Source organism: Fibrobacter sp. UBA3629 (assembly GCF_002374005.1).
GTDB lineage: Bacteria > Fibrobacterota > Fibrobacteria > Fibrobacterales > Fibrobacteraceae > Fibrobacter.
The window spans coordinates 1-57419 of sequence record NZ_DFLC01000036.1 but is presented as its reverse complement, the minus strand read 5'-3'; the positions used below and the strand labels follow the sequence as shown (position 1 = coordinate 57419).

The following is a 57419-nucleotide window of genomic DNA, read 5'->3' as shown; positions in this document are numbered from 1 at the left end:
TGCCGCCGCTCAAGATGGGCGACTAACGCTAGAAGTCAAACGAGACCAGCGCCTGCGCGCCACCGGTAAGGTTCGGCAACAGCGCAAAGTGCATCGGGTTGTCGAAGTCGCTCAGCAAAGCATCGACAACCGCATCGCCGAGGGAATACAGGTAGATAAGCGCCAATCCCCAGATATACTGGTTCCTGTTCTTGCGGTAATACGTGACGCGCTCGGTCACGCGGTCAAGTTCCTCAGACGAGGAATTCTCTTTCTCCAGAAAGTGCTTGCGGTCGAGGTAGTATTCCACCATGTTCTGCGAGGTGCGGATACTCGCCGCCGCCCCGATGAGCCCCATATAAAGTAAGCCCGCCTTGCCAAACTCGCCATTGTACATTTGTCCGAGTCCCGGAATAAGCCCAAGCAACAGCGCCGTCGTCATGCTGCGGAGTTCCACGCTCCTGTAGTTGTTATTGTACCAGATGCCGAAAGCGTCCATCATCCCATACAAGTGAAGACCGAACAGCCAGGCATTCTCGGCGTAGCGCAGGTCCTCCTGTTCCATCTTCTTGTCGCTCTTCTCGCGCACGCGGTTTGCATACTCGTTCCGCTTGTTCTGGTAATAGGCCAGGCTGTCGCGGTTGTCCATTTCGCGTATAATCTTCGTGTACATCGATACGGAATCGCGGAAGGGTCGCGCCTGTTCGAGCACGCGGTCCTTCTGCCAAGCCTTGTTGATATACACTTCGTAAAAGAGCAGCGCCTCGATACCCGTGATAAACCCGCCCCGAACGTAATGTTCCGTATAGTAATGCCCTCCGCCCGGCAAAATACTCAGGAGCATGGTAAGTCCAAGCGAATTGCGCTTCGTGGGAATATCCCACTCGTTCACGGGAAGCGTATCTATGGATTCAATACCCGTCTTGCCCTTCACCAGCGGGTCACCCACAAAAGAGGACGAATCTGGCTGTACGGAATCCGCCGGAACCGTCTGCGCAGCCGATACGCCAGCAAAAAAGAGGCTCACAAGCAGGATTATGGCAGACAGGTATTTAAACATCGTAAAGAAATATAGTTAAATGCGAGAAACCGGGTGCGCAGGGCGACTCCGAAAAATATATTTTTCAAGAAAATTTCAGGTTTTATCCACAATGTCATTTTATGACACACAATTATTCTAAATTACGGAGTATGGAAATGAAGAACGAACAAGCCGTCACGGACGCAAACATCGAAGGCATGGAAATCGAGGCCAGCGCACTCGAAGCAAAAATTGCCGAACTGGTCCGCGCCATCAAGGCGACCCTCATCGAACGCGGCGAGATGATGGCAACAGCGGAATCGTGCACGGGCGGGCTTGTAGCGTCGAGCATCGTGAACGAGCCCGGTTCTTCAGAAGTCCTTGCAGGCGGAATCGTCGCCTACCAGAACGAGATCAAGGAAAAGCTCCTCGGAGTCCGCCACGAGACCCTCGAACAGTTCGGTGCCGTAAGCGAACAGACCGTCCAGGAAATGTCCAAAGGCGCACTCGAAAGGTTCGGCTGCCAGTGGGCTGTATCCACCTCGGGCATCGCGGGGCCGGGCGGGGCCGTCCCGGGCAAGCCCGTGGGCACCGTCTGGATGTCGATTTCCTGGAAAACAGGCAACAATTGTTTGCAAAATGAGGCTTTTTGTAAAATTTTCGACGGTGACAGGCACAAAGTGAGGCTCAAAACCGTTTTTATAGTGCTGGGCAAGCTACTTTTTTTGTTAAATAACCAAAAAAGCACTTGCACAAGTGAACACTAAATAGTATATTTAGACAAGAAAAACAAAAAATGGAGTCCAATATGGCAAAGAAAAACACGACACCCACAAGCAACCTTTCCGCCGACAAGGCAAAGGCGGTCGAAGCCGCCATTGCGCAGATCGAAAAGAACTATGGTAAAGGTTCCATCATGGCTCTCGGACAGCAGCCCGTCGAAGAGATCCCCGTCATCCCGACCGGGTGCATCCAGCTCGACATGGCTCTCGGCGTGGGAGGCTTCCCCCGCGGCCGCATCATCGAAATCTACGGTCCCGAATCTTCCGGCAAGACGACGCTTACCCTGCACGCCATCGCCGAAGCCCAGAAACTCGGCGGAGTCGCAGCCTTCATCGATGCGGAACATGCCTTCGACGCGGTCTACGCCCGCAAGCTCGGTGTCGACATCGAATCCCTCCTCGTTTCCCAGCCAGACACTGGCGAACAGGCCCTTGACATCGCCGAAACGCTCGTCCGCTCCGGCGCCATCGACATCATCGTAATCGACTCCGTGGCCGCCCTCGTGCCACAGGCCGAAATCAACGGAGAAATGGGCGACAACCACGTGGGTCTGCAGGCTCGCCTCATGAGCCAGGCGCTCCGCAAGCTCACCGGCATCCTTTCGAAGTCCAACACCTGCATGCTCTTCATCAACCAGCTGCGCATGAAGATCGGCGTGATGTTCGGGAACCCCGAGACCACCACCGGCGGCAACGCCCTCAAGTTCTACGCCACCCAGCGTATCGACATCCGCCGTATCGCAGCCATCAAGGACGGCGAAGAGGTCATCGGCAACCGCACTCGCGTGAAGGTCGTCAAGAACAAGGTCGCGGCCCCGTTTACCCAGTGCGAATTCGACATCCTCTACGGTTGCGGAATCTCCCGCGAAGCCTCCATCCTTGACCTTGCATGCGAGCTCGACATCATCCAGAAGAGCGGAGCCTGGTTCAGCTACAACAACGAACGCATCGGCCAGGGCCGCGAGAACGCCCGCCTGTTCCTCAAGGACAATCCGGAACTCTGCTCCGAAATCGAGCAGAAGATCCGCGAGAGCATGAAGGACGTGGAACTCTTCAAGCTCGGCGAAAACGACGCGCTCGAAGCCGACGACGACGCCGAAATCAGCGCAGTCGAAGAAGGCTAGTCGATAGCCCCGAATTCTTCCTAAACCAAAAAACTCCGTTCCCTCCTTTAGCCATTGGGAGGGCCCGGAGTTTTCGTTTTTTTAAAGTTTTAATTTGGCAGCAAGCAAAAGCCGTCGCTTTTTTATATCTTTAGAATCATGAGATTCCTTATCGCGTTCGCACTGGCATTCGCCCTACTTCCGGCATCCTACGGCCAGGACCTTTGCGTCCACAAGCTTTTCGAACGCTCAATGATAGCCAATCTCGAAGGATGGTTCATCAACGTGCAGCACTCGCGCGCCCGTATCGACATCGAATGGAGACACCACGAGCAAGAGCAGGTCGACACGTTCTTCATCCACCTGCCCGACCGTCCCTCCTTCAAGTACATCACGACAAATGACCTACGCTATATCGAACAGGATTTTCCGAAACTGAAGCGCCAAATGGCGATGCACCACCTCCGCGACGAAATCGCAAACACGCCCATCAAATACGACGACCTGGAACTCCTTGCCCACGGGAACTTCCTGTGCAAGGATACAAGCGAACAGAAACCGAACATTCTCTCGACCGCATTCTCGAACATGTGGTGGAGCATCGCCCTCGACACGCTGCCGCAACCGAACTCGGTCACCATGCGCGGCGCCCGCAAAGAAAAGAGGGTCATCCAGATCAATTCATGGAAAAAATTTTCCGGGCTTGATCTTCCTGCACTTGCAACCGTGGAACACCCGAACTACAGGGGCAACATCTGGATCCGTTCCATCTACCCCATCGAAGACCTGGCAAAGGATCCCCTGCGCGAAAGCATATTGAATACGGACCGCGCCTACCGCACGTTCTTGTGGATCGGGAACGAGAAGTAACCCTGGTACTGCAGCTGTACGATAAACTGCTGGCTCAGGTCGCCATCGTAGAACGAGTCCTTCAGCCTTTTCCAGAAACCCAGTTCAAGGGTGGCGCTATGCAATCCGTCTTTCCAGGAAAGGTGCGGGCCAAGTTTCACCATCATGTAGCGAAGGGATTCCTTCTCCACCACATCGCCATTGCGCAACAGACCTGTACTAAACACGGACGTTTCGACAAGGGCAGCCACGTGTTCGCTTACCGGGATGCGGCCGAAGAATTCGAAATCCAGAACGAAGTCTCGGCTGAACACCGGCATGTTGAGCCTATAGTCATAGCTTTTTCCCTTGAAATCCGTGCTGATATCCGACAGGATATAGTGCATGTTCAAGCCTATGAGCGCCGATTTCGGGAAAAAATACTCGATTTTGACAGCGATGTCGAAAAGCTGGGCGTAGTTAAAGCCGTCGTCTTCCCCGCTCCAGACGTTATCGACGATGTAGTCCGCATTCCACGTTTCGGCGATGCGACCTTCACCGATGACATCGGAGGTCACCATTTCAAGATTGCTTCTCAGGTAGAAAAAACTCAAGTAGGTGGCCATGACCTCGACCTGCGGATTGGTCTTGAACGGCCGGAGCCCCAGCCCTGCCTGGTATCCCGCATAGAAAGGCGAAATTTCCAGGGCGCCTTCCATCTTCAGGAACGTGGGCGTCTTTCCCATTTTGTCGCCATAATTGAGTTCACCGACCGGTTCCAGCCATGTGTAATGGACATCCGCAAGCAGCTGCGGCAACCACTGTCCCCATACAAAAGGGGTATTCCCCATGATACTCCAGGAGAGGTTCGGCCCATAGCGAAAGCCATACTGGGCACTCTGGTCAAAACCGTCGCCCATGGACAGGACGAACGCGAAGACCACCGTAAGCAGCGAAATACGTATTTGACGACCAAAAAGTCCCATTTCATTGTAAAATCTAAAAAATATTCGTCCATTTGCGCAAGAAATTCTTATTTTGTAGGCACAAAACATATAGGAGACCCTATGAAAATTTCTCATCTGTGCGTGCTTGCCCTGAGCGGACTGCTCTTTTGGGGTTGCGCAAACAAAGCTTCCTCCCCTATTCTTATCGAACGTGGTGTAGGCCAAAACGAATACGAACGCGAGTACTTCGTCACGAAGGAAAGCATGGGCATCGACAAGCGCCTCAAGGACGTGTTCAAGCAGGGTTACATCGAAGAAGGCATGACCAACGACATGGTGAACCTGCTCTGGGGCCCTCCCGACCACGAAATGGAAACGGACACCAGCAGCGTGTGGGAATACTACACACCTGAAGGCAAGCTCATCACGCGCCTCATCTGGAAGCACCCCGACCAGGCACGTTTGAAGGGCTACGAGAACGAATGGATCTTGGAAAAGATCGAAGGCGACCGCTATGGCGGCTCCCCGGCCCCGACTTCCAGCCGTTCCAGCAACTACAACTAGCCCATTTTACGGCCAAAGTTTTAAAAGTCGCCTTTCAAAGGGCGGCTTTTTTTACTAAATTTAGGCGCGTTAAATTTTAAACCTCTCAAGGAGTTAATTATGCGTCAGTATATCATTGCTGGTAACTGGAAGATGAACAAGACCGTTAGCGAATCCGTTCAGCTCGCTAAGGATATCGTGGAAGCCGTCAAGGACGTGAAGAAGACCGAAGTGGTCATCGCCCCGACTTACCTCGCTGCCGCCAAGGTCGCCGACGTCATCAAGGGTACCAACGTGAAGCTCGCCATCCAGGACATCCATTGGAAGGACCAGGGCGCATTCACCGGTAAGGTCTCCGTTGACATGGTCAAGGAAATCGGCGCCGAATACATCATCATCGGCCACTCCGAACAGCGCCAGTACTTCCACGAAACGGAAGAAACCGTGAACCTCAAGGTCAAGAAGACCCTCGAAGCCGGCCTGAAGCCGATCATTTGCATTGGCGAAACCCTCGACCAGCGCAACGGCGGCATCCTCAAGGAAGTCCTCGGTCTCCAGATTAAGGGCGCCTTCAAGGACGTTTCTGCCGAAGACGCCGCCAAGTGCGTTCTCGCTTACGAACCGGTTTGGGCAATCGGTACTGGCGTTACCGCTACCGACGAACAGGCTCAGGACACTCAGGCCTACGCCCGCTCCGTTGTTAAGGAAATCTACGGCGAAGCCGTTGCCGAAGGCATGCGCATCCAGTACGGTGGCTCCATGAAGGGTGCCAACGCTGCCGGCCTCCTCGCCCAGAAGGACATCGACGGCGGTCTTATCGGTGGTGCAGGCCTCAAGGCTAACACCTTCAAGGAAATCATCGACGCTGCCGAAGCTCGCTAATTAAAACTTTAAATTCAAGGTAAAACGACTATGACAACACTCTTTTGGATTGGTATCGTCCTGCACGTGTTCCTGTGCCTCTTCCTCATGTTGCTCGTTCTGGTTCAGAACGACAAGATGGGCGGTCTCGCAGGCCTCGGCGGCATGACTTCCCAGTCTGCATTCTCTACCGCAGGTGCCGCGACCTTCATCCAGAAGTTGACCCGCGTCGTGGCCGTGATCTTCTTTATCGTCGTCTTCCTCCTCGGCCTCATCACGGCCAAGCAGGACCAGACGGTGGAAGAATCTGCCATGCAGAAGGCGACTCGTGAAAACGCCGCCCAGCAGCAGGCTCCGGCTCCGGCCCTCCCGGGAGACTTCGCCGCTCCGGCAGCACCGGCAGCTGAAGTTGCTCCTGCAGCTGAAGCCCCCGCTGCTCCGGCTACCGAAGCTCCTGCTGCGCAATAAGGATTTTGTTGACGCAGGCGGTTTTGGTCGCCGCGTCGGCTATCCTGCGGTCGTGGTGGAATTGGTAGACACGCTAGCTTGAGGTGCTAGTGGGAGCGATCCCATGACAGTTCAAGTCTGTCCGACCGCATTACGAAGTCCGCTCTCGCGAAAAGCGAGGGCATTTTTTTTAGGAAGAGGAAAATTGTAGTTTTGTTCACAATGATTCGTTCCATCGTAACATTCATTCTGCTCATTATCTGCATTTCTATCGCGGCCCCGAAAAACCGCGACATCGAAGGCATGCTCGACCGTATCGGAAGGCAGCCACAAATGCTGGATGCACGCTACAACCTGATGTTAGCTTTGGAACAGAAAAACATCCCGGCAGTAGATTCCCTAATAGAGGTTTTGTCCAAAGAAGCATTAGAGTCTTACGCCCTAGACCGTTACGAACTCCTGCAAATCAACTTGCTATTGGAGCGCTACGACAAGGCAATTGATATTTGGATTGATGAATACGCCAATGCGGGGAACACCGAACGCTTTTCCTTTGCAAGAGTAGACACATTACAGAAATACCTCGATTCCCTCATGGACTTGACCGACAACAACACCATCAAGATTGAATCGGAAAAAATCAGAACACGGACAGAATCTCAAGAAAAGAAAGACCTGATCTCCTTACTGGAGGTATTATCAGGGGCTCTCCGTTTTTACAAGAAAAAACACATTGATGAACAAATATGCGACGATTCTTTGTTTTACCTTCGAGTAAGTGCAAAATTTTATGTAGATGTAGGCGAGTACAATCACAAAATTAATTTGGATTGGGATGCAGCCATGGAGAACGCCCAAAAAGCCCTATCGGATTACAGCACAAAATATCCAAGCCCCCGAATAGTCCAGTTTTCCGATTATTTAATAAAATATTTTAAAGAATCCGCAGTTGCTTTTCAAGAAGAAAAGGACCCTGTACTAAGCAGGCGTTACACAGGATGCTTCGGTATAGAAGCGTTCTTAAACATTTCAAATAGGCCGGAAATAATATTTGGCCTTCCACTTCAAATATGGCGAATCATCTTCATCCCCGCTTTTCAATTCTCTGAAGATTACTCCGGACCAAGCGCGACTGCCGGATTTGTCGTTTTTGATTCTCGCCACGTAAAAGTTTTTCCCCTCGTAAACATGAGCGTAGGACTTGGTTTCGGTGGAGAAATCGACTATAGATTTTACATCAGTAACGAGTCTTATGGGTTATTCGGTGTATGGTCATTTAACTTCAGATATATCGGAGGATGGTACGAGACCGAGACTAAAAACTCCATAGAAAGTCAATTCCAAAACAGATTTATGTTGGGGGTCAGTGGCTACTTGTGGTAACAGGTTGCTAAATTTTCCGCATCGATAAGGCGGACCAATCTGCACGTCGCAGAATGGTACCACGCAAAAAGGTTTGATATGAGCAGCAATCTTGTAGCGCCGGTTGGCGTTCTCGGTTTTGGCGTCGAAGGCCAGAGCACGTTTAATTACCTTGTACGTAATGGTGTCAAGGAAATCGTAGTGATGGACAAGAACCCGGTGAAGTTGCCGGAAACGCCCGCAGGCGTAAACGTGAAGGTTTTCAGTGGCGAAGGCTACCTGGACGGTCTCAAGGACTGCGTAACCGTCGTACGCTCGGCAGGCGTGTACCCGATGAGTCAGGACCTGTTCAAGTTCCAGATGAACGGCGGAATCATGACGAGCCAGATTCAGCTGTTTTTAGAACAAACTAAATCCAAGAAGGTCGTAGGCGTCACGGGAACCTTGGGCAAGGGCTCGACCGTGAGCATGATTAGCCACATCTTAACCAAGTGCGGCGTAGAGAACGAAATTGGCGGGAACTTCGGCGTGCCCGCGCTCGACCTGCTCGAGACAGAGACGCCCGACCGCATCAGCATTCTAGAACTTTCCAGTTTCCAGCTGATGACGCTTTCGCTCTCGCCCGACGTGGGCGTGGTACTGCGTGTTTCGACCGAACACCTGGACTGGCACAAGAGCGTCGAGGAATACCGGGACGCGAAGGCCAACCTCGTCCGCTGGCAGAAGCGCTCCGGTACCTGCGTGTACCTGAAGGATGCAGAGCCCTCGGCAAAGATTGCAGGGGAAAGCCCTGCCGGAACGAAGTATGCCGTATGCCACGCTAACGAAGACGGTTTCGGCGACGGAGACGCCGTCATCGACGGCGCCACCCTCGCCATCGACGGCGAGAAACTTTACCTTTCGGACTGCAAGGTCCGCGGCATTTACCAGCTCGAAAACATGGCGGCGGCGACCCTCGCTTGCAAGGCATTGGGAATCAAGGTGGCCGACGCGTTCGAAGCCCTCAAGAGCTACGAAACACTCCCCTTCCGCATGGAATTCAAGGGCGAAAAACGCGGAATCGAATTCTACAACGACAGCTATGCCACCCGCCCCGACGCGACGATCGCCGCAACCGCCAGCATGAACCGCCCCTTCGCGCTCATCCTCGGCGGCTCCGAGAAGAACGCGGACTTCACCGAACTCTCGAACATCCTCGTGAAGGAGCGCCCGAACCTCAAGCGCATCGCCCTCATCGGCGCGACGGCAGAGCGCATGCTCGATTCCCTGAAGCAGGCCGGGCTCGATTCCGCGGGCATCGCGGCAAAGATCTTCCCCACCCTCGAGGAAGCCTTCGCCGACAGCCTAGCCATCGGCAAGGGCGGGACGGTCATCATGAGCCCCGCCTGCGCAAGCTTTGGCCTGTTCAAGAACTACAAGGTGCGCGGGCAAGTGTTCGACAAACTGGTCGCGGGCGTTTAATTTTTAATTTTTTCAAAAATTTTCACCCCTACCCCTTTACAAACGGCGCAAATCAATCTAAATTTGTTGCCGTTCCGCTAAGGACCACGCGGTCGTGGTGGAATTGGTAGACACGCTAGCTTGAGGTGCTAGTGGGAGCGATCCCATGACAGTTCAAGTCTGTCCGACCGCAGAAGAAACCCGGCTGAAAAGCCGGGTTTTCTTTTTGCTTTTAATTTCTATCTTTAGCACCAAGATAAACAACTTATATTTATTTCATGAACCGTTTCGAGCTCCTAAAGACCTCCAAGAAGTCAAAAGCCCGCCTCGGCGTGGTCCACACCGACCACGGCGACGTGACGACCCCCATCTTTATGCCCGTGGGCACCGAGGCGACCGTCAAGGCGGTCACGCCCGCCCAGCTCAAGGACATCAAGGCGGAAATCATCCTCGCGAACACCTACCACCTTTACCTGCGCCCCACCACGCCCCGCATCGCGAAGGCGGGCGGCATCCACAAATTCATGGCGTGGGACGGCCCGGTCTTGACGGACAGCGGCGGATTCCAGGTATGGAGCCTGAAGGATTTGCGCAAGATTACACCGGAGGGTGTCGAGTTCAGGAGCATACTTGACGGTTCAAAACACTTCTTTAGCCCCGCAAGCGTCATGAACGCCCAGCGCGAAATCGGCGCAGACATCATCATGGCGCTCGACGAATGCACGCCTTACCCGAGCACCGCGAAGGAAGCAGAACACAGCCTCAAGTTCACCCTCAAGTGGACCGCAGAAGCGATGCAATGGCTCAAGGAACACCCGCCTATCCACGGTTACGACCAGCAGTTCTTCGGGATTATCCAAGGAGGCATGCACAAGAACTTGCGCAAGCAGGCGATTGAACGCATTGCGGAACTCGGGCCCGACGGATTTGCGATGGGCGGCCTCTCCGTAGGCGAGCCCACCGAGACGATGTACGAGATTGCGGACTTCTGCACCGATATTCTACCGCAGGACCACGCCCGCTACGTGATGGGCGTAGGAACCCCCTGGAACCTGTTGGAGCTCATCGAGCGCGGCGTGGACATGTGCGACTGCGTGATGCCCACGCGCAACGCCCGCAACGGAATGCTGTTTACAAGCGAAGGCGTACTGCGCTACAAGGCGGCGCGCCATGCCGAGGAATTCGACAAGCCGGTCGACCCGAACTGCGACTGCTACTGCTGCAGGAACTTCAGCCGCGCCTACCTGCGCCACCTGCACCACGCCGGAGAATCCCTCGGGTTCACGCTGGCGAGCATCCACAACCTGCACTTCTACCTGCACCTGATGCGCGAAGCCAAGCAGCACATCGCCGACGATGATTTCGAAACTTGGAAAAAAGCCAAGTGTGAAATACTCCAAAGAGACCTACAGTAGTCTTTAGCTTTAGGGAAAGGAGGGTGTTAGGGAGGGGCTCGTATGACGACCCCTCACGGCGCAACAAACAAAAACACCCGGCTTTTTCGAACCGAGTGCTTTTTGTTAGGAGGAGAATCTTTATCGGCGCTTCGACAAGCTCAGCGACCTTTATTACATCATGCCGCCCATGCCACCCATGCCCGGGTCCATGGCCGGAGCAGCCGGCTTGGGTTCCTTCTTCTCGGTAATCACGCAGTCTGTGGTGAGGATCATCGAGGCAATGGAGGAGGCATTCTTGAGGGCCGTGCGGGTCACCTTGGCCGGGTCGATGACGCCAGCCTTGATGAGGTCTTCGTAGGTGTCGGTCTTCGCGTTGTAACCGAAGGCGTCCTTGCCTTCCTTGACCTTGTTCACCACCACAGAGCCTTCGAGGCCAGCGTTCTGCACAATCTGGCGGAGCGGTTCTTCGATGGCGCGGCGGATGATGGCAGCACCGGTCTTCTGGTCGTCGTTATCGAACTTGAGGGAGTCGATGGCCTTCTCGGCACGGATGAGGGCAACGCCACCACCCGGAACGATACCTTCTTCGACGGCAGCGCGGGTTGCGTGCATGGCGTCGTCGACGCGGTCCTTCTTTTCCTTCATTTCAACTTCGGTAGCGGCACCGACCTTGATCACGGCAACGCCGCCGGCAAGCTTGGCCAGGCGTTCCTGGAGCTTTTCGCGGTCGTAGTCGCTGGTGGTGGTTTCAATCTGCTTCTTGATCTGACCGATACGGCCCTTGATGGAGGCAGCATCACCGGCACCTTCCACGATCGTGGTGTTGTCCTTCGTGATGGTGATGGACTTGGCCTGGCCAAGAACGGTGACCGGAGCATCTTCGAGCTTCGCGCCCGTGTCTTCGGAAACCAGCATACCGCCAGTGAGGATAGCGATGTCTTCGAGCATGGCCTTGCGACGGTCACCGAAGCCCGGGGCCTTGACGGCGGCGACCTTCAAGGTGCCACGCATCTTGTTCACGACGAGCGTTGCGAGAGCTTCGCCATCCACGTCTTCGGCGATGATGAGGAGAGACTTGCCCTGCTTTGCCACATGTTCGAGCATCGGGAGCAAATCCTTCATGGTAGAAATCTTCTTGTCGTACAACAGGATGTACGGGTTCTCGAGGGAGACTTCCATGCTGTCAGTGTTGGTGACAAAGTAAGGGGACAGGTAGCCGCGGTCGAACTGCATACCTTCCACCACGTCGAGCACCGTGTCGGCGGTCTTGGATTCTTCGATGGTGATGACACCGTCGTTGCCGACCTTTTCCATGGCGTTGGCCAGGAGGTCACCGATTTCCGGGTCGTTGTTCGCGGAGATGGTAGCGACCTGGGCAATGTGTTCCTTGCCGTTGATCTTCACGGCCATCTTGCCGATTTCCTTGATAACGGCGTCAACCGCAGCATCCATACCGCGCTTGATGTCCATCGGGTTTGCACCGGCGGCCACGTTCTTGAGGCCTTCGCGGGTGATAGCCTGGGCCAGCACCGTAGCGGTAGTGGTACCGTCACCGGCGGCATCAGAAGTCTTGTTCGCGACTTCCTTGGCCATCTGGGCGCCGAGATTTTCGTAGGCGTCTTCGAGTTCCACTTCCTTAGCGACAGTCACGCCGTCCTTCGTCACGTTCGGGGCACCGAAGGAGCGGGCGATCATCACGTTACGGCCCTTGGGGCCGAGAGTTACCTTGACTGCGTTGGCGAGCTTGTCCACGCCCTTCATGAGGGATTCGCGAGCCGCCACATCAAACTTGAGTTGCTTTGCCATTTTGTTTTTCCTTTTTTATAAACCTTTTTGATTAGAGCGTCGCGATGACGTCCGGTTCCTTCACGATGAGGTAGTTTTCACCATCGACAGTGACTTCAGTGCCGCTGTACTTGCCGTAGAGCACCACGTCGCCCACCTTGACTTCCATCGGGACGATTTCGCCCTTGTCGTTCTTGCGGCCCGGGCCCACGGCCACGACCTTGCCCTGCATGGGCTTTTCCTTGGCGTTATCCGGAATGAAGAGACCCGAGGAGGTCTTCTGCTCGGCTTCTGCCGGCTTGACAACGATTCGATCTGCTAAAGGCTTGATCATTTTACTTTTCCTTTTTTGCGGGCAGTCGCTTTCGCGACACCCTTTTGTTTAAATCTTGGTCCAAGTTGGACTATTTTGTTCGCTTGAACAAAAGCAAAATCTGTGCCAAACAGATTTTTTCCAAAAAAGACCTTTTTGGCAAGATTTTTGCGTCAAACAGGTGGAAAAGTCAAATATCAGCCAATTTTTTCGCACGCTCGCGTGTTTTATTTTGAGACATTCTTGCAAGAGTGTTTTAAAATGAAACATTCCGCGGCTGTCAGCTACGATTCCAACAGATTTCGCCCCGATGTATTCCTGATATATTCGGCAACCTTGCTCCGCTCCCGAAGCCGACGATTCTTCGCCATGTATTCCGCCTCATAGATGGCCGAAAACCTTTCCAGCAGTTCGACCGGTGTCATATCCAGTCCCATCGCCAGCGCACAAAAAGTCTCAAAAGAGGGAATCCTCTTTCCGCACTCCAACATTGATATAAATTGCCGAGTAAGCCCCGAAATCTTCGACAGCTGACGCTGCGTGACCAACGAATCCCTCCTTATGCCGATCACAAGTTTTCGGAACGCACTACAAAACACCTCATGGTCATCTAATTTCATACAATAAAGATATAAAAAACTTGCAAATACAAAAGTATACATATGTTCCCAAATGTAAAAATTCCCATGACCTTTTGTTAAAGAAATATATTTTAGACTCCCCTTTTATTTTTAAAAATCATTACTATATAGGGGCCGCTTTGCAGGACCTGCTTTACGCAAGTCGTTTTTTCTGCGGGGAAGGGCTATCGGGAGGCATTTTCGCGGGGATTTCGCCTCGAAAGAACAAAAAAAACGACCTGCTTTACGCAAGTCGTTTTTTCTGCGGGTGCCAGGACTCGAACCTGGAGCCTTTTGGTTCGTAGCCAAACGCTCTATCCAGTTGGGCTACATCCGCGTGACGTGCCCAAATATAGAATTATCGGTTGAATTGTCAAGGGATTTTTCTAAATTTGTTGAATAATTTTTTTATATCCAAGAATTAACGATGAAAAAAGTCAAGTCCATCCTAGCCTATTGCCTGACCATCGCAAAGAAGCTTTTCTCCGACAAAAAGTTCGACATTTGCCTCGCCATCCTCTGCTTTCCCATAATTCTCGGATTTGTCGCAGTCGTCATCGTCTATAACCATTACCTGCCGGAGCTCCCCTCCCTCGCCCAGCTAGAGCAAATAAACCCGAAGCTCGTCACCAACATTTACGACATGAACGGGAAAATTGTGCACAAGTACTTCGTGGAACGCCGCGAATGGACCTCGTTCGATTCCATCCCCGAAGACGCAATCCACGCCGTCATGGCGACCGAAGACCGCGCCTTCTACAACCACTGGGGCATGAACGTCTGGGCCATCCCGTCGGCAATCGTCGAGAGCGCCCTCAGCGGCAAGCAGCTCCGCGGCGCCTCCACCCTCACCCAGCAATTGACCAAGCTCCTGTTCCTCACGCCGGAACGTTCCATCGCCCGTAAAATCAAAGAGGCGATGACCGCCATCCGCATCGAGCAGACCTATACCAAGCAGGAAATTCTCGAGTTCTACATGAACGAGGTGTACCTGGGAGGCGGCAACTACGGGTTCCAGGCCGCAGGCAAATACTACTTCGGCCGACCGCTCGACAGCCTCACCATTCCGGAATACGCCGTGCTAGCGGGCATGCTCAAGGCGCCCGAATCCTACCGCCCTGACAAGCACCCCAAGGCATCGCTCGAACGTCGCAACACGGTCCTTTTCGCCATGTACGACGCAGGCTACATCAGCAAGGAAGACTACCACAAATACATAGCGACCCCCATCGCGCTCGCCGAAAAGGAACCTGAAACGGGCTCCGGCCTCTACTACTACGAAGAAATCCGCAAGTACATGGAAAAGAAGTACGGGCAGAACTCGCTCTACGCTGACGGAGTTTCCATCTACAGCACCATTGACCCCGACATCCAAGAACTCGCAGACAGCGTCATCCAGTCGACAGTCAAGAAATACCGCAAGGATTTCCAGAAGAAGGCGGCCAAGAACCTAAAGCTCGCCGACAAGTACAACATGGAACTTGACAGCGTTCTCGTCCACTTCGACAGCGTCTACACCCTGTTCAAGAAGGACTACCTGAGCAAGGACACTTCCGCAAATATCAAGAAATGGCGCTACCCGCCCGAAATCCGCTACCATGACGTAGAAATGGCGGCAGTCGTTATCGAGAACGAGACGGGCGCAATTCGCGCAATGGTCGGCGGCAGCGACTTTAACACATCGCGATTCAACCGCGCCGTCCAGTCCCTGCGTCAACCTGGGTCGTCCTTCAAGCCGATCGTCTACTCCGTCGCCATGGACAACGGCGCTTCCCCCTGCGACTCGGTGAACGACGCTCCCATCACCATGACCGACGAGACTGCGGCAACCGGCATGTGGCGACCGCACAACTCCGAAAAGAACTTCGAAGGCATGATGTCGCTTCGCAGGGCGCTTTACCGTTCGAAAAACATCCCCGCCATCCTCACCGCCTCGAAATACGGTTTGAGCAACGTGGTGAACTACGCCCGCGCCTTCGGCATCCGCAAGGCTCCGCTCGTAGCGGTTCCGAGCCTCGCCCTCGGGTCTGTCGGAGCGACGCTCCTCGAAATGACCTCGGCCTACACAGTATTCCCGAACGGAGGAACCCGAATCGAGCCCTACATGATCGAATCCATCGAAGACAAGAACGGCGAAGTAATCGAAAAGAATTCCAAGGTCGAAAGTGTCGTGATGAAGCCCTCCGCAGCCTACCTAATGGTCGACATCCTGAAAGACGTAAACGTCCGCGGAACCGGATTCAAGGTCGCACAGAGCGGATTCAACCACCCGAGCGGCGGCAAGACCGGAACAACGAACGACTACACCGACGCCTGGTACATCGGCTTTACGAAGCATTACACCATGGGCGTCTGGGTCGGTTTCGACCAGGCCGTCTCCATGGGCGTCGGCCATACGGGCGGCAACTACGCGCTTCCCGCATGGATTGCCGTCATGACAAAGATTCACAAGGGTCTTCCGCAGAAATCGTTCCCCGTTCCGAGCGGAGTCATCAGCCGCGGCGTTTGCAACGTCACGGGTAAACTCGCGGGTGAATTCTGCACCGAAAAGACATACTGCCTCTACACCACCAACAACTATCCCGACGAAGTCTGCGATGGCGACCACTACAAGGTGAAAACCAAGTCCGCCGACGACGCAACGCTCTTCAGCAACAAGGGTGCCGCAGAAAACACGCAAGGGCCGAAAAAGCCCCGCAAAATGTTCTAGCGCATGACCGGCAAGATAGCCTCAATCCCTTATTTTTAAAGGGATTGAAAAGCTTTTTTACCCTTAACAAAAAACTGTTTTTTTTCTATCTTTACGGCCACCATGGAATGGCCGCGCGACATAAAATCTCTCACGACTGACGAGCTCAAGGCTTGGCTTCGCGATGTAAACGAGAAGCAATACCGCGCCGATCAAATCCAGAAATGGCTTTTCTGCCAACAGGTAAAATCCTACGACGAAATGGCGAACGTGCCGCCCTCGCTCCGCGAAAAACTGGCCGAACAGTTTTCCATCCGATCCCTCATCGAGGAACAGCGCATGGAATCGGTCGACGGCACTGTCAAGTGGCTCTTCCGGACGCGCGACGACCACCACATCGAAACCGTGATGATTCCAGCCAACGGACGCTTCTCCGTATGCGTGTCGACCCAGGTGGGCTGCGCCATGAACTGCGCTTTCTGCCGCACCGCAAAGATGGGCTTCACCCGGAACCTCGAAGCGGGCGAAATCCTCGAAGAAATCCTCAATGTGAACTGGTACCTGAAAGAGGCCGGTCTCTTGAACGATGAAGGCAACGTTGCCCAGGTCACGAACATCATCTTCATGGGCATGGGCGAACCGCTCAACAACCTGGAAAACGTGCACAGAGTCTGTTGCACCCTGCACAACCAGAGTCTCTTCAACATGGGCGCAAAGCGCATGACCGTGAGTACAAGCGGCGTTGTCCCGAAAATCAAGGAACTTGTCGACCGCAATACGCCCTGCTGCCTCGCCGTAAGTCTCAACAGCACGAACAACGAATACCGTTCGTCCGTGATGCCGGTGAACAAGACCTGGCCCATCGAGAAACTCCTCGAAGCGGTTGACGAATACATCCGCCGCACCGATAATTATGTGACGTTCGAGTTCGTGCTCATCAAGGACATCACCTGCACCCCTAAGGCCGCAAAGGAATTGATCCGCATCTGCGCCCCCCGCCGAGTGAAGGTGAACGCAATCGTGCTTAATGACGGTGATGACCCGAGCTTGCACGCCCCCACGCCCGAAGAGGTCGAGGATTTCCTCGCCGCCGTGCGTGCCGCCGAAATTCAAATAACGATCCGCAACCCGCGCGGCCGCGACATCCTCGCCGCCTGCGGGCAACTCGCGTACAAAAAGGAAGGTAAAGAATGTTAACGCAGAACCTCCCGGAATTCTGGGACAACCTCTATGCCGATGGCAAGGACTACTGGAATTTCAAGAAGGCGACCCCTGCCCTGCTCGAATTTTTCAAGCACCCCTCTTGCCCGGCTACCGGCTCCGTGCTGATTCCCGGAGCAGGTTTCGGCTACGATGCAGAAGCTTGGGCCGAACGCGGCCACGAAGTGCTCGCCGTAGACTTTGCGCCCACGGCCGTTGACGAACTCGACCACCTGAGCCGCAAGCACAAGAACTTGCGTTCGCTCGACCTTGACCTCTTCACGCTCACCCCCAAGGACCCCAAGCGCGGTGGCCAGCAGTTCGACATCGTGTACGATTACTGCACTTTCTCCGCCATCCATCCGGGGCGGCGCGACGAGTTCTTCGAAGTCTGCTACAAGATGCTCAAGGACGACGGCGTCCTGATCCTTTTCCTCTACCCGCTCATGAACGGCAAGACGCTGCAGGGCCCTCCCCATGCAACGAGCGAAGGCGAACTCATGGCGCGCCTCGGCGGCGTTTTCGATGTGGTGGAACGCATCAAGCCCGTAAATAGCATCCCCGGCCGCGAAGGTAAGGAAGAAATCTGGCTTTTGAAGAAATGCCTGTAATCTAGAACGGCTCAACGAGCCTATAGACAAAAAGCTTGCGACAAAAGACGAGAGACTGGAAAAGCTCTCGTCTTTTTTTGTGCGTCCAATTTCTCCATTCCTATTTTTTTCTAATTTTTCCTCAAAATTTTTAATGCGGCATGGCCGCCAAACAAAAACACAAGGATTAAACTATGGCTCAAGATTTATGCCCCTGCGGATCTGGAAAAGAATACTGCGAATGCTGTGAACCCATCATCAAGGGAACTGCCCTCGCCCAGAGTCCCGAAGCGCTGATGCGCTCACGCTATACAGCCTACGCCAAGCACGAAATCGCCTGGCTCAAGGACTCCCTCGAAGCTAGCCAGCGCAGTGACTTCGACGAACCGAGCGTAGAAGCCTGGAGCCGCGACTCCGAATGGCTCGGCATCGAGATCAAGCAGACCAAGACCGAAGAAGAGAAGAACATCGGCTGGGTCGAATTCGTCGCACGCTTCAAGCAGGGAAACATCACCCGCAACCACCACGAACTCGGCGAATTCCACAAGGTGGGCGGCGCATGGTTCTTCTACGACGGCCGTGCAGTGAAGCAGGAAACCGTCCGTCACGAAGGTCCGGTTGTCGGCCGCAACGACCCGTGCCCGTGCGGTTCCGGCAAGAAGTACAAGAAGTGCTGCGGCGCAGGCAAGTAATCAACCTTCAACCTCAATCCGATAGAAAGATGTTCAAAGTTTTCGTAGATGGTGAAGCAGGGACCACTGGCCTGCAGATTTATGAGAGACTCGCAAAGCGCACCGACATCGAAGTGTTGCGCATTTCTCCTGAACTCCGCAAAGACATTAACGAACGCAAGAGGCTCATCAACGAGTCCGACGTGACGTTCCTGTGCCTGCCCGACGCGGCCGCTGTCGAAAGTGCAGCCCTCTGCGAAAATCCGAACACCCGCGTGATTGACGCTTCTACCGCGCACCGCGTGAATCCGGACTGGACCTACGGGATGCCGGAACTGAGCCCCGCCCAGCGCGAAGCGATTGCAAAAGCCAAGCGCATCGCGAACCCCGGCTGCCACGCCTCGGGCTTTATCCTCGGCGTGCACCCGCTGGTTGCCGCAGGAATCCTCCCGAAGAGCGCAAACCTCGCCGCCTACAGCATTACCGGTTATTCCGGCGGCGGCAAGAAGCTCATCGCCGAATATGAGGAAGCAGCAGCCCTTTCGCATGCTGCCGGCGAATCGAAGGCCATCATGGCGCCCGCCCCGTACGCGCTCGCGCTCGCTCACAAGCACCTTCCCGAAATGAAGAAGTACTGCGAACTCGAAAACACGCCGTTCTTCAACCCGGTACTCGGCCCCTATTACAAGGGCATGGCGGTGACGGTCGCCATCTTCGCGAATGAACTCACCAAGAAGGTCGGCCCCGAAGGCCTCACCGAAATCTTGGCGAAGCATTACGAAGGTTCCCGTTTTGTGAAGGTCATGCCGTATGAAGCAGCCCCCGTGCTGTTCAACGGCCGCCTTGACGCCACCGTTTGTAACGACACGAACAACGCCCGCATCCAGGTGTTCGGCAACGAGAACGTGATGCAGGTGACGACGATTATCGACAACCTGGGCAAGGGCGCCAGCGGCGCCGCCATCCAGAACATGAATATCGCGCTCGGCCTCGACGAAAGCATCAGCCTGGTCTAGGCAACAACCGGCAACGATTATACAAAAGCCAGCCCGATTGCGGCTGGCTTAAATGTTTAAATGCAAACAGCGACTTAATCTTCACTGAAGGTGAACGGAATCGTCACAGTCGTGTTACCAGACTTGACCTTGCTGAAAGTCCAGCGACTCACGGCGTTCTTAATTTCGCCGTCAAATTCGCCATACCCGGTCGTAGAGGACGCAATGGAAATACTGATAATTTCACCACCCGGAGCAATCGTGAACTTCAGGGTAACCTTACCCTGGAATCCCGGTTTTATCTTCAGGAACTTGTTATAGATGTGGCGCAGGCCCGGAGTACGCTGACGTACGACCTTCATGATGTCAGCAGCGGAACGAGATCCACCACCGGCACCCATCTTGACATCATCTCCAGACGGAGTCTTGATATTTCCCTTGGCCTTGGTTGCACTACCGCCACCGAAGAGACCTGCTAGGCCGTCACCAATACCACCAGCCCCACCTTCTGCATAGCCCTCATTGAAGCCGTCACCCGTCTTGTTGTGACCTGACAAGGAAGAATTAAACAATCCCTTTTCATTAATTACATCCGAATAGTCAGAACACAAAGTCCAAAACCATTCCAACGTCTTGTTCAGGAAGACGGGATTCACTCCGCCATCATAGATAAATTGGTATGTCAACCGCATGACGCCATCCCCATTGTCACGTCTGAGAAATGAGGCCTGCGTCAAAATTTTATCAATATTGAACTGGTTTGCCGTCTCGATAGCCAAGGATTCATCCACATCCTGGGTTCCACCCCACGTTGCAGAAAGCTTTACAAGTTTCTGGTTGGGATATACAAAGATATAGCCCTTGTAGGTTCCATTTGTAATAAAGAGGTCACCATCCTCATCAATCCGGCCCTGAGTTTCACCTTCCAGGAGTTTCAACAGGTTTTCTGTATTGACGTCGCTTTCCTGCAATCTTTTGCCAGGTCCAAAAGATGCCGGAGCGTAGCTTGTTTCGTAATGACCATAGGCAAGGACCTGCTGCGCACAGAATGCGACAAATATACCGAACAATATCTTTTTTAGATTTTTCATGAACAACCGAACCTTTTCCTATATGCAGCTATTCCACAGCGCCTCGAACCAGTGCCCAAAATAGCTAGCATCGCACAGTTGGTGGAGTACTCCCGAAACACAAGCAAATTTCTTCGGGTTATAAGGGAAACCATTGCAAGACACGCCATTTAAGCAGCTAGAGCATTGACTTTCATCTGCAGACCAGCAACTTGTATTGCAAAACGTATCTACGACATTGTCGTTGCAGAATTCTTTCTTGGGATTATAAGTATTGCTGCCACATACCGCAACGCTAGCCACAGAACTGCTCGATTTGGGTTTGGTATAGTTTGTCACGGAACTGCTTGATGTGGGAGTATAGTACGTCGTAGAACTGCTTGATAAATAAACAGGATTACTTTGTTCCGAGCAACTCGACACCTGGGCATCCACCATCTCCCCGTATTCATCCTCAAGCTGGGCGGCATAGTCCGTACAGCCGGGCAGGCAAAGAGCAAGCAAAAGTAAAGCGAGAAGCCGTTTCATAGTCTTACAAACCTTTATTATTGACAAGATGGAACACTATTCAAATCAATCGCTATTCTATCATCTTTCAAATCAATGCCACCGCTCCATCGCCCTTCTTTATCAGGGCTCACAGCAAATTTACAGAAACCATCTTCAGGAACATTTACCAATGCGCTTCCGTGAATTATAAATGTCTGGGTAACGGTATTGCCAGACTTGCTAAACAACTTGTTTTTCGCAAACATATTATCCGAGTCAAAATACCACTTCAAGTAATTGATGGTTGTCCCTGCCCGGGTAGTATAATTACAGCGGTAGCGGACCTCTTCAATTTTGTGGGTTCCCGGAATCAGGTAAGAGGCGAACAGCCTGTTCGACACAAAGTCAATCTGTTCCTTTTTTCCGTCAGGTCCATAAAGGATGATTTCTCCCGTTTCCGAGTCACAGGCACCAGAGAGCGAGGCATGAACAACACCGATTACCCCCGATTCGCCTTCGAAAGCGGCTTCGTTTCTCAAATCCCATTTGTCGAAGGTCTGATTTATTGCGCAGCTGCTTAAAGCAACCAACGTTAACGCAAAAATAAATCCTTGAATTATTCTTTTAGCCATTTCAAGTTCCTTTTTGCAAAACAACCCGCACCTATTCGCAACGGACGTTCTTTATCTCCAAATAGTTGCCCACAGAGGAATAACCTTCGATTCTCCAAGTAAGTCCTATAAGCGATTTCCTGAATTCTTCCATCGAAACTTCTCCGGCAACATTCGGATTATTCCAGGGAAGCGTAACCTGACGCCAATCTTCCGAATCCTTTATCAGGACCGGCACCGTAACGAACGAGCCTCCCAAAAGGGACGTCGTCGCAAAAAACACATGTCCCGAGCCCCGGTAACTGTAAGACAAGACCGAGCATGTCGAAAGGTCCTTCTTCTGTTTCATTTCCGCCACGACATTTGGCTTCGAGGCAACAACATCGTCCGAATACGAAACCGATACCTTCCCCGCTTTTTCCGTATTCAGTTTTGCCGTACCACCGATATTTTTCCAGACAAAGTCATCGCTATTCAGACAAGAGCTCTGGCCCGATACGACAAGTTTCTCCTTGTACAGGACATCATCCGAATATATCAGGCAATCGGGAAGCTTTTCCAGATTCACGGCAAGACTGCCGTAAGGCCTCTTCGCTTCAATTTCCTGCTTTCCGGGAACAAGCGAAAGCTCGGATGCGGCCAGGATGTCCATCTTGCAGAAGCCTACATGCGGTATCTTCAAATAAAGCCTTTTGTCGGGCATGCCGTCAAAGCCCCACGAGAATTTCGAGTGGGCATCGCTCCCTTCGCAGAAATACGCAATGGAATCAACCTCATAATAGCCCGGCGGGAGCGGGGCCGCAAAGACCTGGTTGGGGTGAAAAGGAACAGCGGCCTTCAGGCTGTCGCCCGACAAAATCAAGGTTCCGTTCTTCTTTTGGCAAACTTCCTTTGCGTCGCACGCAGACTCGGCCGAGACCACGGACAAGAATCCCGTTTTCGCCTCGAACGACTTTTTGTCCGAAAGAGCGTCTCCTTCGATAACCAATTTAGACTGCGTACATCCAGCCAGAACCAAGAACAACAAGAACAGCAACACCTTCATACGCAATCCCCTCAAAAAGCCAGTGTCAGGACAACACCAAGGGCTCCGATTCCAGCCACACAATATCCGATAGCTCTTATAATCTGCCAGTTCTTTGCTGCATCAATGCGATCATTCAACTCAACTCTAGATGCCGGGACCCCCGCATCACGTTCCTGCTTGGCCCTGAGGTCACCGTAGTACGCGGCAGCGCCCCCTGCAACCAGCACAGCCGATGAAATCATGAAGTTGCCCCAGTTTACCCGGAACTTCCTCTTCTTTTTGGCCGGTTTCGGAGATGTCTTCGGTGCGGCAGCGACCTGTTCCGACGAACCTCCCTGAGGCGTGAGAAAGTCCATTTCATCCTCGACATCCAGGTCAAATTCGGCATGCAACAGACTCCCGTTAAACTGGTCAAACGGATCGTTCAGATTCAACGGGGTGTTTAACGTTCCCGCCAACTGTTCATCGAACGGTTCGTCGGCGAAGTCTTCCTCATAGGATTCCTCTTGCGCATGAGCACAAACCGTCATGGCAATAGCAAGAAGAATGTAAACAAGGAAGCGCATACTACATCTCGACTTAATTTTCACTGAAAGTAAATGGAATCTTCACCGTCGTACTGCCAAAGTCAACCTTATTGAACATCCAGTTGGAGACCGCGTTCTTGATACTAGCATCAAATTCGCCATATCCGGTCGTAGAGGAAACAATCGAGATAAAAGTAACCTCACCACCCGGAGCAATCCTTAACTTCAAGACGATGCGGCCAGCAAAACCTTCCCTCTTCTTCAGGAACTTGTTATAAAGATGGCGCAGGCCCGGAGTACGCTGGCGCACGACCTTCATGATGTCCGATTCGGAGCGGAAACCGTCATCACTTATGTCGATATCACGGGCAGTCGGAGTTTTTACGTTTCCCTTGGCCTTGGTTGCGATACCGCCTTTATTGCTACAACTGTCGCCACAGAAAAGCCCCGCAAGTCCGTCGCCAATACCTCCGTTCCCTTCGTTGGAGCCGCCGTCAGTTTTTCCCGACGTCTGGAGGCCAGCAACATCTTTCAGAACGCGGTCAATATCCTTAGAGAACTTCTGGTTTTTCATTAGGTCATAAGCCGCAGCACTAGCGGTCTTGCTTTTAGCTGTGAGAAGCATTATGGGGGCACACTTGTTCGAAGGCTTAAGACCGAGCGGAGAAAAGAGTTCGTCGTAAGCCATCTTTTTTACCGATTCATCCACTTTATCCAAAAAAAACAGGCAAATATTCCGGAACCCCGCATTCTTCAACGCGCTCATCAAGGGACGCAATTCACGGAGCCTATTATCGTCAAAAAAAGTGCTACTTATAATCAAGCCCGCACAATTAACATCCTCCATATCACTGAACTGCGTATGTATAGCGACTAGATCCTTTGCAATCACGTCAAACACAGACAAAGGAGCAACGACAGCCCTTTGAGCCTCCCATTGGCTAAGCACACGGGCTGAATTGGGCGAAATCGTTGCAAGAACAGTCCCGGCGCGGGGCTTAGTCAGATATTCCGGCGGTTGCATACCCGAAGGACCCTCACCGGGAAGAGCGAGAAAATTATTGTTTTCATCTACATAGGCACTGTCCGGTTCTCCATTTCTTGAAGAATAGACCGTCCAAATAACACGGCCGGGATCTTCCTCAGATTCCTTCTGTATTGCTACATAACGATCCGGATAGCGCCCCCCCAGGACTTCATAATACACGTTCGGCTGAAAACCACCTCGCGCCCCGATAACAATGTAATTGTCTGTCACAGCAACATGAAGGGCCAAGCCATTTTGATTCTGATTCGACGAGGCTTTCTGAAAACCCCCTCCAGCTTCGTCCCCTACAGAAATTTCATCATCATAATCCGAGCTCGTATCGTAATGACCATAGGCAAGGACCTGCTGCGCACAGAATGCGACAAATATACCGAACAATATCTTTTTTAGATTTTTCATGAACAAACAAACCTTTTCCTATATGCAGCTATTCCACAGAGCCTCGAACCAGTGCCCAAAATCGGAGTAGCCAGCACCAAAACAAAGAGCCGTCAACACAAATGCAATCCAGAGAAGGCGTACCATAAAAATACCCGTTACTCAAACAAATTTTTTTCGTTTATCATTGACGAAAAACCGGAACACAAAGCCCAAAACCAGTTGAGGGTTTCATTAAGGAAAACAGCGCTGACTCCATCATCATAAACAAAGTCATAAACCAGGCGCATCCGACCTTCCCCATCTTCCGCCTGATAATAGTAAGCTTTCCCCAAGACTTTACCCGCATTGAATTCGTTGGCGACAACAATCGCAACTGATTCGTCAACCTTCAGGTTGCCACCCCACAAGGCTGAAATTTTCACCATTTTCTTGTCTGGGTAAACATATACGTATCCCTTATAATTTCCATCCGTGACAAACAGATCACCATCCTCATCTATCCGTCCAAGATTTTTACCCGACAACAATTTCAAGATATTTTGAACCGTGACTTCGCTTCCCTTCAATCTCTTGTTTGAGTCAAACGCGACAGCACGATTCCCCGGCTCAACAATAGCAGGCTGACCTCCGCCATATGATGTCGTAGAATGTCCCGATGCGGCAAATACCAATGCAGCAGATATCAACAAAAATATGGCAAACTTTTTCATAGCCTTTCTCCTACTCTGTCAAGAATCCATTTTTAAGAGTGGCATTTAGCATTGGCAGGCACTGTTTCAAATCTTTGAACGAATCTAGCTGGCAAGACGAGCATTTACTGCCGGACTTACCGCAAAATTTCGGGATTCCGCCGCCATATGTCACATACGATTCGAAGTCGTCATCCTGCTGGCAATCACATTTAAGCATAAAACCCTTCTTGAAAACTATCAGGAACTCTTCTGACGCTCCACGAGAGCACATTCCATGTTGAATATTCTGCCATACTGAGAAATCTTTCCGCTCAACAACCGATTCGTAGTAGCCTTGGCCTTCACCGCCAAAGTCTTCGCACTCATCTGCTGCAGAGCCACCTTCGACACAGCGGACGGACATGGCTCCCTTCTTGCTGTAATTGTTCTTGTCGCTCTTTTGCGCCTTGAAGCTAAAGTAGGCATAGTTTCCCTTGTCCTTGCTCGCCGAGCCATCCGTCCAGAAATCGGCGCGGAGGCCTTCGAGTTCGTATTTTCCCTTACTGTTACGGAATCCGGCCGGCTGCACCTGAAGCGTCTTCTGGTAGTCCGCATCGCTCAGGGAATTCCAGTCGCTTTCCGAGGCTATCCTCCATCCGTCCGGGCAGGCGTTCTGAGCCGCATCGAACGTGTAGAGGCGACCGTACAGTTTGCAATTGGACTCGTCGTCATCGTAGCAGAAGCTGTTCTTCGTCTTGAAGTTCAGGTTTTCGGCCAACCACTTCGTGCCCCCTATCTCGACGACCTTGTACATTTGGCCGTCACGGGAATCGGTTAGCGACTCAGCAATTCCGCTCAAAGCCGCCACAAGAACAATCACCGTAACCAAGGGAATTCTTTTCATACCGATTTACTTTTTTAACGTTTTTTCTTTTTAGCCTTGGTCAAGATATCGATAACCTGGTTACGGTACTTCTGCTGTTCCTTAGTTTCCATCGGGAGATCCCTTGCCTTTCTCATCGCCGAATCATCGACAATGGCACCGCCGCTAATTAGCACCTTGATGATATCGATGGGCTTTGCGAATTCCAAGGCGACATTTAAGGGCTTCTCCCACCAAGAATTCGTCGGTTCAGCGTGGAATCCGTTCTTGAGCAACGTAATCAGCACACGGTGATTGTCGTTGTTCCTGACCGCAATCCTGACGAGAAGATTCTTTTCCGCTTCATTGTAGCCCTGCGCCATCCCTGCGCCCAGCAACAGCGAGACAACTTCGGGGCCATTGTTCGCCACGGCGTCCTGCAAGGCATCCCAACCGTTATTTTCGGAGTCGCGGGCATCGATATCGGCCCCTGCTGCCATGAGCATTTTAGCGAAGGCCGGATTTGAATTAAACTTGGCGGCCATCAGGAAGGGAGTCATTCCGCTCTTGGTTTGCGCATTCACAAAAGCGCCCTTCTTGATGAGCACCTGCATGGCCTTGAGGTCCCTACCAAACAACGCCACCGCATGAAGCGGGGTCCAACCGTCGTCACCCTTGACCTCGTTCACATCAGCACCGTCCCTGATAGCATCGAGAACCATCTTTTCGGTCAGATTCGAGTCTGCACAGAAGCCAACAAAATCCCCACGGAAGGGAGCACGTGCACCGGCCTTCTTCAACATATTGATGATATTCGAGTTTTCCTTGTATTGAGCAAACTCAAGAAGCGTAAACCCACCCTCACGAACAACATTCACGTTTGCTTTCGCATTAACAAGGACACGAACCATATCTTCGTCGGAATTGTCCACAGCAGCGGTCAACGGGGTTGAGTCATCACTGCCGCAATTCTGGTTGACGTTCGCCTTTGCCGCTATAAGGGACTTCACGACAGCGGCGTTTCCTTCCTGATATGCCGCAAGGCAAAGCGGATTTGTAATCGTGCCATCGTCACGACGGATTTTTCTGTTCACGTCCGGCTTTTTCTTGAGAAGCAAATCAACTATTTCCTTGTTTTTATAAACAATAGCGAATTCAAGAGCATTGATTTTCCCGCCATTCTTAAGCGTTGCCACATTAGTCTTGGGATCATACCCCGCTTGCAAAAGGGCCTGGACAATGCCCACGTTCCCTTTTTCAATAGCAACCCGCATCGGGTCAAAATGTTCGCCGTTCCAAATTAAGTTGTTCAAATCCACCTTGGCCTTGAGGAATGCCTGTATCACAAAAATCGGAGATTCTGCCCTAATGACGTCCGCAAACACGGACTGAGTCTTATCCATATTAATGTACCCGTTCGGATCCAAGCCTGCCTGCAAAAGCATTACGGCCATCGTATCACCAACCGGGATCTCTTTATTGGACCACACCAAGCCCCAGAGGGGGACTGCCGCATAGGCCACATCATTAGGATTGACCCCCGTCTCAAGGATGTCCTTCAGTTTGTCCGTGGATCCTTGAGAGATAATGACATCCGACAATACAGATATCTGAGACTTGCCTCGTGGCTTAAAAAAGGCAAGCGCAGGCTTGGCTCCCGCCGCAAGCAAGGTTTTCACGACATTCTGCCTATTCGTAACTCCAAATGCATATCCAAGAGGCATGGCACCGTCCAACGCAATATCATTGACCAAAGCACCCTTCTCGATTAGCTGCCGGATGATTTCATCCTGATTTTGAGCAAGGTCGGAGTTCAGTTCCGCCTCGTCGCTGCCTTCTTCAGCATCCAAATACTCATGTTGCAAAGCATAGTGCATAATGCCGCGTCCGCGATGATCCCACCTCTTGACGTCGGCACCTTGCGAGAGCAAATAGTTAAATGCCTTGAGGTCACATTCCTTCGCGGCCATCATCAGGAGTGTCGCTCCTTCGGCATTCCTGATGTTGTCGATTTTTTTGTCTTTCAACATTTCGCCGCACTTGTCCATGTTAGAACGATTGAAGCAGGCCTTCGTAAACTCCTCGAAGTTCTTCTCGAGCTTCGCGGGCACAAAGTCCTTGCATTCACCGTCCTTTGCAATGAACTGAGGAAAGCGATTCTTTTCCTCATCGAAACAGCTGATGAAGGCGTCCAGCTGGGGTTCAAACAAGCCACTCTTGGGCTGCTTGTCTTCCGCAACCGCCTCCTTAAACAATTTCAAGCACTTATGGTGCTGCTTGAGCCATTCACCGCGTTGAGCCGCACAATCTTGAGCAAAAGCGTGCGAGGCGAAGGCCGCGACAAGCACAACGGCAAAATGTCGAAAGCGCATTTTTATTCCCCTTGCTTTTCGTTGTCCTGAGAATCCTTAACAAGCGCCTTTTCCAAACGCTTCAACGAACGCTGGAGCGAGAAGAGGGCCAGGGCGATGATAATGATGAGAATCGCGAGGAATCCATCTTTGACATATTCCTTGCCCTTCGGGACAAGTTCTTTCTGCGATTCGGCACGTTCGTTGGCTTCACGCAGAGCCTCTTCCCTCTCCGCATTGTAGTCGCGGAGAAGCCTGTAGTTTTCGGCCACACGCTCGTTCGTTTCTGCAAGGAACGCTTCGTAGAAACAAGTCATGTTGTAGTAGAAGTCCGAACCTACATGCAGCTGAGTCATGGAAAGGAACTTATCCGTAGCCTTGTGCCATTCGTCCCTTGCATAGCCATTGACCTTGTAGGCAGGATTGGCCTTGAATTCCTTCTTGAATTCCTTGTATTCAGGCATGCCGACCTTGAAGATCATGGCAAACTGTTCATAGCCAGCATCACCCGCGATCAGTTCTGCGCCAAACTTTGCATAGGTTTCGTCGCTCACATAGTAGAGGTTCAAGAAATCCTTGTATGCAGAGCGGGCCGTCCTGAACGTCTTGAGACGGTCCTGCCCCGGAGCAAGTTTCACGAGCCTGAGCAACTTGTCAAATATCGGGCGACCCGTTTCGGCATTCTTGAGCATGAAATCGGCGAACTGGTCGAAGAGCTTATCCACATCCATGGTAATGGATGCATCCGCAGCGTTTCCAATAATACCATCGATAGTTTCCCAAAGGGTCCAGAGTTCCTCGACTTCAGCCACGCCTTCGAGCCAATTCAAGGAGGTTTTCAAGATAGCGGGGCGGACCGCGACCTGGTAGCGCATCAGGCGGTCTGCCAAATTGTCCGCAGTCACCTGCTGGCTCACACTGTCAAACGGATAAATTCTCTGCAGCTTGGCATGAATCTCGGCACCAGCCTTGGTGTCGATCTGGCCACTGACATAGCAGCGGGAAGGATAAATCCAATCACCGAAATCACCGTATTCGTAGTGACCTTCGCTATGTTCGCATATCAGCTTCTTGCCGGGACGGGTGAGCTTCACGGAAGGCATGGCCTCCTGGAGCTTTGCAAGAGAGACATCCGGCGGCAGGGCCTCGGACTCTTCATCGCCTTCGCGAGAAACAACACGGCGAGCAGCCGGCTTTCTGGCACCCGAGGTCCTTGCAGGTTTCATATTCTGAGCACATTCCTGAACCTGCTGTGCTGTCACTTCCTGCTGTTCAACCATCTTGGGCGCAGACACGCTACGCTTGATAACCGGAGTCAGGCCCCAAATAACCATAATTACGCCCACAATGCAGACGATTATGGCAACCGCCGTGCCGACATGCCCCACAATATGGGTTGCCGGGAAATCGTACTTTTCCTCGATCTGGGTCAGGCGGTCCGTGCTCTTGGGCTTCAGGTTCAACCATTTTTGGTTAATCTTGCCAAAGAAACGGCAGATAGCTGCAACGAATTTATTGTTTTTCATAGGTCATCCTTTATTAACATATCTTTTCAAAAAATATAAAAAGAAATTTACAAAAACGCGTCAACGAAAAAAAAAGGCAACATTTCGTTGTTATTCTCTCATTTTTACGAACAACCAGCCCGTCAAAATCCATCAAAACGTCATTTTTTGCACCTTATCAGCAGATTTTGACCTTCATGGACTACGACATCCTCCTTTTATATATATTGCGGACGAGGAGAATTATGTTTAGAGCCTTATTTATTTTATTGGCCACGGCAGCATTTTGCTACGCCCAAGCAGGCGCAAGCGTCGAAGTTCCACCATCCATTTTCACATCCGATTCCCTGGAAGCGGAAAGATTGGCCCTAGAAACCCGAACAGATTTCAACGAGCACTACCGTAACCTGATCGAGCAAGAGAAGAAGGATATCAGCCACAAGACAAATCTCGCCATTCTTGGCGGAATGCTAATTGGCGGCGGCGGGGTCCTTACCGCCATGTACGCCAAAGACGGATTCGATTCCGATGGCCAGGAATCGCTCAAAGAGGCGCTAAGAACGGAACTTTTCATCGTTTCTATAGGTTTAACAGCCGTCGGAGTTGTGGGCCTCAGTTACAACCTATACGCGCTTTTCAACAAGGACGGACTCTACAATCAGTTGGAATCATACAAAAAAGCGCACGAAATCTACAAACGCAGGCGCGACGAACAACATAACGGCACAAAGCTCACCCTCGCACCAACGTTCAACATAGCCAACTCCGCGGCGGGGATGAACATGCTAATCCTTTTTTAAAAAAGATTTCATTTATCTCCATGCTTTGCGACTTTATTATTTTTAGGCAAAAGGTCGCATTATGAAAAAAACATTCGCATTTTTGTTTGTTGTCGCAATCGTCTGCTTTGCCCAGGACCGTCACCAGATGGGTAGCAATTACTACGCCTACCCCACTCCGACTGCTAAATACACCAAGGCACCCGCAGGCTACAAGCCATTTTACCTGAGCCACTACGGCAGGCACGGCAGCCGATTCCACCAGCCGGCCGACCACTATCATGCGCTGTACAATACGCTCGCCAAGGCGGATTCCTTAGGCAAGCTCACGGACCTCGGCAAGAGCCTGCTTGAACGCGCCAAGTTCCTGGACGAATACGCCGCCCCGCGTGCAGGCGACTTGACCCAGCTCGGCGTGGCCCAGCATCAGGGAATCGCAAAGCGCATGGTCAAGAACTTCCCTGAAGTTTTCAAGAATAACGCCTATGTAGAAGCCTACGCCAGCACCAGCGTACGCTGCGTCGTGAGCATGGCAGCATTCCTCGAAGAACTGCATGCGCTAAAGCCCAAGGTCGAAATTCACCAGGAATCGGGCAAGTACCTGATGAGTTTCATCAGCCCGCTCGACTTCGGGAAAATCATCGGTGAATCGAACACCCCCACCTGGCAAAAAGAAAACGAAAAACTCTACAGCCACGTGAATCCGACTCGCATGATGCGAACGATTTTCAATGATTCCAACTACATCCAGAAGAATGTAGACGCAGGCGACCTTTTCAGCAAGATTTATGAAATCGGCAACAGCCTGCAAGGTAGCCCCGAAATCGAATTCAACTTTGACGACCTGTGGACCGAAGAAGACCTTGCCGCTCGCTGGCATGCACAGAACGCCTGGTGGTACAGCGTTCTCGGCAACAATCCATTCGCCCAAAAACAGGGGCTCGACAACGCCCGCCCGCTCTTGAAAAACGTTCTGGATGAAGCCGACAAGGTGATTGCTGCCGACACAGCCAAAACAGACAAAACCGCAGGTAAGAAGCCCGCGAAAAAGACCACAGCGACGCTCCGCTTCGGCCACGATACGGTGATTTTCCCGTTTGCAGTGCTTTTACAGCTAGAAAACGGCACGCAGAACACCGGCATCGAAACCGCAGACATGGAAAACCTGCACAAGGTCTGGCGCGACTATGAAATCAGCCCGATGGCCGCCAACATACAGCTCGTATTCTACAAGTCCAGCAAGAAGGGCGCCCCGATTTTAGTGAAAGTGATGCTCAACGAAATCGAGCAGAAACTGCCCGTGACATGCGATACAGCAACAGTAAAGAACTGCCCCGCCACCCCGTATTACCGCTGGGATGACGTCAAGGAATCTTACGGCAAGATTGCAACGGGCAAATAACCTGCGACTGCCTGTATAAAGGAAAATCCCTCGCATCGGCGAGGGACTTTTTATGTTTAATGTTTCTGTTGTACTTGGTCTTGTCGCGGACGATTCTTGTCCGTAACGTGGCTCCGTTCTGGGAGCCGTCTATGCGTAGCGTTCGCATTCTTGCGCTTTCCGTTGCGGCATCAGCAACCTTGCCCGCTGCTTTCGCTCTGTTTTTAGCCATAGGGGCCTCCTTGAGGGGGAAATATAAATTATTTTTTAGGACATGCAAAGGATTGATATGAAAAAAGCATATTGCGTTCTGTTTTCCGCCCTACTGATGGTCGCCTGCGGCGACGACAATTCATCGTCTGCAGATGACCAAGAACTTTCGTCTTCTTCAGAAGAAGTTGCTATCGAATCATCTTCGGACGAAAAAATCGTTAGTTCGTCTTCTGAAAAAAAGGAAGAACAGAATTCTTCTTCAAGCGTTCAAGAAGCAAATTCTTCTAGCGACAAGGGGGAATCTTTGCCTTCGGATGACGGCTGGATTACCACAATAAGCATCGACCATTTTTCTTTCTTTGATGAAGAACATCTCAGGTACTATTTCCTCGAAGAGGAATGCGATTACGATTCCGCCACAAATTCTTTCAAATGGATAGCGGAAGACTACACGGGCGTTTTTGACAGGTACGACGTGTCGCCAACTATGTTCCAATCCGAATATGGCGGAGACTCGCTTAGATATATGATAGACCATTCCTTCGGATTCAAGATGTCTAATGACACTCTATACGAATGCGATTACATCGGAGACTCCTGCGAAACCATAGAAACCGCAACCGTATACGTCGGTACTTCCAAATCCATTTTTTCAACATGGGAATGTGTCGGCAGAATCTATCATGGAATATATGCTGAGATTCCTTCCAACTATAAAATCACCCTTACACTGACTCCTAAGCAGAGAAGCATAACAACCCGCAGCAAAATCACAGGATCAAGCTACACACCCGAACCACGACAATATTGCGGCGTCATCTATGATTTATTTAATGACGAACAAAAAGAGGAATCCTGCAATAATCAACTTCAAAAAGTCCAGGAACTTCCTACCGACACAGTCTTTATAAGCAAAGACTTGTGGATTGTCGCCAAGGATTTAAATAAGGCCGACATTTCCGTAAACAACCAAATCTTCGAGGTTTCATTCAACCACACATTAGAGATGGCCCCCACGCAAATTTCAACATTCACTAATCAAATAACCTTTCAAGGAATCACCTGCGCCTGGTGGCAAAGAAATGTCGAAATAACGCAAGAGTACTGCGAAAACGGCGACCACAGCCAAGATTTCGTCGAAAGCGAATACAGCAACATCCATCGAACATTCATCAAACAACTTCAAGGATCCAGCGACAACGAGAAAGAATTCGATGAATGCATCAAGCAATTTAATTTGAAATAAAAATTGAGTCTTGATTTAACGCAAAATATCCGCCGTCATGGTTTCAAACGCCTGCTGCTTGCAGTTTCGGGCGGGTTGGATTCCATTTGCCTGGCGCATTATTTCATTGTTAACCGCGAAGTACTCGGCATTGAATGGCTCGGAATTGCACATGTGCATCACGGGCTGCGCGAAGGAACAGCTGACCGCGACGCCGCTTTTGTCGAGACGTTCGCGCGCAAGTATAACGTTCCGTTTTTCTTGAAAAAGTTGGATGGCGAAGCGTTAAAAAGTGCCGAAAGTTCGCTCGAAGAAAACGCACGGGACGCAAGGTATAAGGCGCTGGTCGAGATTGTAAATGAAATTGGAGATTCCCGCCTGCGCGGAAATGACAATAAAGGCATCATCGTCACGGCGCACCATGCGGGCGACCAGGCGGAAACGATGTACATGCGCCTCCGCCGCGGCACGACACTCGCCGGATTGCGGGGAATCCAATCGCTGCGGGCGTTAGACTCTATTGGACACGGCACATTTCACACTACACACCTCATCTACCGTCCTTTCCTTAACGTCACCCGCGAGGAACTGCTCGCCTACGCCCGCGAAAACAACCTCACCTGGTGCGAAGACGAAAGCAATGCCGACGTGAAATTTGCCCGCAACAAGGTACGGCACGAACTGTTGCCCCTGCTGGAACGGGAGTCCCCCGGCGCGACAGCACAACTCTGCCGGATTGCGGAAATTGCCGACAGGGCTTATGCGAAGGTGATGGAAAAATGCGATACTCTTTTCTCCGGCGCGCTTTGCAAGGAGCCCCTTGTAAAGGAGATTCCCACCTTGGTGGCCATGCGCACTAAACAACAAGTTGTTAAGTGCTGTCCGCCCGCCTACGCGGGGATGACAAGTAAGGAGGCCAGGATTGTTCAAAGCATTACCCTGAACAAGAAGACGCTCCACAATGTGCTCCAGGCACACGCAAACGCCGACCTTTCCGAGATGTTCCGCCTGTGGCTCGCCGAGCAGGGTTTCCGCTTCCCCATCGGCTTCTTCTACAGCCCGAAAGAGCCTGCCCATGTCAAAATACCGCACCGGGCGGCCTACCGCAGGCGTTCTATCGTTAAAATCGGCCATACCATCAAGATTTGCGAATTTCGCACCCCCGAGGAAGCCCAGAAATTTGTATCTTGCGAGATGAAAGAAAAAGGATTATAATGAGCCAAACCAAGAAGCCCGCCTCCCCGTTCAAGAATCGGAACTTTATCATTGTTCTTATTATACTTGTCATGCTGTTCGTGATGTTCCCGCTTACCGGGCAGGACAAGGAACAAAACCTGACACGCACTGAATTCTTGGCCATGATGGGAGATTCCACCAAGGTCATTACCGAACTTTCGCTGCAGAAGACTCCCGACGGCATCATCATCGAGGGTGCCTACAAGCTCACTCCCGAAGAGATTGCCGAAGCGAACAAGAACAGGAGTCCCATCGCACGCTTCACGCGTTCCGACAATGCGGGTGACACCAAGCACTTCACGAGCCACATGCTCGAAATTTCCAACGATCAGATTACCGCCTGGGAAATGTTCAAGGGCGTGAAGGTGAAGGTCATCCACGAATCGACCACGTGGCTCGACACCATCATGGCGTTCCTCCCGGTCATTATCCTCATCGCGTTCTTCTGGATAATGACGAGCCGCCAGATGGGCGGTGGCGGCAAGAATCCGTTCAGCTTTGGCAAGAGCCAGGCAAAGATTATCGGCAATGACCCGAAGAAGAAGACCACGTTCAACGACGTGGCGGGTTGCGACGAGGCCAAGCAGGACTTGCAGGAACTCGTGGAATTCTTGAAGGACCCGAAAAAATACGATGAGCTCGGTGGACGAATCCCGAAGGGTGCTTTGCTCGTCGGGCCTCCGGGTACCGGCAAGACTCTCCTCGCACGCGCAGTCGCTGGCGAAGCGGGAGTGCCGTTCTTCAGCATGTCGGGTTCGGACTTCGTGGAAATGTTCGTGGGCGTGGGCGCAAGCCGCGTGCGCGACCTGTTCGAGACCGGCAAGAAGAACGCTCCGTGTATATTGTTTATCGACGAAATCGATGCCGTAGGTCGCCAGCGTGGCGCAGGCCTCGGCGGCGGGCACGACGAACGCGAACAGACATTGAACCAGTTGCTCGTGGAAATGGACGGCTTCGCTGCAAACGAAGGCGTCATCCTGATTGCAGCCACCAACCGCCCCGACGTGCTCGACAAGGCGCTGCTCCGTCCGGGACGCTTTGACCGCCAGATCGTGGTGGGACTGCCCGACCTCAAGGGCCGCGAAGAAATCCTGAAGGTGCACCTGAAGAAGCGCAAGGTACCTCTCGACAAGGACGTGGATGTATCGGCCATCGCGAAGGGAACGCCGGGACTTGCCGGTGCAGACCTCGAGAACCTCGTGAACGAGGCCGCCCTGCTCGCCGCGCGGTTCAACAACAAGAAGGTGACGATGCTCGACTTCGAGGAAGCCCGCGACAAACTCAGCATGGGTGCCGAGCGCCGCACGCTCCTGATGACCGACGAAGAGAAGCGCCACACCGCCTACCACGAAGCGGGCCACGCCCTCATGACGCTCCTGTGCAAGCACAGCGACCCGCTCCACAAGATTACGATTATCCCGCGCGGCCGCGCTCTCGGCGTCACGATGAGCCTCCCGGAACGCGACCAGGTGAGTTACAGCCGCGAGTACGCCGAAGAACGCATCATGATTATGATGTCGGGCCGCCTTGCAGAACTCATATTCTTCAACCACCAGAGCACGGGTGCAAGCAACGACATCCAGCGCGCCACCGAACTTGCACGCAAGATGGTCACGGAATGGGGCTTCGACGACGAAATCGGGCCGGTATGCTACAGCCGCACCGACGGCGAAGTGTTCCTGGGCCGCGAAATAAGCAAACCGAAGGAAATGTCCGAGATGATGGCCGAGAAGATCGACAACGCGGTCAACAGCCTCATCAAGCGTCTGGATGCAGCTGCACGCAAGCTCATCGAAGAGCACAAGGACAAGCTTATCGACCTCGCCGAAGCACTGTTCGAGTTTGAAGTGCTCGACCGCGAAGAAATCGACAAGGTCATGGCGGGCGAAAAGCTCACCGGCACCAAGAAGAGCCGCCAGTACCAGGCTCTCGAAGAGATGGCCGAAAAGAAGAAGCGCGAAGAGACGCCCCCGCCCGACCCGGGAAAGCAGCCGCCGGTAGCCCCGGTCGCCGATGCACCCGTTGCAGAAATCAAGCCCGCCCCCGCTGGCGGTACGACTCCGGCAAGCGACGGCGAAGCTCATTCAACTACAGTCGAACCGCACGAACAGGAAAACTCGTAGATGCTGAAGCCTGTCCTGGAACAAAGTCGCGCCCTCCCCTGGAAAGTCGGGAACAAGGTCATCCCCTGTTCTACACCTCTCGTGATGGGAATCGTGAACGTGACTCCGGACAGTTTCTTTGACGGCGGCAAGCACAACTCGCCCGAGGCAGCCTACGAGCATGCGGTATCGCTCCTGCAGCAGGGCGCAGACATTCTCGATATCGGTGGCGAAAGCAGCAGGCCCGGAAGCGCACCCGTAAGCGAGCAGGAAGAAATGGACCGCGTGTGCCCCGTCGTGGAAGCGCTCGCACAGCTTGCAAACATTTCGGGAGACCTCGACAATCCGGGTTCCCGCGAATTCTACATCTCGGTCGATACCGTAAAGTCGCGTGTCGCGCGCGAATGCATGAAACTCGGAGCGCACATCATAAACGACATCAGCGCCTGCGCGATGGACCCCGAAATGGCGGGCGTCGCCGCAAGCACCGGCGCAAGCGTGGTCCTCAACCACATGCGCGGAAACTTCGGCACCATGCAGCAGGATTTCAAGCCCTATGCGAACGTGGTCGCAGAGGTGCGCGAGGAGCTCTTGTCTCGCGCGGAAGCCCTCATCAAGGCAGGCGTCGAGAAGTCCAAAATTTGCATCGACCCCGGCATCGGATTCGGGAAGACCGCTCAGGACAATATCGACCTGATGAAATCCACCGAAGAATTCCTTGCGGAAGGCTACCCCATCCTCGTGGGAACTTCCCGAAAGTCCTATATCGGGAAGATTGCGGGCCTCGAAAAGAGCGACAGGCTCATCCCCACCATCACTGCAGGCATTATCGCAGTCCTCGGGGGTGCATCCGTACTCCGCGTTCACGACGTGCGGGAGACAAAAGAATCTATACTTTACCTGGAGGCGCTGAAGACCCATGGTACTGTTTAAACTTTTTGATGTCATAGACGTGAGAATGGCCGACATCCTGGACATTCTGCTCGTTTCCATCATCCTTTACTACGTGTTCCTGCTGTTCCGCGGCACTCGTGCCGTACAGATGATTGTAGGCGGCCTCCTGCTCATTGGCGCATGGCTCATCGCCCAGTGGTGGGAACTGCGAAGCATCTCCTGGATGCTCAGCAACCTCACGAGCATCGGCATTATCGCCCTCGTCATCCTCTTCCAGCCGGAAATTCGAAGTGCCCTTACGCGAATCGGCCAGACCATCAGCCGAGCCGACTTACGCCAGCTTTTCTTCCATTCCAGCGGCCTCGACGACGTAACGGAATCCATCACCAACGCCGTGCAGGACCTCGCGAAGAACCATGTGGGCGCGCTCATCGTGCTCGAAAAGCGCGTTGGCCTTCGCAACTACGAGGAGACCGGAGAAATTTTGAACGCACGAATCAGTTCGCGACTGCTTCGAGCACTGTTCTTTCCGAATTCGGCCCTCCATGACGGTGCTGTGCTCCTGAACAGCCATAGCATCGTCGCGGCAGGATGCATTTTGCCGATGCCAACCGGAAACGTAGAAGGCGATGCGGGCTACGGCATGCGCCACCGTGCAGCCAAGGCGCTCGCCGCAGAATGCGACGCCATGGTGATTGTCGTTTCCGAAGAGACCGGCGGCATTTCTATCGCCTACCGCAACAGCCTGCGCCGCAAGCTTTCCATCAAGGAACTTGAAGCCGAAATCAAGCGCCACTGGGCCGAACTCTTCCACGAAGAAATTGCCGTGCCCGAAAAAGTGGAAATCGAAGAATAGCCACCTCAAACAAGTTTAAGAACCGCCATGACAGAGAATACGCCGAACGAACAGCAAGATCTAGAAAAAGACGAAACCCTCGACGCCAAGGCCAAGAAGCGCAAGAAGAAGAACATTGTCGTTCTTGTCATCATGTTCCTTTTGCTGCTTTGCCTCTTTATTGTGCAGTGTCAGCTCGACAGGATCAAGCAGGAAGCCCTGCAGAAGCAACAGCAAACCGAGCTCGAAGCCAGACAGAACTACATTCTCGACAGTCTGCGTCGCATGGAAAAGGCCAAGATGGACAGCCTAGCCAGCGCAGAAGAAGCTCGCATTGCCGACAGCCTCCGAGCAGCAGATAGCGCACGCGTAGCAGATTCCATCCGCGTTGCCGATTCGCTCGCGAACCTGAAACCGGAAATCAACAAGGATAGCCTTCGCCATGTGCGCGACAGCGTGAAGCACGTGCGCGACAGCATCCGCGCCGTGAACGATTCGCTTCAGAAAGTGGAACAGGCGCGCAACGACAGCATAGCCAAGGCCGAAAAGGCCCGGCTCGACTCACTTGAAAAGAAGCGCGTGCAGGACAGCATCCGTTCCTCGGACAAGACACCCCCGTCCGCCGAAATCACGCCGCCTGCCGGCCGCTACTACGACCCCATCAAGCTGAAGGTAAAATGCGACGAAATCAAGTGCAAGACATTCCTTTCGATTGGCGACACTATGAATCCGGTCGAGGCAGGCAAGGCCGTTGAATACAACAAGACCGGAAGCGTTTTCTACCTCGCCGAGGATTCCGTCGGCAACCGCAGCAAGTGGGAAGAGGCCAAATACGACATGGCATCGGACAACGTGTGCGGCAAGAACGCCTACCCCGTCCCCGTCGGCGGGAAGACAGTCTGCGTGGACGCCTACGAATACCCGAACGAACCTGATGCCGTCCCGCGTGACATGGTGAACCAGGAACAGGCGGTAGAGCTCTGCAAGCAAGCCGGCAAGCACCTCTGCAGCATCGACGAATGGCAGGCGGCGTGCCGCGGCAAGGACAAGGGACGCTACTCCTATGGCGACAGCTACCGTCAGAACAAGTGCAATACAAACACCAAGGCCGTGAAGCGCAGCGGACGCAAGGAACAGTGCCGCAGCTGGTACGGCATGTACGATATGAACGGAAACCTCTGGGAATGGACTTCCACCGCAAGCAAGGATCATCCGAACATGTTCCTCGTGGCGGGCGGCGCATGGAACACGAACAACGAAAGCAAGTGCACCGACAGCAAGTTCAGCTTCTACCCGCAGAACCAATACCCGAGCGTCGGCTTTAGGTGCTGCCGATAAACAAGAAGCGTTGTATAATGGATAATTGATAATGGATGATGGATAATGTGAAATCATTAATCATCAATTATCAATCAAGTAACTCCACGTGCAGGTGTTCGGCTTCGCCTTTTTCCCAGAGAACGCGGGCTCGACCGGCAAGGCGCTTCTGCGCTATTTCGATAACGGACTTACGTTCTTCGAGAAGCAGTCCCTTCAGGCGAAAGTCGAGAGCCTTGTTCTCATAATGTTTGGAATTGCGGACGTGGTAAGGATAATCGTTTCCGCTTGTTATGACGGGCACATATTCGAAACCCATCACCTCATGAAATGCGTTCACGATTTCAAGGCCCACGGAATCCATCGCAGGCTCCAGGCTTTCGAGGTACACCCCCTGTTTTTGTCGAGTCCGCTTGAGCAAAAGTCTATGGACCCCTCCCTGCGAAAAGGGCTTATGCGACATTTTCAACTGCCGTAGATACTCTTCCGCATCAAAAACAACCTCCGTTTCCGGTTTGGGCTCGAACTTCTGAACAGGGCAATCATTTGTCCTAATAAGCAGATAGACTCCCAAAAGTAGGAGTATTGCCAAAAAAGGAGCTGCGAAGGTCACATATTTCATCGTTCTCTTTAAAAATAACTATTTTGAGAGACATGAAAAAGATTATTTCCATCGCACTTTTCTCCCTCCTCGCCCTCTCCTTTAGCGGATGCCAAAAGGATGAAGGTCAGTTCGTCGGATGCTGGCTTGGCGAAGCCAACATGATTTTCGAAGTCATCCCGAACGAAGGCAACAACTACATCATCCGCAACATCAACGGCGACCTCGACGCCTCCTATAAGGACGGAGCCATTCGCGGCAAGAATTCCTACGACATGGAATACCTGATGAGGGTCAAGGGCGATTCTGCCTTCTACGAATTCGGTGGTGTCACAACCGGATACAAGAGGATTTCCAAGGACGAATACAACAGGATTTTCGAATCCCTGAAGAAGTAGTCCTATTTTCCTTCCATTGTTTCGCGGACAACCTGTTCGAGCGCCTTCGCGTTCGGCACTCCGCTCCAGACACCCTTGATGTAGCCTTCGCCGTCGAGCAGCATGAGCGTCGGTACGGCGCGGATTCCGTAGCGGCGCCAAAAGTCCTTGGTCGCATCGCGATATAGCGGATAAGGAGAACGATGCTGACGTTCATAGAACGCGTTGAGCGTCGAAAGGGGTTCGTCGGCAATTCCAATGACCTCAAGCCCCTGGTTGCCGAGCTTGTTGTAAAGATTTTCGAGAATCGGGAGGGTCTGGCGGCATGGTCCGCACCAGGTCGCCCAAAAATCGAGAAGCGTCGCCTTGGGTTTTACCTTGCGCTTTTCGCCGTTCTGGTAGAAGTTCTTGCCGAATTCCGCCATCTTGCTCCCGATGGCAGAACCCGTGAGGCTGCTGATGTCATCGGGACGGTCGGTGAGCTTCACCTTGAGATTTTTCTTCTTGCCATCGCGAAGTATTTCGACAGCGACAACTGCTCCCGCCTTCGAAGACGAAATGACGGAGGTTATCTGCGACATGTCGGTAAGCGGCTTGCCCGCAAAACCGATGACCTTGTCGCCTGCGACAATGCCTGCGGCCACGCAGCCAGAACCAGGATGTACGCCTTTCACATCGAGCGCGAGGTGGTTTTCAAATTCGACCTTCTTGAAGATGAGGCCGAGCCACGGTCCCGCAAACGAAGGCGCAACAGCAAACAGTAGTGAAAACAACAACGTGCGCTTCAAATTATTCATCATTTCATTTCCTTAAAAAAACAGCAGCGAAAAGCGGATGTTCACTATAAGGCGACCGCTCTCGTCCACGAGGAGTCGATCGTTCATCTTGGTGACTGGTTCGCCCAGAAGGTAGCTTGCCTGGACCTCGATTCTTCCTAGCAATTCGGTCTTCTTGAAAAACAGGATGTCGCGTCCGTAACCGAATTCAACCGCTGGCGAAAAGAACCACTCATCAAAATGTTCCATGCAGAATACCGACGCAGAAAAATGCAAAAAATCGTCATGTCCCGTTTGAATCAGCGCTCCCTTGAAATACCATCGCCAGTCAAGTCCGGTCTCAACGAATTCTCCCGCAATGGAAATTCCGCCATGGAGGCCAAGCGAATGAAGGCGATGGATCCGGTATTCGGCATCGACATCGACAGTTCCGTCGAACCCGCGAAGGTAATACGCCAGCGAGAGGCCCCCGCCAACAACAAAGCCCGGCATGGACATGTCGCTGTCAGAAACCTCGTCCTCGACCGGGAGGCCCATAAAATCACGGCTCCACCCAAACGCTACGGCCAAAAGCAGGATCAGAAAAGACTTGAAGACAACGTTCATTGTCAAAAACACAAATAAACTTATTTCTTCGGATTTCGGTCGTCATATTCGCCGAGCGACTTATAGCCGTCGTTCAGCATCGCATCCATGAGTTCGTTTCGCATGGCGTGGGCAGCCATCCAGCGGAAAGCCACCACGGAATAGCACTGCACCGCATCGACACCGAGCTTGATGAGGTCGTAAATCTTGTACCCGTGGTCAATGCCGCCGCACGCAATAACGCTCATCTGCGGATAATGTTCGCGAATATACTTCACGTTCCACACCATGTTGTCGAACAGCGGACGACCAGACATGCCACCGCAGTCGCCATCGGCACGGAGAGGCTTGAGATCCTCAAGTTTTACGTTCACGGGCAGTTCGCTCAGTTTCGCGGTCGGGTACGTATTCCCGATGACAACCCCATTCACGCCCGTACGTACAAGCATTTCCATAATGGAAATCAGGTGCCGTTCCGAAAGGTCGGGGCTGAGTTTCGCATACACCGCCTTGCGCAGTCCGAGACCGTTCCTGAAATTCATTATTTCGGTAAAGATACGTTCCGAAAAACTCATGTCGAGGTCCACGCGTGACTCGCCTGTATTGGGGCAGCTCACGTTGATTTCGATATAGTCACCTGCACGGTAGGCAATCGAGAAACTTTCGAGGATATCCTTCAGCTTTTCTTCGGGGTCCGTAAGTCCCGGAGTCTCCGCGACCGAGATACCCACACAGAGGCCCGCCTTGTGCGCCTTCACGAGTTGCGCATCCACACGCTTCGCAATGACCTCCACACCTTCGTTATTGAGGCCCATACTATTGTGGATGGCACGGTCCTCTTCCAAGAAACCGATGCGCGGACGATGCGTATTCCCTTCGCGGAAATGGCGCGTCGCCGTTCCCACGGTAATGCCACCAAAGCCGACATTTGCGTAATCCTTGATACGGAGAGCCGTCTTGTTCGCGCCGGCCGCCAAAATGATGGGGCAACCGAGATAGAGCGAATTGCTGTGGTCCGAAAAAGTGATGACACGCTTAAGAGGCTTGCTCAAATCCGGGCGTCCGCCCATGAATGGGATAAACGGAGCAAAACGAGCGGCATACTTGAACGAGTCGTGCCTGAACTCCGGGGAATTGTGGAAAATCTTACGAATAAGCGCAAGAACCTTGTCGCTAAAACGCAAATAGTATTCGTGGTTGATGCAATCGTTCGCCATATTATTTAAATTACAAAAAAAAGAGGTTAAAAAGTGCTTACGAACGTAGAAAATAGAATCCAAGAGAGTTTCCCCAGCTATATCGATGCCCTCAAGCGGCTTGTGCGCATTCCGTCTATCAGTTTCGACAATTTTGACCAGAAATTCGTGCAACAGAGCGCGGAAGCCGTCAAGAAAATGTTCGTGGAGGCCGGTCTTAAGAACGTGCAGTTCCTGCTGCCGCCGAGCGGGAGGGCGACCGTATATGCCGAAAGCCTCACGAGCCCCGACAAGCCCACGATTTTACTCTACGCGCATCACGATGTGCAACCCACCATGCGCGAGGCTTTGTGGAACAGCGCCCCGTTTGAGCCCGAAATCCGCGGCGACCGCATCTACGGGCGCGGCACCGCCGACGACAAGGCGGGCATAATCACGCACCTTGCGGCATTCAAGCAGGTACGCGAAATGCTCGGCGACAAGGGACCAAACCTCAAGTTTATCATCGAGGGCGAAGAAGAATCCGGAAGCGCGGGCTTCGCAGAAATATTGCGCGAGCACGCGGAACTCCTCAAGTGCGACGCAGTGATAGTGGCCGACCTCGGGAACTTCGCGAAGGGGACCCCATCCATCACGACGACACTCCGCGGGATGAGCGCGGTGAACATCACCCTCCGCAGCACCAAGACGCCGCTCCATTCCGGCAGCTGGTCGGGCCCGATTCCCGACCCCGCTCAAGCACTCTGCCACATGATAACGTCGCTGACCGACGAACGCGGGAACATCGCCATCCCGCATTTCGAGGACGGCCTCGTTCCGCCAACCGCAGAAGAACTCGCGTCTTACCGCAGTCTTGGCTACAGCGAAAAGACGTTCCGCAGCGAGAGTGGCGTTTTGGACAAAGTAAGTCTCACCGTCCCCGAAGGGGAAATTCTCGAATCGCTCTGGCGCAGGCCATCCATCGTGGTGACCGCGATGGAGTCGGGCAACCGATCGAGCGCGGGAAACGTGCTCCAGGACTGCGCCTACGCCCGCATCGGAATCAGGCTTGCGCCCGGTATGAACGCGGACCGCTGTTCACAAATGCTCGTGGACTACTTGAAGGCGCAGGTCACGAACGGACTTGAATTTACCGCCGATATCGAGGACGGGGCCAACCCGTTCGTCACCGACACACGGCACCCCTTCTTCAAGAAGATGAGCGAGGCGATGGCGCAAGCCTACAAGAACGAGACCAAGTTCATCGGCTGCGGGGCTAGCATCCCGGGCGCAGAACTCTTCCGCAAGACCTTCGGTGACATTCCCATTTTGCTTACCGGCCTCGAGGATCCCGAATGCGCGGCCCACGGCGAGAACGAAAGCCTCTACCTCCCCGATTTCAAGTCGGGAATCGTCGCCGAAACACTATTCTTTATCTCGCTTGCATAAAGCGACCCCGTTTTTTTAGAATTTGCTATATTGGAAACCTATGAAAAAGAAACTGGTTGTATTGACGGGCGCAGGAATTAGCGCAGAATCCGGACTCCGCACCTTCCGCGGAAACGACGGGATGTGGGAACACGAGAATATCGAGGACGTATGTACGCCCGGCGCGCTCAGGCGCGACCCGAAGCGCGTGATGGACTTTTACAATTTCTTGCGCAAGGGACTCCCCGAACACAAGCCGAACGCAGCCCACATTGCACTCGCCGAACTCGAGAAGCGCCTAGGCGACCGTTTTCTGCTGGTGACCCAGAACGTTGACAACCTTCATGAACGTGCGGGCAGCAAGCGCATCTTGCACATGCACGGCGACCTGATGAAGCTCCGCTGCATGAACCACCCCGACCACGAATTCATGTTCAAGGGTGAAGAAACGCTCGAGACCAAGTGTCCGTTCTGCGGAGCAGGCACCCGCCCCGACATCGTGTTCTTTGAGGAAGTTCCGCTCTACATGGACATGATACAGAACGCACTGCGCGACTGCGACGAGTTCGTGTACATCGGCACAAGCAGCGTCGTGTACCCCGCCGCCGGTTTCAAGAACTTTGCCAAGCGCTTTGGCGCGAAGGTGACCTGCCTCAACCTCGAAATTCCCGCACACGACCCGGATACCGACGTATTTGTGCAGGGCAAGGCGACCGAAATCGTACCCAAGTGGTGCGAAGAGTTTGTATAAAATGCCGCGACTTAGCGAATCCGAAGCTTTAGACCTGTTTTTAAACGCGCCGCTCGACGAACTCTGCGCACGCGCAAACGCCGAGAAGGAACGCCTGCACGGGAAATCCGTGTACTGGGTGAATAACCGCCAAATCAACTACACCAACGTGTGCGTTCTGCACTGCAAGTTCTGCGCCTTCTCGAAAATCAAGAAGGATAGCCCCACCGCATACGACTGGGATTACGACACCATCCGGAACAAGGCCGCAGAGGCGATTGCCGGAGGCGCACGGGAACTGCACATCGTAGGCGGTCTCCACCCCGACCATCCCTTCGATTACTACATCGAAATGTTGCGCAAGCTGCGCGTAGAATTCCCGAAAGTGAACCTGAAGGCTTTTACCGCGGTAGAGATTTGCCACTTCGCGAAAATCTCGGGCCAGACGCCCCTGCAGATCATGACCACGCTCAAGGAAGCGGGCCTGGACGCCCTCCCCGGCGGAGGCGCCGAAATTCTGGTGCAGAGCGTACGCGACCAGATTTGCCCCGGCAAGGAAACCGGCGAGGAATGGCTCGACGTGCACCGCGCCGCACACAAGATTGGCATCCCGACAAATGCGACCATGCTCTTTGGCCACATCGAGAAGCCCGAAGACCGCATCGCCCACATGCGCATGCTGCGCGACTTGCAAGACGAAGCACCCGGGTTCTTCGCGTTCATCCCGCTCGTGTATCACCCGGAACACAACGCGCTGCACAAAATCGTCCCGAACATCACGAGCGAAGAAGACATCTTGCGCACTGTCGCCGTCGCAAGGCTGTTCCTCGACAACTTCCCGCATATCAAGGCCTACTGGATACAGATGGGCATCGAGACCGCGATGAAGGCGCTACACGCCGGAGCCTCCGACCTGGACGGCACGATTATCGAGGAAAAGATTACGCATGCGGCTGGCGCCACCGTACCCGTGGGCATGAGCCCCGAGCGCATGAAGTCGCTTATTGCAGGCGAAGGCCTTACCCCGGTCGAAAGGGATGCACTATACGAACGATTCTCTTAACGAGAATCATTCCCTCCATACCCCTTTAAGGGTACTTTATCGGGAATAGTGCACATAGCCCACCCACTTCTCCCAAATATTCATATATTGGGAGTATGATGCCGTATAAACGAATCTTATCGACACTCCTGCTGTTCGCAGCGTTTGCATTTTCCCAAGGCATCGGTCCCGAGCAAGTCGAATACAACAAGGTGAAAGTAAACCCTGCCGAGATGCAGAGCGAGCTGAACACGCGCGCAGACCTGTTGCAAGCCCTAAAGACGGGCAACACGACCAAGGTCGACAGCGTCCTTCTCGTGTTGTCGTATGAAAAGGTTCCGGAATCGGCGATAGACAGTCTAGAAATCCTCCAGGTAAACCTGATACGGGGGCGTTACGACCTGGCTGTCCCGCAATTCGCGAATATGCTCATGAAAGAGCGTAAAAAAGTCCGTTACTCCTTCGCCAACGATTCCCTATACCATTATCTAAGAAACGAGAGTCGCTTTGCAGCCGAATATACGGACCGTCCTGCGGAGCGTGACCTAGAAGAACGTCATTTGAAATTGAAGGAGTACATGACCGAGGCGGCACAGGCAAACATAAAGCAGAAATACAAGGATCTTGCAGAAATTCTTGTAGATTTGCACCCTTATTTTATTTTGTACGATAAGGGATACTGGATTTATCTTAAGACCTTATCAGAGAACATCAGCCCTGACAGCATGGCAAACATTATCCGTATTCGATCAGAAGAACATGTTGATTTCCATAACGACATTGATACGCTTGCCGCCACAATGATGCTTATAAGAATAGAAGCCTTTTGCGAGAACTATCCGGAATCGGAGTTTTCGGAGTGGCTGAAGAGAGTTTCCAGGAATATTGAGGATTCTCTAAAGAGATATAAAGAATTCAGAGCCTATTATAAGGATAAATTTTATACAGGCGGCCTGGGGCTTGAGCTATTTATAGGGAACTCTTCGACTTTTGTAGTGGGCGTTCCCATACAGATTTCCAGGTTCATTCTCACTCCATCTTATATAAATGGAGAATCCTCCATAACAATAAAAGAGGACCAAGCAAAAGTACGCAATGATTTTGACGAGTTTTTCGTTACGGCAGGAATTGACGTATACGAAAACAAGTGGCTAAAAATTCAGCCTTTTGCCGGTGGATGGGATTTCTTTACAGCCGGTTTACAAGCAGATTTCCGTTTTTGGATGTCAAAAACGCCCGGCGAATTTCATGGCGCAGAATACATGACCCTTAAATTCCGGTACATGGGAATCTATCATGACACCAAGACCGCAACAAGTGACGAAACTGAAGAGGATGAATTGGCCGAAGAAAAGCAATGGGACCACCGGTTCTTCGTGGGCATAGGCGTCCATTTCTGGTAAAAACATAACTCCTTCGGCCGAACTTTTTATACATTATGGACATGAAGACGTTATCTAGAATTTTATCCGCACTCCTGCTGTTTGTGGCATTCTCCTTCGCCAACATAACGCAGGATTCCTCCGTCAGTCGTTTCGACAAGCTCAACGACCTTGCCGCCACAGGCGACTCCGCCGTTGCGACTGTCGACGCCAACAAAACCTCTGCAACCGACGTTTCCAGCGCCGTGGATTCTATCGGTCGCTCTACTCCCTCCAGAATGACAGCCAATAAGAAGCGCGCCGTCTGGATTAAGCTGGAAGGCGACGTGGAACCTTCCATGTACGATTTCTGCGCCCGCGCCATCGCCGACGCCCTCAAGGAAAATCCGGACTACATCGTCTTTGAAATCAACACCTTCGGCGGCAGGCTCGATGCCGCCTTCGACCTGGTCGACACCATCATGGCGGTCAAGGGCCCCGAGACCATCGCCCTCGTGAAGAAGAAGGCCATCAGCGCGGGCAGCCTCATCGCTCTCGCCTGCAAAAAACTCTACATGCTCGAAGCCACGACCATCGGTGACTGCGCGCCCATTGTGCAGGGCGGCGACGGCACCCCGCAAATCGTCGGCGAAAAAATACAGTCCCCGCTCCGTGCCAAGTTCAGGAACCTCGCCCAGCGCAACGGCTACCCCGAACTGCTGAGTTCCGCATTTGTAACTCCGGAACTCGAAGTGCTCGAACTCACCGCCAAGCTCGACAAGGGCAAGAAGACGGAACGCGACACAACGCTCATCATCGAAGGCCAGAAATACGCTGTCCTCGACAGCGCCGACAAGAAGTTCTGGGGCGCCCCGAAGATTCTCGTGAAGAAGGGCGAACTCCTGACCATGACCGACAAGGAAGCCATGGAACTCGGGTTCTCCAAGGGCACGTTCAAGGACCGTAACGAATTCGAGACGACGCTTGCCATCGAGAAGGCCAGTGAAGTCGAGACGACGCTCGGCGAAGACATCGCCGCCGCTATCGCGGCTATCTCCGGCATATTGCTCATCATCGGATTCGGTGCGCTCTATATCGAGTTCAAGACTCCGGGCTTCGGGCTCTTCGGTATCATCGGCATCATCCTCATCGGCATCGTGTTCCTCGGGCAGTTCGCCCCGCAGCTCGACGGCTACATTCCAGCCATCCTGCTCGTCGCGGGTGTAATCCTCTTCCTTGTAGAAATATTCGTGATGCCCGGAACATTCCTGTTCGGCATCGGCGGCATCATCTGCATGATTATCGCGCTTGCGATGTCGTTCTCGCCCGGAGAACTCCCGGAATACGTCCCCGACGCCGTCGAGACGACGTTCGATGCGACCCCATGGCTACTGGGACTGCTCTACATGCTATGCTGTGCGGGCGTCGCGCTCGTGTTCCCGATTGCCGCGAGCAAGTACCTGATTCCGCTCCTGCCCGAAGGCTGGACCCCCATGCTCAAGACCGACCTGGAAACCGCCGCCTCCCCCACGGAATCCGTGCAGGAAGTGCATGTAGGCGACACCGGTACAGCAAAGACGTTCCTGCGCCCCGTAGGCCAGGCCAGCTTTACTATGCCCGACGGCAGCACCAAGCTGTTTGACGTGCAGACCCACGGCGAAATCATCGAGGCAAACACCCGCGTGAAGGTCGAATCCGTGCAGGAAGGCCATATCTGGGTCGTTCTGGACGAGAACGCCTAAAAATTTTAGTAGAATTTGAAAAAATAACACCGGAGACAAACAATGGATACACTCCTTATCGTTGGAATCATCATTGCGGCCATCGCCGTCATCATCCTTCTCGCCTTTATCGGCAAGTTCTTCAGCCTCTGGCTCCAGGCCTTGTTCTCCAGGGCAAACGTGAGCATTTTCCAGCTCATCGGTATGCGCCTGCGTAAGGTGCCGCCCCAAGTCATCGTGGAAGCACGAATCCTCAGCTGCAAGGCGGGCCTTCCCGTAGACACGAACCTTCTCGAAGCCCACTACCTCAGCCGCGGTAACGTGCTCCGCGTGATTCAGGCCCTGATTGCAGCAAACAAGGCGAACATCAAGCTCAACTTTACGGAAGCCGCAGCTATCGACCTCGCCGGCCGTAACGTGCTCGAAGCCGTGCAGATGTCCGTGAACCCGAAGGTCATCACGACCCCGAAGGTTTCGGCAGTGGCCCTCGACGGTATCCAGCTGCATGCCATTACGCGTATTACCGTGCGTGCCAGCATCCAGAAACTCGTCGGTGGCGCAGGCGAAGATACCGTAATCGCCCGTGTGGGTGAAGGCATCGTCTCGTCCATCGGTTCCGCACAAACTCACAAAGACGTGCTCGAGAACCCGAACATGATTTCCAAGAAGGTGCTCGCATCGGGCCTCGACGCCGGTACCGCATTCGAAATTCTCTCCATCGACATCGCAGACGTGGACGTGGGCCAGAACATCGGCGCCATCCTCGAAACCGACCGTGCCGAAGCCGACAAGAAGATTGCGCAGGCCAAGGCCGAAGAACGCCGCGCCATGGCTTACGCCGCCGAACAGGAAATGAAGGCGAAGGTCATGGAAATGAAGGCGAAGCTCGTGGAAGCCGAAGCCCAGATCCCGATGGCCATGGCATCTGCTCTCCGCGACGGCAAGCTCGGCGTGATGGACTACTACAACCTCAAGAATATCGAAGCCGACACCCAGATGAGGAAGGAAATCGGCAACGCTCCCGAGGCCAAGTAAACGTTTGTAGGGCAATATGGAAACCCTAATATTCCTAGCCATCGCAGTCGTCATCGCGATCTTCGAGAACAAGGTCAAGAAATCAAGGGAACAGAAACATCTGCCTCCCTCCGTGCCCGGCGATTACGATAACGAACATGCGGAAGATTCCCAGGACGAGGCGCAGCAAGCAGCCCCGCCCCGCTCGTTGCAGGACTTGATCCGCCAGTTCGAAAATGCGCAGCGCGAGGCAGAGCAAGGAAATATCGAACCGCCGACTCCCCCTGTGGAGGAACCGCATCGTGATCCGAGCGAACCGCTTACGCTCCGGAATATCGCCGAAGAGGTCATCGGAGAAGACGTCATCGACCTTGAATTCCTGATGGACTCCTTCGATGTCGACGAGAATACCGCAGCCGAAATGCTCATGGACTTGCAGGCCCACCGGATCGTGGGCCGAGACATGGGCGAAGGCGAATGCGACGTGCTGGTGCACGACCTCGACGAACTCGAAAACCTGCTGAACCGTACTGACAGCCAGACCTCCAGTAGCAAAAAGAACGAGGCCACGGAACAGGTGCGGCAAGATGCGGATGAAGATGTTCATAAAGCCGAGCTCGAACGCCAACGCGAACTCAACGAACTCGAAGCCCGCGCCAAGGCCGCCCGCGAAAATGCGGCCGCCATCGCGGCTGTATCAGCCGATGACGACGAAACTCCGGTTCGCCGCCATGCAGCCCTCGTCTCGACGAAAAATATCGCCGACGTGCGTAAGGGATTCATCTGGGCGAAAGTCCTGGACGAGCCCCGCTTCAAGCGACGCTGGAGTACACAATACCGCTAAGGGCGCTCTAAACATATTATATTTTCGCCATCATGAAACTTCTACAGACTCCCCCCGACTTAAACAAGATCGCACGCCCGAACTGGATTGAAATCAACCTGGACGCCCTCTGCAATAACATTCAATTTATCCGCAGCCAGATACCCACGAACACGAAGATTCTCCTGCCAGTGAAGGCCGATTCCTACGGACACGGGAGTCTCGCCTGCTCGTTTGCCGCCAAGTTCGGTGGAGCCGACTACCTCGGAGTCGCCCACATTAGCGAAGGGATGCTGCTTCGCCAATACGGCATGGACTTGCCCATCCTGGTTCTCGGCCCCTGCACGCCCGCAGACTTCGCCTACTTCGTCGAATTCCAGCTCACTGCCGCCATTACGGACATCCGCACGGCCATGGCGTTCGACCAGTTCCTCAAGGAAACGGGCACGACCTGCAAGGCGCATTTGGCGATTGATACCGGCATGAACCGCTACGGTTTCGATGCCGAGGACTTCAACAACATCCGCGCGGCGCTCAGCCTCAAGAGTCTCAAGTTCGAAGGCATGTTCACGCACCTCGCCACAGCCGACATGCCGGGGAACCCGAAAACCGATATCCAGATCCAGCGCTTCACGCGGCTCGTGGACGTGCTTGAAGCGGAAGGCCTCCGTCCAGAAATCTGTCACTGTTCAAGTTCTGCGGGTACGCTCACACGCCCCGAAAGCCACTTCGACATGGTGCGTCCGGGCCTTGCGCTCTACGGCTATAACTGCATGGGGGCGGCCCCCTCGCCGTGGCCCATCAAGCCCGTCATGAAAATCAAGTCCACCATCCGCCACATCCACGACGTAAAGCCCGGCGAGACGGTGAGCTACGGTGGCTACTGGATGGCGCAACAGCCCACGCGCATCGCAACCATCGCCATCGGCTACGGTGACGGCTACCTGCGTGGCGAATACAACAAGGGATTCGTCTTTATCCGCGGACAGCTTTGCCCGATTCTCGGCCGCGTATGCATGGACGCGACGATGGTCGACGTGAGCCACATTCCCGATGTCCAGGTCGGAGAAACGGTCGACGTCGTGAACGGTGAACTCGATTTCCGCATCTCGATGGAAAGTGTCGCGGACGACCACCACACAATTCCGTACGAACTAACAAGCCGCGTGGCACGCCGCCTGTACCGCAAGTACTACTGGAAAAACCGTCTGGTGCGCTGGGACTACCTGCGTCAGGAATTCGGAGTCAAGGACTACAAGGAATTCCCGCTGCGGTAACGCTATCACATCAAGCTTTTGAAAATCTTGACAGGAACTGCGCCAAGCGTTCGTTACCCGATTCGCGGAACACGTGGTCGGGAGTTCCCTGTTCCACGATGACGCCGCCGTCCATAAAGATGACCTTGTCGGCCACGTCGCGGGCAAAAGCCATTTCGTGGGTCACGATGACCATAGTCATCTTGTCTTCAGCAAGCTTCTTGATAATCTTGAGCACTTCGCCGGTGAGTTCCGGGTCCAAGGCACTGGTCGGCTCGTCAAAGAAAAGAATCTTCGGGTTCATCGCGAGGGCGCGGGCAATGGACACGCGCTGCTGCTGACCACCGCTGAGTTCGCAGGGATAAGAGTTTTCCTTGCCCTCGAGGCCCATACGCTTGAGCAGGAACCGCCCCATAGCGCGGGCATCCTTGCGTTCGTCCCCCAGCACACGCACCGGAGCGAGGCAGATATTCTGAAGCACCGTCAAGTGCGGGAACAAGTTGAAGTTCTGGAACACGAGCCCCGTAGAAAGTCGAATATCGCGGAGCGTTTTCGCCGGCGCGTACTTGACCGCCGGGCCAGAGCCTAAAGGTCCCTGAGCCCGCCGAAGGGTCGGCACCACCATGTCCTTGCCGTCGACCTGCACCAGGCCGCCGTCAACCGTTTCGAGTTGGGTAAGGCAGCGTAACAGCGTGCTCTTGCCGGAGCCGCTGGGCCCGATAATCGAGAGCACCTCGCCCGCCTTCAGGTCAAAAGAGATATCCTTGAGCACATGCAAGTCGCCAAAGGACTTCTTGACGTGTTCTACCTTGAGGATCGGCGCAGATTCATTCACGTTTTCCATTCCACGCCTCACTTATAGTAATTGAGCTTGCGTTCCACGTAGGCAAAAAGCACACTCAGCAAAAGGTTCGCCACATAGTAGAATACGCCCGCCACGAACAGCGGGTAAATGCTCGCGTAGGCAGCCTGCTGTTTCTTGGCCAGCGCAAAAAGTTCCGTCACCGCAATCACCTGCGCAAGGGAGGTGTCCTTCACCAGGGTGATGACTTCGTTAGCGCTCGCGGGTACCACGCGCTTGACCACCTGCGGGAGGATGATGCGGAAGAACGTCTGCGTGCGGGTCATGCCCAGCATGTAAGCCGCCTCGTACTGCCCCTTGGGTATGGACTGGATTCCCCCGCGAAAAATTTCGGCAAAGTACGCCGCATAGTTTATCGAAAACGCCACAATCACCGCCGGGAAGCGGTCAAACGAAAAATCCACGCCAGCATATTCGCTCAGGTAGTAGGAGCCGAAATATATCGCCACAATCTGGAGCAGCAAAGGGGTACCGCGCATCACCGAGATGTAGAACGACACCGGGTAACGCACCACGCGCCACTTGCTCATCTTGAGAACCGCAATGAGCAGGCCCAGCGGAATAGAGAACAGGAGCGTAAGCCCGAAAATGGCGAGCGTCGTGCAGAAGCCGCCCCAGAGGATAGGAAGCAAATTGCTCAGGTCAGACATGGAACCGCGCGCCGGCCGTTACTTGCCGAACCACTTGGCAGAGATTTCGTCGAACTTGCCGTCAGCCTTCATGGCGGCCAGGGTAGAATTCACCGCATCACGCAGGGCCTGGTCCTTCTTGCGGAAACCCACAGCATAGACTTCGTCGGATAGGCCTTCCTCGAGCACCGTGTAGTCCTTCGCGTTCGTCACAATCCAGTACTTGGCCACGATTTCGTCTAGGAACACGGCATCGACACCGCCCTTGTCCAAATCCATGAGCGCCGTCTGGTTGTCATCAAACGGGACGATTTCCTTGGCGGCCTTGCCCGCTTCGGAAGCATCCAAAAGCTTCTGGGCGGTAGAGCCGTTCTGCACGGCAATCTTCTTGCCGGCGAGGGCCGCAAGATTTGCAAGAGCCTTGTCCTTCACCGTGAAAATCATGCGGTTCTTGAGGTACGGGTCGCTCAGGTTCATCGCTTTCGCGCGGGCGCTGTCCACGCTCATGCCGTTCCAGATGCAGTCAATCTTGCCGGTGTTCAGTTCCTGTTCCTTCGCATCCCAGGAAATCGGCTGCGTCTTGAGCTTCACGCCCAGGCGCGCACAAACTTCCGTGGCGAGGTCGATATCGAAACCCACGATGTTGTTGTCCTTGTCGCGGAAACCCATCGGCGGAAAAGAATCGTCGAGACCGAGCACGAACTCGCCCGCCGCCTTCACCTTGTTCAGGGATTCATCGGCCTGAGTCTTGGATTCCGCCTTCTGGTCGTTGCAGGCAGAAAGAACCGCGGCACACGCAAACGCCGCAAACATCGCAAAAATCTTTTTCATCTTGAAGTCCTCTTTTTGATTTACAAGAGAAATATAGAAAAAGGGCCGCATTTCAATGAATACGGATAATTGAGCAGACCTCATATTTAACGCCTGAATGATTCGCTTTTTATTTTTTTCACCAAAACAGGAGCTTCAAGGCGAATTGGGTTGGCATATCAATTTTGAATAATGTATATTATGGGGGAGGTTTATATGGAAGTTCTGAACCCGACACAGCTACATCTTCTAAAGAAGTTCTCTTTCGCCAAGGATTCTGAGTCTTTGGAAGAAATTCGTGTTGCCCTGATGGATGTCTTCGCCAAGAGGGTTGAAAAAGATATGGACGATCTTTGGGATTCGGGCAAATGGGACAATAAAAAGAACGAAGCTGCCCTACGCGAACACTTGCGAACTCCCTATAAAGCTGTATGAGAATTGTTCTCAACAGCAATAAGCAGAATCGTTATACTACGCAAAAAGGGCCGCATCGCTGCGGTCCTTTTTAATGCTTTGGATCCTATCGGGGCTACGCCCCTCCAGGATGACATGCTCAAAGGCCTGAAAGGCCGACCTCATACCTCAAAGCGAATGCCGCAAGGCATGAGCGACCCCACACCTCTTAGTCCTTTCCGTACACCTTTTCGGCATACGTGACTGTTGCGCCGAGGTATTCGCGGTTCATCTTGGCGATGTAATCCACGGTGATACCCTTCGGGCACGCAGCCTGGCATTCGTAAAGGTTCGTGCAGTTGCCGAAGCCTTCCTTGTCCATCTGGGCGACCATGGCAAGCACACGCTTCTTCGCCTCGACCTTGCCCTGCGGCAAGAAGCTGAGGTGAGAAACCTTGGCGGACACGAACAACATAGCGGATGCGTTCTTGCAGGCAGCCACGCAGGCACCGCAACCGATACAGGCGGCAGCGTCGAAGGCGCGGTCGGCATCGGCCTTGGGAACCGGAATCGTGGAAGCTTCAGGAGCGGCACCGGTGTTGACGGAAACGAAACCGCCAGCCTGGATGATGCGGTCGAATGCGGTACGGTCCACGGCGCAGTCACGGATAACCGGGAATGCGGCGGCGCGCCACGGTTCGATCACGATGGTATCGCCATCCTTGAACTTGCGCATGTGAAGCTGGCAAGTGGTGGTCGCATGGTCAGGACCGTGCGGCATACCGTTGATGACGAGAGAGCACATGCCACAGATACCTTCGCGGCAGTCGTGGTCGAAGGCGAAGCCTTCCTTGCCCTGCTTCATCTGTTCTTCGTTCACGATGTCGAGCATTTCCAGGAAGGACATGTCCGGAGAAACATCGTTGATCTTGACAGTTTCGAACTGTCCCTTGGTCTTGGCATCCTTCTGACGCCAAATCTTCAAAGTCAAATTCAGTCCGCTCATTATTTGTAGCTCCTAGTAGCGAGGTGGACGTTATCAAAGGTAAGAGGTTCCTTGGAAAGTTCCGGTGCGACACCGTCGCCCTTGTACTCCCAGGCACCCACGTAGCAGAAGTTCTCGTCGTCGCGCTTGGCTTCGCCTTCCGGAGTCTGGCTTTCTTCGCGGAAGTGGCCGCCGCAAGATTCCTTGCGGTGCAGGGCGTCGAGAGTGAGGACTTCGGCGAACTCGAGGAAGTCAGCCACGCGGCCGGCACGTTCCAGGTTCTGGTTGAAGGAACCTTCGGAGCCGAGCACGTTGACGTTTTCCCAGAATTCGGCACGGAGGGCCGGAATCTTCTCGAGGGCGGTCTTGAGGCCGGCTTCGTTACGAGCCATGCCCACGTATTCCCACATGATGTTACCGAGTTCACGATGGATATCGTTGACCGTGCGGTGACCCTTGATGGAGAGGAGCTTGTGGATGCGTTCTTCGGTCTGCTTCTTGCAGTCTTCGAACGCGGCATCGGATTCGGAAACCTTCTCGAGCTTGGTGCCCGCGAAGTAACCGCCGATGGTGAACGGAATGACGAAGTAACCGTCGGAGAGGCCCTGCATAAGAGCAGATGCACCGAGGCGGTTTGCACCGTGGTCGGAGAAGTTGGCTTCACCGAGAACGAAGCAGCCCGGAATCGTGGACATCAAATCGTAGTCCACCCAGAGGCCGCCCATGGTATAGTGGATGGCCGGGAAGATACGCA

56 protein-coding genes and 3 tRNA genes (1 of these 59 running past the window's edge) are annotated in these 57419 nt (G+C 53.3%); 35 read left to right on the top strand and 24 right to left on the bottom strand.

The genetic code is table 11. The features are described from left to right. Positions 1-26: the 3' end of a histidine phosphatase family protein gene (locus tag B2310_RS11115; RefSeq protein WP_290731531.1), read on the top strand. It extends 595 nt beyond the left edge of the window; 26 of the gene's 621 nt are visible here — the last part of the coding sequence; its start codon lies off the left edge, out of view; the stop codon is at positions 24-26. A 2-nt stretch (positions 27-28) separates the two neighbouring features. Here the strand turns inward: B2310_RS11115 and B2310_RS11110 are convergent, their stop codons facing one another. Continuing rightward, on the bottom strand, positions 29-1039 hold the full coding sequence (locus B2310_RS11110; protein WP_290731528.1) for a DUF5683 domain-containing protein: 1011 nt from the start codon (positions 1037-1039) through the stop codon (positions 29-31). Positions 1040-1170: 131 nt separating this feature from the next. On the opposite strand from B2310_RS11110, the gene B2310_RS11105 reads away from it, so the two are divergent. The 3 genes from B2310_RS11105 to B2310_RS11095 all read left to right on the top strand — a co-directional run bounded on the left by B2310_RS11105 (position 1171) and on the right by B2310_RS11095 (position 3755). Further along, the gene (locus B2310_RS11105; protein ID WP_290731525.1) at positions 1171-1767 is read left to right on the top strand and encodes a CinA family protein; all 597 of its coding nucleotides are present in this window, start codon (positions 1171-1173) and stop codon (positions 1765-1767) included. 41 nt (positions 1768-1808) lie between these two features. Next, positions 1809-2906, top strand: a complete 1098-nt coding sequence (recA, locus tag B2310_RS11100) for a recombinase RecA (protein ID WP_173365248.1) — start codon at positions 1809-1811, stop codon at positions 2904-2906. A 138-nt stretch (positions 2907-3044) separates the two neighbouring features. Continuing rightward, the gene (locus B2310_RS11095) at positions 3045-3755 is read left to right on the top strand and encodes a hypothetical protein (protein WP_173382397.1); all 711 of its coding nucleotides are present in this window, start codon (positions 3045-3047) and stop codon (positions 3753-3755) included. Here the strand turns inward: B2310_RS11095 and B2310_RS11090 are convergent. Beyond that, positions 3719-4699, bottom strand: a complete 981-nt coding sequence (locus B2310_RS11090; RefSeq protein WP_173382396.1) for a hypothetical protein — start codon at positions 4697-4699, stop codon at positions 3719-3721. The genes B2310_RS11095 and B2310_RS11090 overlap by 37 nt on opposite strands. Positions 4700-4780: 81 nt before the next feature. Between B2310_RS11090 and B2310_RS11085 the strand changes: the two genes are divergently transcribed. The 8 genes from B2310_RS11085 (at position 4781) to tgt (ending at position 10728) form a co-directional block, all read left to right on the top strand. Next, on the top strand, positions 4781-5224 hold the full coding sequence (locus B2310_RS11085; RefSeq protein WP_173382395.1) for a hypothetical protein: 444 nt from the start codon (positions 4781-4783) through the stop codon (positions 5222-5224). A gap of 99 nt (positions 5225-5323) precedes the next feature. Continuing rightward, positions 5324-6085, top strand: a complete 762-nt coding sequence (gene tpiA / locus B2310_RS11080; protein WP_290723808.1) for a triose-phosphate isomerase — start codon at positions 5324-5326, stop codon at positions 6083-6085. Positions 6086-6115: 30 nt separating this feature from the next. Then, positions 6116-6532: a preprotein translocase subunit SecG gene (gene secG / locus B2310_RS11075; RefSeq protein WP_173382953.1), complete on the top strand. Its 417-nt coding sequence runs from the start codon at positions 6116-6118 to the stop codon at positions 6530-6532. A gap of 46 nt (positions 6533-6578) precedes the next feature. Beyond that, positions 6579-6662, top strand: a tRNA-Leu gene (locus tag B2310_RS11070). A 71-nt stretch (positions 6663-6733) separates the two neighbouring features. Continuing rightward, positions 6734-7894 carry a hypothetical protein gene (locus tag B2310_RS11065; RefSeq protein ID WP_290731522.1) on the top strand — a complete coding sequence of 387 codons (1161 nt, stop codon included), beginning with the start codon at positions 6734-6736 and terminating at the stop codon, positions 7892-7894. A 78-nt stretch (positions 7895-7972) separates the two neighbouring features. Continuing rightward, on the top strand, positions 7973-9334 hold the full coding sequence (murD, locus tag B2310_RS11060) for a UDP-N-acetylmuramoyl-L-alanine--D-glutamate ligase (RefSeq protein WP_290731519.1): 1362 nt from the start codon (positions 7973-7975) through the stop codon (positions 9332-9334). 88 nt (positions 9335-9422) lie between these two features. After that, positions 9423-9506, top strand: a tRNA-Leu gene (locus B2310_RS11055). An 85-nt stretch (positions 9507-9591) separates the two neighbouring features. Then, positions 9592-10728, top strand: a complete 1137-nt coding sequence (gene tgt / locus B2310_RS11050; RefSeq protein ID WP_290731516.1) for a tRNA guanosine(34) transglycosylase Tgt — start codon at positions 9592-9594, stop codon at positions 10726-10728. A 153-nt stretch (positions 10729-10881) separates the two neighbouring features. On the opposite strand, the gene groL is transcribed toward tgt, so the two are convergent. From groL to B2310_RS11030, 4 genes are all read right to left on the bottom strand, one after another. Beyond that, positions 10882-12516: a chaperonin GroEL gene (gene groL / locus B2310_RS11045; protein ID WP_072809725.1), complete on the bottom strand. Its 1635-nt coding sequence runs from the start codon at positions 12514-12516 to the stop codon at positions 10882-10884. A 31-nt stretch (positions 12517-12547) separates the two neighbouring features. Further along, positions 12548-12829 (bottom strand): co-chaperone GroES, encoded by a 282-nt coding sequence (gene groES, locus B2310_RS11040; protein ID WP_072809723.1) that lies wholly within the window; start codon positions 12827-12829, stop codon positions 12548-12550. Positions 12830-13092: 263 nt separating this feature from the next. Further along, positions 13093-13428, bottom strand: coding sequence for a helix-turn-helix domain-containing protein (locus tag B2310_RS11035; protein ID WP_290731513.1), 336 nt, complete (start codon positions 13426-13428; stop codon positions 13093-13095). Positions 13429-13691: 263 nt separating this feature from the next. Further along, positions 13692-13765 (bottom strand) — tRNA-Arg (locus tag B2310_RS11030). A 90-nt stretch (positions 13766-13855) separates the two neighbouring features. Here B2310_RS11030 and B2310_RS11025 point away from each other — a divergent pair. From B2310_RS11025 to argC, 5 genes are all read left to right on the top strand, one after another. Next, positions 13856-16138, top strand: a complete 2283-nt coding sequence (locus B2310_RS11025) for a penicillin-binding protein 1A (protein WP_290731510.1) — start codon at positions 13856-13858, stop codon at positions 16136-16138. A 102-nt stretch (positions 16139-16240) separates the two neighbouring features. Further along, positions 16241-17314 (top strand): 23S rRNA (adenine(2503)-C(2))-methyltransferase RlmN, encoded by a 1074-nt coding sequence (gene rlmN / locus B2310_RS11020; RefSeq protein WP_173382602.1) that lies wholly within the window; start codon positions 16241-16243, stop codon positions 17312-17314. After that, positions 17308-17928 carry a methyltransferase gene (locus B2310_RS11015; RefSeq protein ID WP_173365367.1) on the top strand — a complete coding sequence of 207 codons (621 nt, stop codon included), beginning with the start codon at positions 17308-17310 and terminating at the stop codon, positions 17926-17928. The genes rlmN and B2310_RS11015 overlap by 7 nt, the downstream gene beginning before the upstream one ends. A 173-nt stretch (positions 17929-18101) precedes the next feature. Next, positions 18102-18599 (top strand): YchJ family protein, encoded by a 498-nt coding sequence (locus B2310_RS11010; protein WP_173365366.1) that lies wholly within the window; start codon positions 18102-18104, stop codon positions 18597-18599. Between the two features lie 29 nt (positions 18600-18628). After that, on the top strand, positions 18629-19594 hold the full coding sequence (gene argC / locus B2310_RS11005; protein WP_290731503.1) for an N-acetyl-gamma-glutamyl-phosphate reductase: 966 nt from the start codon (positions 18629-18631) through the stop codon (positions 19592-19594). A 74-nt stretch (positions 19595-19668) separates the two neighbouring features. Here the strand turns inward: argC and B2310_RS11000 are convergent, their stop codons facing one another. The 9 genes from B2310_RS11000 to B2310_RS10960 all read right to left on the bottom strand — a co-directional run bounded on the left by B2310_RS11000 (position 19669) and on the right by B2310_RS10960 (position 30136). Further along, entirely contained in the window at positions 19669-20664 is a 996-nt protein-coding gene (locus B2310_RS11000) for a TonB family protein (RefSeq protein WP_290731500.1), read from the bottom strand. Positions 20665-21188: 524 nt separating this feature from the next. Next, positions 21189-21764, bottom strand: coding sequence for a hypothetical protein (locus tag B2310_RS10995; RefSeq protein WP_290731496.1), 576 nt, complete (start codon positions 21762-21764; stop codon positions 21189-21191). Positions 21765-21795: 31 nt separating this feature from the next. Further along, entirely contained in the window at positions 21796-22788 is a 993-nt protein-coding gene (locus tag B2310_RS10990) for a hypothetical protein (RefSeq protein WP_290731493.1), read from the bottom strand. Positions 22789-22799: 11 nt separating this feature from the next. Continuing rightward, positions 22800-23336, bottom strand: a complete 537-nt coding sequence (locus B2310_RS10985) for a hypothetical protein (protein WP_290731490.1) — start codon at positions 23334-23336, stop codon at positions 22800-22802. Between the two features lie 13 nt (positions 23337-23349). Next, positions 23350-24744, bottom strand: coding sequence for an AgmX/PglI C-terminal domain-containing protein (locus B2310_RS10980; RefSeq protein ID WP_290731487.1), 1395 nt, complete (start codon positions 24742-24744; stop codon positions 23350-23352). A gap of 137 nt (positions 24745-24881) precedes the next feature. Continuing rightward, positions 24882-25436: a YbjN domain-containing protein gene (locus tag B2310_RS10975; RefSeq protein WP_290731484.1), complete on the bottom strand. Its 555-nt coding sequence runs from the start codon at positions 25434-25436 to the stop codon at positions 24882-24884. Between the two features lie 10 nt (positions 25437-25446). Then, the gene (locus B2310_RS10970) at positions 25447-26301 is read right to left on the bottom strand and encodes an FISUMP domain-containing protein (protein ID WP_290731481.1); all 855 of its coding nucleotides are present in this window, start codon (positions 26299-26301) and stop codon (positions 25447-25449) included. Between the two features lie 14 nt (positions 26302-26315). Then, entirely contained in the window at positions 26316-28631 is a 2316-nt protein-coding gene (locus tag B2310_RS10965) for an ankyrin repeat domain-containing protein (RefSeq protein ID WP_290731478.1), read from the bottom strand. A 2-nt stretch (positions 28632-28633) separates the two neighbouring features. Next, positions 28634-30136, bottom strand: coding sequence for a hypothetical protein (locus B2310_RS10960; protein WP_290731475.1), 1503 nt, complete (start codon positions 30134-30136; stop codon positions 28634-28636). 176 nt (positions 30137-30312) lie between these two features. Between B2310_RS10960 and B2310_RS10955 the strand changes: the two genes are divergently transcribed. From B2310_RS10955 to B2310_RS10920, 8 genes are all read left to right on the top strand, one after another. Then, positions 30313-30915, top strand: a complete 603-nt coding sequence (locus tag B2310_RS10955; RefSeq protein ID WP_290731472.1) for a hypothetical protein — start codon at positions 30313-30315, stop codon at positions 30913-30915. A 61-nt stretch (positions 30916-30976) separates the two neighbouring features. After that, positions 30977-32296, top strand: coding sequence for a histidine-type phosphatase (locus tag B2310_RS10950; protein ID WP_290731469.1), 1320 nt, complete (start codon positions 30977-30979; stop codon positions 32294-32296). A 253-nt stretch (positions 32297-32549) separates the two neighbouring features. Continuing rightward, entirely contained in the window at positions 32550-33734 is a 1185-nt protein-coding gene (locus B2310_RS10945) for a hypothetical protein (protein ID WP_290731466.1), read from the top strand. Positions 33735-33737: 3 nt separating this feature from the next. Then, positions 33738-34928: a tRNA lysidine(34) synthetase TilS gene (gene tilS, locus B2310_RS10940; protein WP_290731463.1), complete on the top strand. Its 1191-nt coding sequence runs from the start codon at positions 33738-33740 to the stop codon at positions 34926-34928. Further along, positions 34928-37072: an ATP-dependent zinc metalloprotease FtsH gene (ftsH, locus tag B2310_RS10935; protein WP_290731459.1), complete on the top strand. Its 2145-nt coding sequence runs from the start codon at positions 34928-34930 to the stop codon at positions 37070-37072. Before tilS ends, ftsH begins: the two co-directional genes overlap by 1 nt. Further along, positions 37073-37984, top strand: coding sequence for a dihydropteroate synthase (gene folP / locus B2310_RS10930; RefSeq protein ID WP_173382609.1), 912 nt, complete (start codon positions 37073-37075; stop codon positions 37982-37984). After that, entirely contained in the window at positions 37971-38801 is an 831-nt protein-coding gene (gene cdaA, locus B2310_RS10925) for a diadenylate cyclase CdaA (protein WP_173365355.1), read from the top strand. Before folP ends, cdaA begins: the two co-directional genes overlap by 14 nt. Positions 38802-38828: 27 nt before the next feature. After that, positions 38829-40118, top strand: a complete 1290-nt coding sequence (locus B2310_RS10920) for a formylglycine-generating enzyme family protein (protein WP_290731455.1) — start codon at positions 38829-38831, stop codon at positions 40116-40118. Positions 40119-40188: 70 nt separating this feature from the next. On the opposite strand, the gene B2310_RS10915 is transcribed toward B2310_RS10920, so the two are convergent. Beyond that, positions 40189-40518 carry a hypothetical protein gene (locus B2310_RS10915; RefSeq protein ID WP_290731451.1) on the bottom strand — a complete coding sequence of 110 codons (330 nt, stop codon included), beginning with the start codon at positions 40516-40518 and terminating at the stop codon, positions 40189-40191. A 233-nt stretch (positions 40519-40751) separates the two neighbouring features. On the opposite strand from B2310_RS10915, the gene B2310_RS10910 reads away from it, so the two are divergent. Further along, on the top strand, positions 40752-41096 hold the full coding sequence (locus B2310_RS10910) for a hypothetical protein (RefSeq protein ID WP_173382612.1): 345 nt from the start codon (positions 40752-40754) through the stop codon (positions 41094-41096). 2 nt (positions 41097-41098) lie between these two features. On the opposite strand, the gene B2310_RS10905 is transcribed toward B2310_RS10910, so the two are convergent. From B2310_RS10905 to B2310_RS10895, 3 genes are read right to left on the bottom strand one after another with little or no spacing between them, the layout of a single operon-like run. Next, positions 41099-41875 carry a redoxin domain-containing protein gene (locus B2310_RS10905; protein WP_290723875.1) on the bottom strand — a complete coding sequence of 259 codons (777 nt, stop codon included), beginning with the start codon at positions 41873-41875 and terminating at the stop codon, positions 41099-41101. Between the two features lie 9 nt (positions 41876-41884). Beyond that, a complete protein-coding gene (locus tag B2310_RS10900; protein WP_173382613.1) occupies positions 41885-42457 on the bottom strand; it encodes a hypothetical protein in 573 nt (190 codons plus the stop codon). A 20-nt stretch (positions 42458-42477) separates the two neighbouring features. Continuing rightward, positions 42478-43653 (bottom strand): dihydroorotate oxidase, encoded by a 1176-nt coding sequence (locus B2310_RS10895; RefSeq protein ID WP_290723880.1) that lies wholly within the window; start codon positions 43651-43653, stop codon positions 42478-42480. A gap of 33 nt (positions 43654-43686) precedes the next feature. Here B2310_RS10895 and B2310_RS10890 point away from each other — a divergent pair, with 33 nt between their 5' ends. The 8 genes from B2310_RS10890 to alr all read left to right on the top strand — a co-directional run bounded on the left by B2310_RS10890 (position 43687) and on the right by alr (position 53007). Then, positions 43687-45060, top strand: a complete 1374-nt coding sequence (locus B2310_RS10890) for a M20/M25/M40 family metallo-hydrolase (RefSeq protein WP_290731447.1) — start codon at positions 43687-43689, stop codon at positions 45058-45060. Positions 45061-45100: 40 nt separating this feature from the next. Further along, positions 45101-45790, top strand: a complete 690-nt coding sequence (locus B2310_RS10885; protein WP_173382616.1) for an SIR2 family NAD-dependent protein deacylase — start codon at positions 45101-45103, stop codon at positions 45788-45790. A gap of 1 nt (position 45791) precedes the next feature. Then, on the top strand, positions 45792-46832 hold the full coding sequence (gene mqnE, locus B2310_RS10880; RefSeq protein WP_173382617.1) for an aminofutalosine synthase MqnE: 1041 nt from the start codon (positions 45792-45794) through the stop codon (positions 46830-46832). 95 nt (positions 46833-46927) lie between these two features. After that, positions 46928-48214, top strand: coding sequence for a hypothetical protein (locus B2310_RS10875; protein ID WP_290731442.1), 1287 nt, complete (start codon positions 46928-46930; stop codon positions 48212-48214). Positions 48215-48255: 41 nt separating this feature from the next. Continuing rightward, positions 48256-49914, top strand: coding sequence for an NfeD family protein (locus B2310_RS10870; protein WP_290731439.1), 1659 nt, complete (start codon positions 48256-48258; stop codon positions 49912-49914). Between the two features lie 42 nt (positions 49915-49956). Then, positions 49957-50928, top strand: coding sequence for a flotillin-like protein FloA (gene floA / locus B2310_RS10865; protein WP_173382619.1), 972 nt, complete (start codon positions 49957-49959; stop codon positions 50926-50928). A gap of 16 nt (positions 50929-50944) precedes the next feature. After that, positions 50945-51751 carry a hypothetical protein gene (locus tag B2310_RS10860; RefSeq protein ID WP_290731437.1) on the top strand — a complete coding sequence of 269 codons (807 nt, stop codon included), beginning with the start codon at positions 50945-50947 and terminating at the stop codon, positions 51749-51751. A 32-nt stretch (positions 51752-51783) separates the two neighbouring features. Then, complete coding sequence (gene alr / locus B2310_RS10855; RefSeq protein ID WP_290723897.1) at positions 51784-53007, top strand: alanine racemase; 1224 nt, start codon at positions 51784-51786, stop codon at positions 53005-53007. Between the two features lie 10 nt (positions 53008-53017). Here alr and B2310_RS10850 read toward each other — a convergent pair whose 3' ends face one another. From B2310_RS10850 to B2310_RS10840, 3 genes are read right to left on the bottom strand one after another with little or no spacing between them, the layout of a single operon-like run. Next, entirely contained in the window at positions 53018-53830 is an 813-nt protein-coding gene (locus tag B2310_RS10850) for an amino acid ABC transporter ATP-binding protein (RefSeq protein WP_290731434.1), read from the bottom strand. Positions 53831-53838: 8 nt separating this feature from the next. Next, positions 53839-54498, bottom strand: coding sequence for an amino acid ABC transporter permease (locus B2310_RS10845; RefSeq protein WP_073114339.1), 660 nt, complete (start codon positions 54496-54498; stop codon positions 53839-53841). An 18-nt stretch (positions 54499-54516) separates the two neighbouring features. Further along, positions 54517-55308, bottom strand: a complete 792-nt coding sequence (locus tag B2310_RS10840; RefSeq protein ID WP_290731429.1) for an amino acid ABC transporter substrate-binding protein — start codon at positions 55306-55308, stop codon at positions 54517-54519. Between the two features lie 195 nt (positions 55309-55503). On the opposite strand from B2310_RS10840, the gene B2310_RS10835 reads away from it, so the two are divergent. Continuing rightward, complete coding sequence (locus B2310_RS10835) at positions 55504-55722, top strand: hypothetical protein (RefSeq protein ID WP_290731426.1); 219 nt, start codon at positions 55504-55506, stop codon at positions 55720-55722. A 187-nt stretch (positions 55723-55909) separates the two neighbouring features. Here the strand turns inward: B2310_RS10835 and B2310_RS10830 are convergent, their stop codons facing one another. Together B2310_RS10830 and B2310_RS10825 are read right to left on the bottom strand one after the other, a co-directional pair. Continuing rightward, entirely contained in the window at positions 55910-56686 is a 777-nt protein-coding gene (locus B2310_RS10830; RefSeq protein WP_014547104.1) for a succinate dehydrogenase/fumarate reductase iron-sulfur subunit, read from the bottom strand. Next, the coding region (locus B2310_RS10825) for an FAD-binding protein (RefSeq protein WP_290731409.1) at positions 56686-57419 on the bottom strand (734 nt) is incomplete at its 5' end. The genes B2310_RS10830 and B2310_RS10825, both read right to left, overlap by 1 nt.

Coding starts and splice junctions, on each gene's coding strand:
- B2310_RS11110 (WP_290731528.1), bottom strand. CDS start 1,039: ATGTTTAAATACCTGTCTGCCATAATCCTGCTTGTGAGCCTCTTTTTT.
- B2310_RS11105 (WP_290731525.1), top strand. CDS start 1,171: ATGGAAATGAAGAACGAACAAGCCGTCACGGACGCAAACATCGAAGGC.
- recA (WP_173365248.1), top strand. CDS start 1,809: ATGGCAAAGAAAAACACGACACCCACAAGCAACCTTTCCGCCGACAAG.
- B2310_RS11095 (WP_173382397.1), top strand. CDS start 3,045: ATGAGATTCCTTATCGCGTTCGCACTGGCATTCGCCCTACTTCCGGCA.
- B2310_RS11090 (WP_173382396.1), bottom strand. CDS start 4,699: ATGGGACTTTTTGGTCGTCAAATACGTATTTCGCTGCTTACGGTGGTC.
- B2310_RS11085 (WP_173382395.1), top strand. CDS start 4,781: ATGAAAATTTCTCATCTGTGCGTGCTTGCCCTGAGCGGACTGCTCTTT.
- tpiA (WP_290723808.1), top strand. CDS start 5,324: ATGCGTCAGTATATCATTGCTGGTAACTGGAAGATGAACAAGACCGTT.
- secG (WP_173382953.1), top strand. CDS start 6,116: ATGACAACACTCTTTTGGATTGGTATCGTCCTGCACGTGTTCCTGTGC.
- B2310_RS11065 (WP_290731522.1), top strand. CDS start 6,734: ATGATTCGTTCCATCGTAACATTCATTCTGCTCATTATCTGCATTTCT.
- murD (WP_290731519.1), top strand. CDS start 7,973: ATGAGCAGCAATCTTGTAGCGCCGGTTGGCGTTCTCGGTTTTGGCGTC.
- tgt (WP_290731516.1), top strand. CDS start 9,592: ATGAACCGTTTCGAGCTCCTAAAGACCTCCAAGAAGTCAAAAGCCCGC.
- groL (WP_072809725.1), bottom strand. CDS start 12,516: ATGGCAAAGCAACTCAAGTTTGATGTGGCGGCTCGCGAATCCCTCATG.
- groES (WP_072809723.1), bottom strand. CDS start 12,829: ATGATCAAGCCTTTAGCAGATCGAATCGTTGTCAAGCCGGCAGAAGCC.
- B2310_RS11035 (WP_290731513.1), bottom strand. CDS start 13,428: ATGAAATTAGATGACCATGAGGTGTTTTGTAGTGCGTTCCGAAAACTT.
- B2310_RS11025 (WP_290731510.1), top strand. CDS start 13,856: ATGAAAAAAGTCAAGTCCATCCTAGCCTATTGCCTGACCATCGCAAAG.
- rlmN (WP_173382602.1), top strand. CDS start 16,241: ATGGAATGGCCGCGCGACATAAAATCTCTCACGACTGACGAGCTCAAG.
- B2310_RS11015 (WP_173365367.1), top strand. CDS start 17,308: ATGTTAACGCAGAACCTCCCGGAATTCTGGGACAACCTCTATGCCGAT.
- B2310_RS11010 (WP_173365366.1), top strand. CDS start 18,102: ATGGCTCAAGATTTATGCCCCTGCGGATCTGGAAAAGAATACTGCGAA.
- argC (WP_290731503.1), top strand. CDS start 18,629: ATGTTCAAAGTTTTCGTAGATGGTGAAGCAGGGACCACTGGCCTGCAG.
- B2310_RS11000 (WP_290731500.1), bottom strand. CDS start 20,664: ATGAAAAATCTAAAAAAGATATTGTTCGGTATATTTGTCGCATTCTGT.
- B2310_RS10995 (WP_290731496.1), bottom strand. CDS start 21,764: ATGGCTAAAAGAATAATTCAAGGATTTATTTTTGCGTTAACGTTGGTT.
- B2310_RS10990 (WP_290731493.1), bottom strand. CDS start 22,788: ATGAAGGTGTTGCTGTTCTTGTTGTTCTTGGTTCTGGCTGGATGTACG.
- B2310_RS10985 (WP_290731490.1), bottom strand. CDS start 23,336: ATGCGCTTCCTTGTTTACATTCTTCTTGCTATTGCCATGACGGTTTGT.
- B2310_RS10980 (WP_290731487.1), bottom strand. CDS start 24,744: ATGAAAAATCTAAAAAAGATATTGTTCGGTATATTTGTCGCATTCTGT.
- B2310_RS10975 (WP_290731484.1), bottom strand. CDS start 25,436: ATGAAAAAGTTTGCCATATTTTTGTTGATATCTGCTGCATTGGTATTT.
- B2310_RS10970 (WP_290731481.1), bottom strand. CDS start 26,301: ATGAAAAGAATTCCCTTGGTTACGGTGATTGTTCTTGTGGCGGCTTTG.
- B2310_RS10965 (WP_290731478.1), bottom strand. CDS start 28,631: ATGCGCTTTCGACATTTTGCCGTTGTGCTTGTCGCGGCCTTCGCCTCG.
- B2310_RS10960 (WP_290731475.1), bottom strand. CDS start 30,136: ATGAAAAACAATAAATTCGTTGCAGCTATCTGCCGTTTCTTTGGCAAG.
- B2310_RS10955 (WP_290731472.1), top strand. CDS start 30,313: ATGGACTACGACATCCTCCTTTTATATATATTGCGGACGAGGAGAATT.
- B2310_RS10950 (WP_290731469.1), top strand. CDS start 30,977: ATGAAAAAAACATTCGCATTTTTGTTTGTTGTCGCAATCGTCTGCTTT.
- B2310_RS10945 (WP_290731466.1), top strand. CDS start 32,550: ATGCAAAGGATTGATATGAAAAAAGCATATTGCGTTCTGTTTTCCGCC.
- ftsH (WP_290731459.1), top strand. CDS start 34,928: ATGAGCCAAACCAAGAAGCCCGCCTCCCCGTTCAAGAATCGGAACTTT.
- folP (WP_173382609.1), top strand. CDS start 37,073: ATGCTGAAGCCTGTCCTGGAACAAAGTCGCGCCCTCCCCTGGAAAGTC.
- cdaA (WP_173365355.1), top strand. CDS start 37,971: ATGGTACTGTTTAAACTTTTTGATGTCATAGACGTGAGAATGGCCGAC.
- B2310_RS10920 (WP_290731455.1), top strand. CDS start 38,829: ATGACAGAGAATACGCCGAACGAACAGCAAGATCTAGAAAAAGACGAA.
- B2310_RS10910 (WP_173382612.1), top strand. CDS start 40,752: ATGAAAAAGATTATTTCCATCGCACTTTTCTCCCTCCTCGCCCTCTCC.
- B2310_RS10905 (WP_290723875.1), bottom strand. CDS start 41,875: ATGATGAATAATTTGAAGCGCACGTTGTTGTTTTCACTACTGTTTGCT.
- B2310_RS10900 (WP_173382613.1), bottom strand. CDS start 42,457: ATGAACGTTGTCTTCAAGTCTTTTCTGATCCTGCTTTTGGCCGTAGCG.
- B2310_RS10895 (WP_290723880.1), bottom strand. CDS start 43,653: ATGGCGAACGATTGCATCAACCACGAATACTATTTGCGTTTTAGCGAC.
- B2310_RS10885 (WP_173382616.1), top strand. CDS start 45,101: ATGAAAAAGAAACTGGTTGTATTGACGGGCGCAGGAATTAGCGCAGAA.
- mqnE (WP_173382617.1), top strand. CDS start 45,792: ATGCCGCGACTTAGCGAATCCGAAGCTTTAGACCTGTTTTTAAACGCG.
- B2310_RS10875 (WP_290731442.1), top strand. CDS start 46,928: ATGATGCCGTATAAACGAATCTTATCGACACTCCTGCTGTTCGCAGCG.
- B2310_RS10870 (WP_290731439.1), top strand. CDS start 48,256: ATGAAGACGTTATCTAGAATTTTATCCGCACTCCTGCTGTTTGTGGCA.
- floA (WP_173382619.1), top strand. CDS start 49,957: ATGGATACACTCCTTATCGTTGGAATCATCATTGCGGCCATCGCCGTC.
- B2310_RS10860 (WP_290731437.1), top strand. CDS start 50,945: ATGGAAACCCTAATATTCCTAGCCATCGCAGTCGTCATCGCGATCTTC.
- alr (WP_290723897.1), top strand. CDS start 51,784: ATGAAACTTCTACAGACTCCCCCCGACTTAAACAAGATCGCACGCCCG.
- B2310_RS10850 (WP_290731434.1), bottom strand. CDS start 53,830: ATGGAAAACGTGAATGAATCTGCGCCGATCCTCAAGGTAGAACACGTC.
- B2310_RS10845 (WP_073114339.1), bottom strand. CDS start 54,498: ATGTCTGACCTGAGCAATTTGCTTCCTATCCTCTGGGGCGGCTTCTGC.
- B2310_RS10840 (WP_290731429.1), bottom strand. CDS start 55,308: ATGAAAAAGATTTTTGCGATGTTTGCGGCGTTTGCGTGTGCCGCGGTT.
- B2310_RS10835 (WP_290731426.1), top strand. CDS start 55,504: ATGGAAGTTCTGAACCCGACACAGCTACATCTTCTAAAGAAGTTCTCT.
- B2310_RS10830 (WP_014547104.1), bottom strand. CDS start 56,686: ATGAGCGGACTGAATTTGACTTTGAAGATTTGGCGTCAGAAGGATGCC.